58 protein-coding genes (1 of these 58 running past the window's edge) are annotated in these 57,671 nt (G+C 33.1%); 35 read left to right on the forward strand and 23 right to left on the reverse strand.

Annotated elements, in window-relative coordinates:
* The 3 genes from ACIQ2J_RS07045 to rlmD form a co-directional block, all read right to left on the reverse strand.
* Positions 1 to 340: DUF6048 family protein (locus ACIQ2J_RS07045; RefSeq protein ID WP_396167946.1), on the reverse strand; the 340-nt coding region annotated here is incomplete at its 3' end.
* Positions 312 to 839, reverse strand: coding sequence for a DUF6452 family protein (locus ACIQ2J_RS07050; protein ID WP_396167949.1), 528 nt, complete (start codon positions 837 to 839; stop codon positions 312 to 314). The genes ACIQ2J_RS07050 and ACIQ2J_RS07045, both read right to left, overlap by 29 nt.
* Before the next feature lie 54 nt (positions 840 to 893).
* Positions 894 to 2,309, reverse strand: a complete 1,416-nt coding sequence (gene rlmD / locus ACIQ2J_RS07055) for a 23S rRNA (uracil(1939)-C(5))-methyltransferase RlmD (RefSeq protein ID WP_396167951.1) — start codon at positions 2,307 to 2,309, stop codon at positions 894 to 896.
* Positions 2,310 to 2,462: 153 nt separating this feature from the next.
* Here rlmD and ACIQ2J_RS07060 point away from each other — a divergent pair, with 153 nt between their 5' ends.
* From ACIQ2J_RS07060 to ACIQ2J_RS07075, 4 genes are all read left to right on the forward strand, one after another.
* A complete protein-coding gene (locus tag ACIQ2J_RS07060) occupies positions 2,463 to 3,008 on the forward strand; it encodes a DUF1697 domain-containing protein (protein WP_396167953.1) in 546 nt (181 codons plus the stop codon).
* Positions 3,009 to 3,061: 53 nt separating this feature from the next.
* Positions 3,062 to 4,321 (forward strand): NRAMP family divalent metal transporter, encoded by a 1,260-nt coding sequence (locus tag ACIQ2J_RS07065; protein ID WP_396167955.1) that lies wholly within the window; start codon positions 3,062 to 3,064, stop codon positions 4,319 to 4,321.
* A 159-nt stretch (positions 4,322 to 4,480) separates the two neighbouring features.
* Positions 4,481 to 5,761 carry an ornithine--oxo-acid transaminase gene (rocD, locus tag ACIQ2J_RS07070; protein WP_396167958.1) on the forward strand — a complete coding sequence of 427 codons (1,281 nt, stop codon included), beginning with the start codon at positions 4,481 to 4,483 and terminating at the stop codon, positions 5,759 to 5,761.
* A 36-nt stretch (positions 5,762 to 5,797) separates the two neighbouring features.
* A complete protein-coding gene (locus tag ACIQ2J_RS07075) occupies positions 5,798 to 6,247 on the forward strand; it encodes a hypothetical protein (protein WP_396167960.1) in 450 nt (149 codons plus the stop codon).
* A gap of 87 nt (positions 6,248 to 6,334) precedes the next feature.
* Here ACIQ2J_RS07075 and ACIQ2J_RS07080 read toward each other — a convergent pair whose 3' ends face one another.
* Positions 6,335 to 6,667, reverse strand: a complete 333-nt coding sequence (locus ACIQ2J_RS07080) for a CCC motif membrane protein (protein WP_396167962.1) — start codon at positions 6,665 to 6,667, stop codon at positions 6,335 to 6,337.
* A gap of 20 nt (positions 6,668 to 6,687) precedes the next feature.
* Positions 6,688 to 6,969, reverse strand: coding sequence for a DUF2752 domain-containing protein (locus ACIQ2J_RS07085; protein WP_396167964.1), 282 nt, complete (start codon positions 6,967 to 6,969; stop codon positions 6,688 to 6,690).
* A 92-nt stretch (positions 6,970 to 7,061) separates the two neighbouring features.
* Here ACIQ2J_RS07085 and ACIQ2J_RS07090 point away from each other — a divergent pair, with 92 nt between their 5' ends.
* From ACIQ2J_RS07090 to ACIQ2J_RS07100, 3 genes are all read left to right on the forward strand, one after another.
* Positions 7,062 to 7,244, forward strand: a complete 183-nt coding sequence (locus ACIQ2J_RS07090; protein WP_396167966.1) for a hypothetical protein — start codon at positions 7,062 to 7,064, stop codon at positions 7,242 to 7,244.
* On the forward strand, positions 7,225 to 7,788 hold the full coding sequence (locus ACIQ2J_RS07095; protein WP_396167968.1) for a Smr/MutS family protein: 564 nt from the start codon (positions 7,225 to 7,227) through the stop codon (positions 7,786 to 7,788). Before ACIQ2J_RS07090 ends, ACIQ2J_RS07095 begins: the two co-directional genes overlap by 20 nt.
* A 79-nt stretch (positions 7,789 to 7,867) precedes the next feature.
* On the forward strand, positions 7,868 to 8,989 hold the full coding sequence (locus tag ACIQ2J_RS07100) for a cysteine desulfurase family protein (RefSeq protein WP_396167971.1): 1,122 nt from the start codon (positions 7,868 to 7,870) through the stop codon (positions 8,987 to 8,989).
* Between the two features lie 3 nt (positions 8,990 to 8,992).
* On the opposite strand, the gene ACIQ2J_RS07105 is transcribed toward ACIQ2J_RS07100, so the two are convergent.
* Together ACIQ2J_RS07105 and ACIQ2J_RS07110 are read right to left on the reverse strand one after the other, a co-directional pair.
* Positions 8,993 to 9,229: a hypothetical protein gene (locus tag ACIQ2J_RS07105; RefSeq protein ID WP_396167974.1), complete on the reverse strand. Its 237-nt coding sequence runs from the start codon at positions 9,227 to 9,229 to the stop codon at positions 8,993 to 8,995.
* A gap of 12 nt (positions 9,230 to 9,241) precedes the next feature.
* On the reverse strand, positions 9,242 to 10,441 hold the full coding sequence (locus ACIQ2J_RS07110) for a class I SAM-dependent RNA methyltransferase (protein ID WP_396167976.1): 1,200 nt from the start codon (positions 10,439 to 10,441) through the stop codon (positions 9,242 to 9,244).
* Positions 10,442 to 10,610: 169 nt separating this feature from the next.
* On the opposite strand from ACIQ2J_RS07110, the gene ACIQ2J_RS07115 reads away from it, so the two are divergent.
* The 10 genes from ACIQ2J_RS07115 (at position 10,611) to ACIQ2J_RS07160 (ending at position 17,934) form a co-directional block, all read left to right on the forward strand.
* Positions 10,611 to 11,354, forward strand: coding sequence for a class I SAM-dependent methyltransferase (locus tag ACIQ2J_RS07115; protein ID WP_396167978.1), 744 nt, complete (start codon positions 10,611 to 10,613; stop codon positions 11,352 to 11,354).
* Between the two features lie 38 nt (positions 11,355 to 11,392).
* Positions 11,393 to 12,061, forward strand: coding sequence for a ZIP family metal transporter (locus ACIQ2J_RS07120; RefSeq protein WP_396167981.1), 669 nt, complete (start codon positions 11,393 to 11,395; stop codon positions 12,059 to 12,061).
* 45 nt (positions 12,062 to 12,106) lie between these two features.
* A complete protein-coding gene (locus ACIQ2J_RS07125; RefSeq protein ID WP_396167983.1) occupies positions 12,107 to 12,346 on the forward strand; it encodes a DUF433 domain-containing protein in 240 nt (79 codons plus the stop codon).
* A 2-nt stretch (positions 12,347 to 12,348) separates the two neighbouring features.
* The gene (locus ACIQ2J_RS07130) at positions 12,349 to 12,690 is read left to right on the forward strand and encodes a DUF5615 family PIN-like protein (protein ID WP_396167985.1); all 342 of its coding nucleotides are present in this window, start codon (positions 12,349 to 12,351) and stop codon (positions 12,688 to 12,690) included.
* A gap of 5 nt (positions 12,691 to 12,695) precedes the next feature.
* Entirely contained in the window at positions 12,696 to 13,511 is an 816-nt protein-coding gene (gene murQ / locus ACIQ2J_RS07135) for an N-acetylmuramic acid 6-phosphate etherase (RefSeq protein ID WP_396167987.1), read from the forward strand.
* A gap of 23 nt (positions 13,512 to 13,534) precedes the next feature.
* Entirely contained in the window at positions 13,535 to 13,759 is a 225-nt protein-coding gene (locus tag ACIQ2J_RS07140; protein WP_396167989.1) for a DUF6095 family protein, read from the forward strand.
* A 27-nt stretch (positions 13,760 to 13,786) separates the two neighbouring features.
* Entirely contained in the window at positions 13,787 to 14,173 is a 387-nt protein-coding gene (locus ACIQ2J_RS07145) for a DNA topoisomerase IV (protein WP_396167991.1), read from the forward strand.
* A 137-nt stretch (positions 14,174 to 14,310) separates the two neighbouring features.
* Positions 14,311 to 15,492 carry a T9SS type A sorting domain-containing protein gene (locus ACIQ2J_RS07150; protein WP_396167993.1) on the forward strand — a complete coding sequence of 394 codons (1,182 nt, stop codon included), beginning with the start codon at positions 14,311 to 14,313 and terminating at the stop codon, positions 15,490 to 15,492.
* Between the two features lie 124 nt (positions 15,493 to 15,616).
* Entirely contained in the window at positions 15,617 to 16,477 is an 861-nt protein-coding gene (locus tag ACIQ2J_RS07155; protein ID WP_396167995.1) for a TerC family protein, read from the forward strand.
* 59 nt (positions 16,478 to 16,536) lie between these two features.
* A complete protein-coding gene (locus ACIQ2J_RS07160) occupies positions 16,537 to 17,934 on the forward strand; it encodes an FAD-binding oxidoreductase (protein WP_396168206.1) in 1,398 nt (465 codons plus the stop codon).
* A gap of 51 nt (positions 17,935 to 17,985) precedes the next feature.
* Here ACIQ2J_RS07160 and ACIQ2J_RS07165 read toward each other — a convergent pair whose 3' ends face one another.
* The 7 genes from ACIQ2J_RS07165 to ACIQ2J_RS07195 all read right to left on the reverse strand — a co-directional run bounded on the left by ACIQ2J_RS07165 (position 17,986) and on the right by ACIQ2J_RS07195 (position 26,980).
* The gene (locus tag ACIQ2J_RS07165; protein WP_396167997.1) at positions 17,986 to 19,257 is read right to left on the reverse strand and encodes an adenylosuccinate synthase; all 1,272 of its coding nucleotides are present in this window, start codon (positions 19,255 to 19,257) and stop codon (positions 17,986 to 17,988) included.
* A 58-nt stretch (positions 19,258 to 19,315) separates the two neighbouring features.
* The gene (locus ACIQ2J_RS07170) at positions 19,316 to 19,768 is read right to left on the reverse strand and encodes a Fur family transcriptional regulator (RefSeq protein WP_396167999.1); all 453 of its coding nucleotides are present in this window, start codon (positions 19,766 to 19,768) and stop codon (positions 19,316 to 19,318) included.
* 87 nt (positions 19,769 to 19,855) lie between these two features.
* Positions 19,856 to 22,075: a RelA/SpoT family protein gene (locus tag ACIQ2J_RS07175; RefSeq protein ID WP_396168001.1), complete on the reverse strand. Its 2,220-nt coding sequence runs from the start codon at positions 22,073 to 22,075 to the stop codon at positions 19,856 to 19,858.
* Between the two features lie 108 nt (positions 22,076 to 22,183).
* Positions 22,184 to 22,645 carry an IS200/IS605 family transposase gene (tnpA, locus tag ACIQ2J_RS07180; RefSeq protein WP_396168003.1) on the reverse strand — a complete coding sequence of 154 codons (462 nt, stop codon included), beginning with the start codon at positions 22,643 to 22,645 and terminating at the stop codon, positions 22,184 to 22,186.
* A 214-nt stretch (positions 22,646 to 22,859) separates the two neighbouring features.
* Positions 22,860 to 24,410 carry a serine hydrolase gene (locus ACIQ2J_RS07185; protein WP_396168005.1) on the reverse strand — a complete coding sequence of 517 codons (1,551 nt, stop codon included), beginning with the start codon at positions 24,408 to 24,410 and terminating at the stop codon, positions 22,860 to 22,862.
* Between the two features lie 12 nt (positions 24,411 to 24,422).
* Positions 24,423 to 25,241, reverse strand: coding sequence for a TrmH family RNA methyltransferase (locus ACIQ2J_RS07190; protein WP_396168007.1), 819 nt, complete (start codon positions 25,239 to 25,241; stop codon positions 24,423 to 24,425).
* A gap of 53 nt (positions 25,242 to 25,294) precedes the next feature.
* Positions 25,295 to 26,980, reverse strand: coding sequence for a gliding motility-associated C-terminal domain-containing protein (locus ACIQ2J_RS07195; RefSeq protein WP_396168009.1), 1,686 nt, complete (start codon positions 26,978 to 26,980; stop codon positions 25,295 to 25,297).
* Positions 26,981 to 27,190: 210 nt separating this feature from the next.
* On the opposite strand from ACIQ2J_RS07195, the gene ACIQ2J_RS07200 reads away from it, so the two are divergent.
* The 3 genes from ACIQ2J_RS07200 to ACIQ2J_RS07210 all read left to right on the forward strand — a co-directional run bounded on the left by ACIQ2J_RS07200 (position 27,191) and on the right by ACIQ2J_RS07210 (position 30,752).
* Complete coding sequence (locus tag ACIQ2J_RS07200) at positions 27,191 to 28,201, forward strand: GNAT family N-acetyltransferase (protein WP_396168011.1); 1,011 nt, start codon at positions 27,191 to 27,193, stop codon at positions 28,199 to 28,201.
* Entirely contained in the window at positions 28,198 to 29,316 is a 1,119-nt protein-coding gene (locus ACIQ2J_RS07205; RefSeq protein WP_396168013.1) for a DegT/DnrJ/EryC1/StrS family aminotransferase, read from the forward strand. Before ACIQ2J_RS07200 ends, ACIQ2J_RS07205 begins: the two co-directional genes overlap by 4 nt.
* A gap of 161 nt (positions 29,317 to 29,477) precedes the next feature.
* On the forward strand, positions 29,478 to 30,752 hold the full coding sequence (locus ACIQ2J_RS07210) for an O-antigen translocase (protein WP_396168015.1): 1,275 nt from the start codon (positions 29,478 to 29,480) through the stop codon (positions 30,750 to 30,752).
* Between the two features lie 7 nt (positions 30,753 to 30,759).
* Here ACIQ2J_RS07210 and ACIQ2J_RS07215 read toward each other — a convergent pair whose 3' ends face one another.
* Complete coding sequence (locus ACIQ2J_RS07215; protein WP_396168017.1) at positions 30,760 to 32,175, reverse strand: hypothetical protein; 1,416 nt, start codon at positions 32,173 to 32,175, stop codon at positions 30,760 to 30,762.
* A gap of 1 nt (position 32,176) precedes the next feature.
* Positions 32,177 to 33,319: a glycosyltransferase gene (locus ACIQ2J_RS07220; RefSeq protein ID WP_396168019.1), complete on the reverse strand. Its 1,143-nt coding sequence runs from the start codon at positions 33,317 to 33,319 to the stop codon at positions 32,177 to 32,179.
* Between the two features lie 35 nt (positions 33,320 to 33,354).
* Between ACIQ2J_RS07220 and ACIQ2J_RS07225 the strand changes: the two genes are divergently transcribed.
* Positions 33,355 to 34,458 carry a glycosyltransferase gene (locus ACIQ2J_RS07225; protein ID WP_396168021.1) on the forward strand — a complete coding sequence of 368 codons (1,104 nt, stop codon included), beginning with the start codon at positions 33,355 to 33,357 and terminating at the stop codon, positions 34,456 to 34,458.
* A gap of 1 nt (position 34,459) precedes the next feature.
* The gene (locus ACIQ2J_RS07230) at positions 34,460 to 34,864 is read left to right on the forward strand and encodes a sugar 3,4-ketoisomerase (RefSeq protein WP_396168023.1); all 405 of its coding nucleotides are present in this window, start codon (positions 34,460 to 34,462) and stop codon (positions 34,862 to 34,864) included.
* On the opposite strand, the gene ACIQ2J_RS07235 is transcribed toward ACIQ2J_RS07230, so the two are convergent.
* From ACIQ2J_RS07235 to ACIQ2J_RS07245, 3 genes are read right to left on the reverse strand one after another with little or no spacing between them, the layout of a single operon-like run.
* Positions 34,851 to 35,786 carry a glycosyltransferase family 2 protein gene (locus ACIQ2J_RS07235; RefSeq protein WP_396168025.1) on the reverse strand — a complete coding sequence of 312 codons (936 nt, stop codon included), beginning with the start codon at positions 35,784 to 35,786 and terminating at the stop codon, positions 34,851 to 34,853. The two genes, ACIQ2J_RS07230 and ACIQ2J_RS07235, sit on opposite strands and share 14 nt — an antisense overlap.
* 3 nt (positions 35,787 to 35,789) lie before the next feature.
* Positions 35,790 to 36,884 (reverse strand): glycosyltransferase, encoded by a 1,095-nt coding sequence (locus ACIQ2J_RS07240; protein ID WP_396168027.1) that lies wholly within the window; start codon positions 36,882 to 36,884, stop codon positions 35,790 to 35,792.
* Between the two features lie 29 nt (positions 36,885 to 36,913).
* A complete protein-coding gene (locus tag ACIQ2J_RS07245; protein ID WP_396168029.1) occupies positions 36,914 to 37,597 on the reverse strand; it encodes a cell division ATP-binding protein FtsE in 684 nt (227 codons plus the stop codon).
* A gap of 237 nt (positions 37,598 to 37,834) precedes the next feature.
* On the opposite strand from ACIQ2J_RS07245, the gene ACIQ2J_RS07250 reads away from it, so the two are divergent.
* The 6 genes from ACIQ2J_RS07250 (at position 37,835) to asnB (ending at position 47,070) form a co-directional block, all read left to right on the forward strand.
* A complete protein-coding gene (locus ACIQ2J_RS07250) occupies positions 37,835 to 40,852 on the forward strand; it encodes a tetratricopeptide repeat protein (protein WP_396168031.1) in 3,018 nt (1,005 codons plus the stop codon).
* Between the two features lie 60 nt (positions 40,853 to 40,912).
* The gene (locus ACIQ2J_RS07255; protein ID WP_396168033.1) at positions 40,913 to 42,676 is read left to right on the forward strand and encodes a TonB-dependent receptor; all 1,764 of its coding nucleotides are present in this window, start codon (positions 40,913 to 40,915) and stop codon (positions 42,674 to 42,676) included.
* A gap of 88 nt (positions 42,677 to 42,764) precedes the next feature.
* Entirely contained in the window at positions 42,765 to 43,214 is a 450-nt protein-coding gene (locus tag ACIQ2J_RS07260) for a hypothetical protein (protein WP_396168208.1), read from the forward strand.
* Positions 43,215 to 43,409: 195 nt separating this feature from the next.
* On the forward strand, positions 43,410 to 43,964 hold the full coding sequence (locus tag ACIQ2J_RS07265; protein WP_396168035.1) for an META domain-containing protein: 555 nt from the start codon (positions 43,410 to 43,412) through the stop codon (positions 43,962 to 43,964).
* Between the two features lie 229 nt (positions 43,965 to 44,193).
* Complete coding sequence (locus ACIQ2J_RS07270) at positions 44,194 to 45,204, forward strand: hypothetical protein (RefSeq protein WP_396168037.1); 1,011 nt, start codon at positions 44,194 to 44,196, stop codon at positions 45,202 to 45,204.
* A gap of 249 nt (positions 45,205 to 45,453) precedes the next feature.
* Positions 45,454 to 47,070, forward strand: coding sequence for an asparagine synthase B (asnB, locus tag ACIQ2J_RS07275; RefSeq protein ID WP_396168039.1), 1,617 nt, complete (start codon positions 45,454 to 45,456; stop codon positions 47,068 to 47,070).
* Between the two features lie 88 nt (positions 47,071 to 47,158).
* On the opposite strand, the gene ACIQ2J_RS07280 is transcribed toward asnB, so the two are convergent.
* Complete coding sequence (locus ACIQ2J_RS07280; RefSeq protein WP_396168041.1) at positions 47,159 to 47,674, reverse strand: DUF2892 domain-containing protein; 516 nt, start codon at positions 47,672 to 47,674, stop codon at positions 47,159 to 47,161.
* 151 nt (positions 47,675 to 47,825) lie between these two features.
* On the opposite strand from ACIQ2J_RS07280, the gene rpmH reads away from it, so the two are divergent.
* The 4 genes from rpmH (at position 47,826) to carB (ending at position 51,847) form a co-directional block, all read left to right on the forward strand.
* Complete coding sequence (gene rpmH, locus ACIQ2J_RS07285) at positions 47,826 to 47,987, forward strand: 50S ribosomal protein L34 (protein WP_248902334.1); 162 nt, start codon at positions 47,826 to 47,828, stop codon at positions 47,985 to 47,987.
* 307 nt (positions 47,988 to 48,294) lie between these two features.
* Positions 48,295 to 48,456, forward strand: coding sequence for a hypothetical protein (locus ACIQ2J_RS07290; RefSeq protein ID WP_396168044.1), 162 nt, complete (start codon positions 48,295 to 48,297; stop codon positions 48,454 to 48,456).
* Positions 48,456 to 48,950, forward strand: coding sequence for a DUF6169 family protein (locus ACIQ2J_RS07295; RefSeq protein ID WP_396168047.1), 495 nt, complete (start codon positions 48,456 to 48,458; stop codon positions 48,948 to 48,950). Before ACIQ2J_RS07290 ends, ACIQ2J_RS07295 begins: the two co-directional genes overlap by 1 nt.
* A gap of 44 nt (positions 48,951 to 48,994) precedes the next feature.
* On the forward strand, positions 48,995 to 51,847 hold the full coding sequence (gene carB, locus ACIQ2J_RS07300; RefSeq protein WP_396168050.1) for a carbamoyl-phosphate synthase large subunit: 2,853 nt from the start codon (positions 48,995 to 48,997) through the stop codon (positions 51,845 to 51,847).
* 65 nt (positions 51,848 to 51,912) lie between these two features.
* Here carB and ACIQ2J_RS07305 read toward each other — a convergent pair whose 3' ends face one another.
* On the reverse strand, positions 51,913 to 52,404 hold the full coding sequence (locus ACIQ2J_RS07305; RefSeq protein WP_396168052.1) for a TlpA family protein disulfide reductase: 492 nt from the start codon (positions 52,402 to 52,404) through the stop codon (positions 51,913 to 51,915).
* A gap of 490 nt (positions 52,405 to 52,894) precedes the next feature.
* Here ACIQ2J_RS07305 and ACIQ2J_RS07310 point away from each other — a divergent pair, with 490 nt between their 5' ends.
* The 3 genes from ACIQ2J_RS07310 to ACIQ2J_RS07320 are packed head-to-tail and all read left to right on the forward strand — an operon-like array spanning position 52,895 to position 55,879.
* Complete coding sequence (locus tag ACIQ2J_RS07310; RefSeq protein ID WP_396168054.1) at positions 52,895 to 53,557, forward strand: alpha/beta hydrolase; 663 nt, start codon at positions 52,895 to 52,897, stop codon at positions 53,555 to 53,557.
* Positions 53,547 to 55,532 (forward strand): erythromycin esterase family protein, encoded by a 1,986-nt coding sequence (locus tag ACIQ2J_RS07315; protein ID WP_396168056.1) that lies wholly within the window; start codon positions 53,547 to 53,549, stop codon positions 55,530 to 55,532. Before ACIQ2J_RS07310 ends, ACIQ2J_RS07315 begins: the two co-directional genes overlap by 11 nt.
* Before the next feature lie 35 nt (positions 55,533 to 55,567).
* A complete protein-coding gene (locus ACIQ2J_RS07320) occupies positions 55,568 to 55,879 on the forward strand; it encodes a four-helix bundle copper-binding protein (RefSeq protein WP_396168059.1) in 312 nt (103 codons plus the stop codon).
* Positions 55,880 to 56,195: 316 nt separating this feature from the next.
* Here ACIQ2J_RS07320 and ACIQ2J_RS07325 read toward each other — a convergent pair whose 3' ends face one another.
* Both ACIQ2J_RS07325 and ACIQ2J_RS07330 read right to left on the reverse strand, forming a co-directional pair.
* Positions 56,196 to 57,083: a phosphatidate cytidylyltransferase gene (locus ACIQ2J_RS07325; RefSeq protein WP_396168062.1), complete on the reverse strand. Its 888-nt coding sequence runs from the start codon at positions 57,081 to 57,083 to the stop codon at positions 56,196 to 56,198.
* Position 57,084: 1 nt separating this feature from the next.
* Positions 57,085 to 57,671, reverse strand: the 3' portion of a protein-coding gene (locus ACIQ2J_RS07330) for an LUD domain-containing protein (RefSeq protein WP_396168064.1). Its footprint extends 13 nt past the window's final position; the window shows 587 of its 600 coding nt (coding positions 14-600); its start codon lies off the right edge, out of view; its stop codon occupies positions 57,085 to 57,087.

Raw genomic sequence — 57,671 nt, forward strand, 5'->3', positions numbered from 1 at the left:
AATCAAATCCTACTTTAATATAGGTTCCTTTAGTGGTAAAATTTAATTGATCGTCGGCAACCGTTTTATTTTCGTTTCCAATTTCGGCGGCTAAATAATGCTTACGAGTAAATTTAAAATCTCCAACTAGTTCCAATCCCTTATAATTTTTATCATATAGAGAACGGGTTAGTTTAAACAAATCCACCCCAAGACGCAAGCCATAGCGCTCGGTTTTAGGCTTAATACTATCTTTTTTTATTGCACTAGAATCTTGAACAGTAGTTGTTTCTTGTGCAGTTACTAAAAACGAGCACAGCACCAAGCATAAACTAAAAGTATATTTTAATGTGGACTTCATTTTCGGTTTCGAGATTAGGTTTTACTATGATGATATTTTTAATCCAATTGTCAGTATCTGGTGTAAGGATGTTGGTATTAGTATTCGTTAGATTAAATAAATATTTATACCCACAGGCTCTAGAAACATACACTTCTTTTTTGGTATAATTAATTGTTAGTACATCTGCATTTGCGGTTGTATCACCAAAATTATTCGTCAAAGTATAAGTTGTTGTGCTTGCAGATGGATCTAAAGGAAGGTATATTTTACTAGCATTTGTTAAATATCGCAAAGGATTTGTAACAGATAATGAACTATTAAAAACTACACCATCTGACATTCCTGAAGCAACTGCCTTCAAATTAGTTAGATTTTTCAAAGTTGGCGTTGCTATTAGACTGTCATAAAACTCTATTACCAATCTTGGAGTAGTGGAGGTCGCAGCATCGCAAATATCATCTTTCTCACAAGAAGATAAGGAAAATGCAATTAGTAATACTAAAAATATCTTTTTCATAAATTTAATTTATTCCATTTTGAAAACTGAGCACTGAACACTGATCACTAATAACTATCTAAGTTCCAAAAGTACAACATTTTCCACGTGATGCGTTTGTGGGAACATATCTACAGGTCGCACACGTGTTACTTTGTATTTTTCATCCATTAAGGCTAAATCTCTTGCTTGAGTAGCCGAATTACAACTTACATAAACAATTTTCGGAGCATTTGTTTTTAATAACATTTCCACAACGTCTTTGTGCATTCCGTCTCTTGGAGGGTCAGTAATAATTACATCTGGCGTGCCGTGTTGGGCTATAAATTCTTCGTTGAAAACGTTTTTCATATCCCCAACATAAAAATCACAGTTGGTAATTGCATTGCGTTTGGCATTTTCTTTTGCATCGGCGATGGCTTCTGGAACGGCTTCAACTCCAATTACTTTTTTTGCTTTTTTGGATACAAATTGCGCTATCGTTCCCGTTCCAGTATATAAATCATATACTACTTCGTTGCCGGTTAAACCGGCGAAATCTCTAGTGATTTTATACAATTCATAAGCTTGATCGGAATTGGTTTGGTAGAAGGATTTGGCGTTAATGCTGAATTGCAAGCCTTCCATTTCTTCCAAAATGTAATCTCTACCTTTATATAATTTGATGTTTTGATCGTACAAAGTATCGTTGGCTTTGCTGTTAATTACATATTGTAAAGACGTAATTTGTGGGAATTTCTTGTGAATAAAATCCATTAGCAATTCGCGGTTGTCTTTATCGTTTTCAAAAAACTGAATCAAAACCATAATTTCACCGGTAGAAGCAGTTCGAATCATCAACGTTCGCAACAAACCTTCGTGGTTGCGGGCGTTAAAAAACGTCATGTTATTGGCAACAGCAAATTCTTTAATAGCATTTCGAATTTCGTTGGATGGATCTTCTTGCAAATGGCATTTTTCAATATCTAAAATCTTATCCCACATTCTTGGAATATGAAAACCCAAAGCAGGTTGTTTGCTTAAGGTTTGGTCTTCCGATTGGATTTCGGTTTCGTTCAGCCATCGGGTATCCGAAAATCCAAACTCCATTTTATTTCTATAAAAGAATTGTTTTTCCGATGCCATAATAGGCTCGAAAGCAGGCAATTCTATTTTGCCAATTCTTTTTAGGTTGTTATAAACTTCTTGATTTTTATAGAATAACTGTTGCTCGTATTTCATATTCTGCCATTTGCAACCGCCACAGGCACCAAAATGTTGGCATACAGGCTCGATTCTGTTTTCCGAAAAGGAATGAAATTTTATGGCTTTTCCTTCGTAATACGATTTGCGTTTCTTTAAAGTTTGCACATCTACCACATCGCCAGGCACCACATTTGGTATAAAAATTACTTGTCCTTCTGGCGCTTTAGCAACCGAAACTCCTTTGGCACCAGCATCCAGCACGGTAACGTTTTCAAAAATAACTTTGTCTGTTTTCTTTTTTCCCATGGGGCAAAAATAAACTATTGAAATGTTTTTTGGATTGGGTTTTAGAAAAAAATAAGAAATCTTTTGAACTAAAGTAACTTTCAAAATTAGTTACGAATCAAAACAATACTTTAAAGTACAAGAAAATAGTATCTTTGGCAAAAGATTTTTCCAATGAAAACGCACCTAGCACTCCTTCGCGGCATTAACGTATCCGGTCACAACATGATTAAAATGGATGCTTTGAAAACAGCACTAGAATCCATCGGATTTACTAATGTGGTGACTTACATCCAATCGGGAAACGTGTTTGTTTCTACCCCAGAAGAAAGTCCGAGTAAAGTTGGTTTTCTAATCAAACAAGAAATTTATAAAACCTTCGGACACGATGTTCCTGTGGTGGTTATTGGCAAAAAAGATTTGGAAACGTGCTTGACAACCAATCCGTTTTTGAAAGAAAAAGAAGTAGACACCAAGAAATTGTATGTTTCTTTTGTTTCTATGGTTTTGAAAAGTGATCACATTCACGACTTGAAAATAAGCAATATCAAACCTGATGAAGTGAATATTGACGAAAGCAGAATTTATATAAAATACGCTATATCGCCAGCCAAAACAAGATTGGACAACAACTATATTGAAAAGAAATTGAATGTTATTTCTACCATCCGGAATTGGAATACGGTGAATAAATTATTTGAATTATTCGAGACAATTTAGTACCTTTATTTTCTATTTCATTAGTAGACAATCTCATTAATTAGCATAACCAATTGAAAAAAACTAATGCCTTGCAGCGTTTTTGGAAAGTACTAGGTCCCGGATTAATAACGGGAGCAAGCGATGATGACCCGTCTGGAATCGCTACGTATTCGCAAGCGGGGGCTGCCTTTGGTTTAACTACTTTATGGACTTCTTTAATTGCTTTTCCTTTAATGGCTACTATTCAGCAAATGTGTGCTAAAATTGGATTGGTAACTTCGCAAGGCTTGACAGGAGCACTAAAAAAACATTATCCAAGACCTATTTTGTATTTGATGTTGTTGTTTAGTTTTCCTGCTATTGTTATGAATATTGGAGCCGATATTGCAGGAATGGGAGCTGTAGGAAATTTACTTTTTCCAAAAATACATGCAATTTATTTCAGTATATTTTTTACTATTCTGCTGTTATTTTTAATTATTTATTTACCTTATCAAAAGATTGCGGCAACTTTAAAATATTTATGTATGGTGCTTTTAGTATATCTAATAGTTCCTTTTTTATGCCACCAAGATTGGTTGGATATTGCTAAGAATACGGTCATTCCAACAATTCAATTCAACAAAGAATTTATTAGCGTTTTAGTAGGTATTTTAGGAACCACCATATCTCCTTATCTTTTCTTTTGGCAAGCCTCAATGGAAGTAGAGGAAATGAGTCACAAGAAAAAACACCTAATAGTTGATAAAAAAGTAATCCAAAATATGCAGCAAGATGTCGATTTTGGAATGTCTTTCTCGGGTGTAGTTATGTTTTTCATAATTCTAACAACCGGAACTGTTTTATACAAAGCAGGAATCCACCAAATTGATACCGTAGAACAAGCTGCAGCAGCACTAAAACCAATTGCGGGAAATTTTGCTTATTTGCTTTTTGCTGTCGGAATAATCGGAACCGGCCTATTGGCAATTCCAGTTTTAAGTGGTTCATTGTCTTATATAATAACCGAAACTTTTGGATGGCAACAAGGGTTAGATAAGAAATTTCAAGAAGCAAAAGCCTTTTATATTGTTATGGCTATCTCCTTAATTTTAGGTTTGTCTCTAAACTATATTGGCATTTCTCCAGTTAAAGCTTTAATTTACACTGCAATACTCTATGGCCTGACTGCCCCAGTTTTAATAGCTATTATTTTACATATTTCGAACAATAAAAAAGTAATGGGAGAATTCACGAATAGCAGAAAATCTAACATTCTAGGATTTACAACTTTAGTAATAATGACTTCGGCCTCAGTGGTTTTAATTTACTTACAATTTGCAGGAAATTGATTTCAGAGCATTGTATAATTAATAAATTTTTGCTTTTATTTTTTCGATTATCGCAATAAATTTTTATATTTTTGCTACATAGGATGATTTCTCTCCAAAAGAAGGAATGGCAGTTTTACCAAAAAAATCTGTTTTTAGTACAGATAAAAAACAAATAATATGTCAGTTTTAGAAAAAATGAGTTCTGCCGAAGCTATCGCTTTAGAAGAAAAATATGGAGCGCACAACTACCATCCGCTACCCGTTGTGCTTAGCAAAGGAAAAGGGGTTTATGTTTGGGATGTAGAAGGTAAAAAATACTATGATTTCCTTTCTGCTTACTCGGCTGTAAACCAAGGGCATTGCCATCCAAAAATTGTGAATGCCATGATAGAGCAAGCGCAAACTTTGACTTTAACTTCGCGTGCTTTTTATAATGACAAATTAGGTGCTTACGAAAAATATGTGACTGATTATTTTGGTTTTGATAAAGTACTGCCGATGAACACTGGAGCCGAAGCGGTAGAAACTGCTTTGAAATTATGTAGAAAATGGGCTTACGAGAAAAAAGGAATCCCCGAAAATGAAGCGCAAATAATTGTTTGTGATGGTAACTTTCATGGAAGAACAACCACTATTATTTCTTTTTCAAACGATGAAAACGCTAGAAAGAATTTTGGTCCTTACACAGCAGGATTTATCAAAATACCTTACGATGACATCGAAGCTTTAGATGCTGTGCTTAAATCAACTAAAAACATAGCTGGTTTCCTTGTAGAGCCTATTCAAGGGGAAGCTGGAGTATATGTTCCGGCTGAGGATTATTTGGCGAAAGCCAAAGCACTTTGCGCGGCACACAACGTTTTGTTTATTGCAGATGAAGTACAAACCGGAATTGCAAGAACTGGATCAATATTGGCCGTTTGTGGAAATTGTAACTGTGAAAATGCCTGCGAAAAACAAGCTACTTATGTTGCTCCAGATATCTTAATTCTTGGCAAAGCATTGTCTGGCGGGGCTTATCCGGTTTCGGCAGTATTAGCAAATGATGCTATTATGAATGTTATTAAACCTGGCCAACACGGATCTACTTTTGGCGGAAACCCAATTGCTGGAGCGGTTGCAATTGCTGCTTTAGATGTAGTTAATGAGGAAAATTTATCACAAAATGCTAGAAAACTAGGAAAATTATTCCGTGAAAAAATTGGAGAATTTATAAAAACATCCACTATTGCAACTTTGGTTCGTGGAAAAGGATTGCTTAATGCAATCGTTATTAACGACACCGAAGAAAGTGATACCGCTTGGAATATCTGCATGGCTTTAAGAGATAATGGCCTGTTAGCCAAACCAACCCATGGAAACATCATTCGTTTTGCACCGCCTTTAGTAATGAACGAGGAGCAATTATTAGATTGTGTTTCTATTATTATTACAACTTTAAAACAATTTGAGGAGTAAATTCTTACCAAATAACTAACCAATTATTAATAATTTATGGAAAATATATCTAAAATTGAATTAAACGAGCAAGCTGTAGATGCTTTAAAAACTAGTGCCAAATGGTCTATGTTTTTAGCAATCATGGGGTTTATTGGAATTGCTTTTATGATTTTAGGAGCAATTATGATGACCTCTGTCATGTCGATGTTACCTGAAACACCCGGTCCTTTTGGCAATATGAAAGGATTAATATCAATTATTTACATAGTAATGGCTGCCCTGTACTTTGCGCCAATTTATTATCTATACAAATATGCATCTGATATGAAAAATGCGTTACTTGCATCAAATTCTGATTTGGTTGCTACAGCTTTAGGATACTTAAAATCCCACCATAAGTACCTTGGAATTTCAATTATTATTCTTATTTCTTTGTATTTTTTATTAATAATTGGAATAATTGTATTTTTCGCTACGAGCGGAATAGCTGCTTCAAGGTTTTAAATAAAATATTTAAACATAAGAAAAATCCGTCAAATTAAAAACTTAAGTTTCAAATTTGACGGATTTTCAATTTAGGTAAATTTAAAATTATAAACCTTGCATTTGTTTAATTTTCTCTTGTAACAAAGCAGGATTTTGTAGAGCATCCATTCCAATCATACTGATAATAACAATAAAATAAACTAAGGATAATACATTTAAAACAATTCCAATAATAGCAAGTATTCGACCAACATTTAAGTTTTTGTAGTTTATGAATTTCTCAGGAGATTCTTTGTATAATCTCATATCTTTACTTGCTAAAACCAATGCGATAATGCCTAAAGCAAGACCAAAAAGGCCATAACAACAACAGGTTAAAATTGATAAAATTCCGAGTACTAAGACTGCGGTGGCATTAGGTAATTTTTGATTTTCCATTTTTTTTTAGTTTTTATAAATTAGTAAATAAATCTCATCTTGTAAACGTACGAAACTATCATAATAACTGCATTGGCAATTGCTAAAGAAATTACTATTTTTTGATAATTGTGTTTTCTGTCTATTATAAAAAGTGCTATTGAGAAGATTAAAAGAAATGTAGTATAAATTGCAGGAAACATTTTAAAAGCAGCCGAAAATTGACCATGAATAACTAGATCAAATGATCGTTGAATACCACAACCAATACAATCAATTCCGAACATTTTTTTAAACACACAAGGCAACATGTAATATTCCATTTTTATAAATCAGTACACAATTTTACAAATAATTTTTTTAAAATCCAACAATCTAATATAAGTTTTCTATTTTTGATTTTTTAAATAACCCTATGAAAAAGATTTTCTTTCTAATAATGATTGCTGCAATTTTTGTTGCATTCTACGAACAAAACACACCCAAACCGAATGTAATAATTACCTGTATTGCACTAGTAGTTTTTATGTTTGGAATGGTAAAATTATCTGCTAAAATCCCACCTAAAGACACCGAAGATGAGCATAAAGATATTTAATATTGGGGACACCGTTTCGGTGTTGGATGAGGCTTTAGATGGTATAGTGATAGCGGTTAAAAATAACGAAATTACTATAGAAACAACCGACAAATTTATGATGACTTATTTTGTCAACGAATTAGTTAAAATAAACAAATCCAACGACTTAAATAACATTACAAAAAGTGATACTTTATCAAAGATAAACATTGACACACAGCCTGTAAAAAAGTATAACACCCCTACTTTCAAGTCGGATAAAGTAGAAAGAGGCGTTCCAGAATTTGATTTGCACATTGAAAAATTGGTGAAAAATTCAAGAGGAATGAGCAACTATGACATCCTTACAATTCAAACCGAAACCGCCAAAAGACATGTGGAATTTGCGATGCGAAATCGCATTCCGAAAATTGTCTTTATACATGGTGTTGGCGAAGGCGTTTTGAAAGCCGAACTCGATTTTATGTTAAACCGATACGAAGGAATTTCCTTTCAAGATGCCAATTATCAAAAATATGGTTTGGGAGCAACCGAGGTTTATTTTAAGCAGAACGTGAGATAGGTTTTGGGTTCTGGGATTTGGGTTCTGGGTTTTAGGTTTTGGGTTCTAGGTTTTGGAATAATAAATAAAAAAAGCATACATGAAAAAGATATATCTCGATAATGCAGCAACAACTCCGCTTAGGGAAGAAGTGATAACCGAAATGATGCAGGTACTTCAAAATGATTTTGGAAACCCCTCTTCTACCCATAGTTTCGGGCGAAGTGCTAAAAACATTATGGAAACTTCCCGTAAAACGATTGCCAAACTTCTTGGCTGTGCTGCGCAAGAAATTATTTTTACTTCCAATGCCACTGAAGCTACTAATTGGATTCTTAAAAGCGCTGTAAAAGACTTACACGTTCAACGCATCATTACAAACAAAATGGAACACCATGCCACTTTGTACACGGTTAAGTATTTGCAAAAACAATACGGAATTGAAGTTGATTTTGTGAATACGCTTCCATCCGGAGCCATTGACACAACTCATTTAGTGAATTTACTTTCTAAAGAGGTAAAAACTTTAGTTACCTTAATGCACGTAAACAATGAAATTGGAACCGTTTTAGACATTGAAAAAACAGGGAGAATTTGCCACCAGCATCATGCTCTTTTCCATTGTGACACTGTGCAATCTGTTGGAAAAAATGAATTCAATTTACACGAATTACCTGTAGATTTCATTGTGGCTAGTGCCCATAAATTCCACGGACCGAAAGGCGTTGGATTTGCTTACGTAAAAAAAGGGATGCTCTTACAACCGTTTTTATTTGGAGGAGAACAAGAAAAAGGACTTCGTGCAGGAACCGAAGCGGTGCACCAAGTAGCAGGAATGGCTAAGGCCTTGGAATTATCCTACGAACATTTGGATGCCGAAAGAAATTATATTGCTGACTTGAAAACTTATTGTTCTACGTTATTGCAAACTAATTTTCCAGAAATAAAAACTAACGGAGTAGACACTTTTTATAATATCTTAAATGTATTGTTGCCTTTTTCGGAAGAAAAAACTGCCATGATTTTATTTAATTTGGATATGAAAGGCATTGCGGTTTCTCGCGGAAGTGCTTGCCAAAGTGGTAGTGTAAAACCATCCCACGTTTTAGCAGAAATTCTAGCAGACGAAGATTTGAAAAAACCGAGTTTACGAATCTCTTTTAGCCATTATAATACCAAAGAAGATATTGATGCTTTAATTGATGGGTTGAGAGGGATTTAGAAATTACCTTTTAATCTCCTTTACTCCTTTTACAAAAAGCCATTTCATAAATAATTTCTCTCCGTCTTTGGTTCGAACGGCTTGAAACTTTGGCGCTAAAATAGTTCCAATTACAAAAGCCGTCATCGGAATCCACAATCCGGTTAAGTTGGTGAAACGGGTTAAAACTGCTTGCAACGGAATGAAAAATAATGCAAAACCTATAAGGTTGTAAACAAATGATTTTGTTCTTTTAGACATATTTGTAATTTTTTATTTGAAATCTAAACTAGAATCCTCTTCGGTTTCTTCTTCTTTTTCAATTTGAAATTTGGTTCGTTTGCTGCCTTCGTACATTTCATATTTCACCAAACGTGCTTCCAGACTTCCGTTGAATAATTTAATTTTTCTAGAAGGTTTTAATCCTACAAATTTCAAGGCTTCTAAATTAGCAGTAATAAACCAAGCATTGGTTCCCGGATAATGTTGCTTCATGGTGTCGCCCATTTCTCGGTAAAAACGCTCTAAATCAATATCCAAACGCTCCCCATAAGGTGGATTGAAAACCATTTGCAAAGGTCCAGAAGTTTCTTTTTCGGTATCAAAGAAATTCTTTTGGTCAATGGTTATATAATCGTCCAAATTAGCGTTTTTAATATTGGCTTTCGCTTTTTCTACAGCACTTGGCGCTTTATCAAAACCTTTTATCGAATAATGAAATTCACGAGTGCGTTTTATTAAAGCATCAATAATTTGATCGAAAAGGTCGTTATCCCAATCGTTCCATTTTTCGAAAGCAAATTCTTTTCGGTTGATGTTTGCTGGAATATTACAAGCAATCATAGCGGCTTCCGCCAAAATAGTTCCCGAACCACACATTGGATCCAGCAAATCGGTTTTGCCTTCCCAACCTGCCAACATCAACATTCCTGCTGCCAAAACTTCGTTTATAGGCGCAATATTCGTTGCCGTTCTGTATCCTCTATGGTGCAAGGATGCTCCAGAAGTATCTAACGCTACCGAAATTTGATCTTTATCGATATGGATGTTAATTCTTAAATCGGGGAAATCTTTATCTACGCTAGGTCGTTGCCCAGTTTTATCGCGAAACTGATCTACAATAGCATCTTTTACTTTTTGCGAAACAAATTGCGAATGTTTAAAATGATCCGAATGGATTGTGGTATCAATAACAAAGGTTTGATTGGCGTTCAAATATTTGCTCCAATCAATTCCTTGGATGCCTTTGTACAACAACGCATCGGTTTTTGCTCGGAAATAATAAATGGGTTTCAAGATTTTCAAGGCAGTACGCAACGACAAATTGGCTTTGTACATAAACCCTTTATCACCTTTAAAACCAACCATTCTAGTTCCTATTTCTACCTCTTGAGCACCCAATTGTTGTAACTCTTTGGCTAGTATTTCTTCAAAACCAAAAAAGGTTTTGGCAATCATTTTAAAATTTTCCATCCTTATTTTTTTACCACAAAAGTCACAAAAGTTTCTCTTGCTACTTTTGTTTATCTTAGGTGTCATTTGTGTTTAAATTACAAAGTCCCAAAAGTCAAACCCTCTGTTTATATTTTCTTCGGCAAAAATACACTAAATTTGTAGGTTAAGAATTCATTTGAAAAGATAAATGTCAGAAAATACAAATTCAAAAACCAATACTTGGTTCGCCTCTTGGTTTGATACGCCTTATTATCATATTTTATATAAAGATCGAAACTACCGTGAAGCACAGATTTTCATGGATAATTTGACCCATTACCTAAACTTGCCCGACCACGCCAAAGTGTTGGATTTAGCTTGTGGCAAAGGACGACACTCAATTTATTTAAACCAATTAGGATTTACTGTTTTGGGAGTAGATTTATCCGAAAACAGCATTGAAGTCGCTAATAAAAATGCAAATGAAACCTTACATTTTGAGGTGCACGATATGCGAGAGCCTTTGGAAGATAAGTTTGATGCCGTTTTTAATTTGTTTACCAGTTTCGGTTATTTTGATAAAGAAGAAGACAATTTAAAAACCTTAATTGCTATCAAAGAAAACCTTTCTGAATATGGATTTGCAGTTATCGACTTTATGAATGTGCCATTTGTATTGGATAATTTAGTTGCCGAAGAAACCAAAACGGTAGATGCAATTGACTTTCATTTGAAACGCTACCTTTTGGATGGTTATATCATTAAGGAAATTGATTTTGAAGATCAAGGTCAAAAATTTCATTATACCGAAAAAGTAAGAGCCTTAACGCTAGAAGATTTTACACAAATGATGGAAGAAGCTGGGATTTATTTATTGGATACTTTTGGCGATTACAAATTAAAAAAATACCATAAAAAAGTCAGTGAAAGGCTGATAATGATTTTTAAGTAAGAAAATAGAACCTAGAGAATAGAATATAGACTTTAAAAATGAACTACATATTACCTTTATTATCCGTTTTACTTGGATTTTCTATTGCACTTTGGATAAAACCCCAAGACAAAAAGAATCTAAAATTGCTATTGGCATTTAGTGGTTCGTTTTTGCTTTCGTTAACCGTGATGCACTTGCTACCGGATGTTTATGAAAGTGGTAATCCAAAAGTGGGAATATTCATTATGGTTGGCATTTTATTTCAAATCATTTTAGAATTTTTCTCCAAAGGTGCCGAGCACGGTCATGTTCACGGTCACGATAAAATGACACAAATGCCTTGGTTGCTTTTCATCAGTTTGTGCATTCACGCATTCTTGGAAGGTTTTCCTGTAGGACACCACCATGATTTAGCCATAGGAATTGCTGTTCATCACTTGCCTATTGCCATTATCTTGACGACTTTTTTCCTGCATGCTCAATTGAATAAAACTGCATTGTTCTTATTCATGCTAACTTTTGCAATAATGACACCATTAGGAACTTTGGTTTCGGATACTTTTCCAATAGTAAACGACTATTATACCGAGATAACCGCAGTGGTAATTGGAATCCTGTTTCATATTTCTTCCACAATTATTTTTGAAAGTAGTGAAGGACATAAATTTAATATTGCTAAAATTTCGGTGATTGTTTTAGGGATAGTATTGGCGAGTTTTTTATAAAAAAAACTATTAAAAATTTTATTAACTTTGTAAAAAGAAAAAAAAATGGAAACTTCTGTATTAGAAAGAATTACAATAAATCCTGATTTATGTAATGGCAAACCAACCATAAGAGGAATGCGAATTACGGTAGAAACTATTTTACAATATCTTTCTGCTGGAGATACTATAGACGAAATTATTACTGCCTATCCTTTTCTAGAAAAAGAAGATATTCAAGCGGCTATTGCATTCGCTTTAAAAAACTTAACTACTTCAAAAAACGATATTCAATTAGCCAGTTAATTATGAATTCTTTTTTAGTAGATGTAAATTTACCCAAATATTTTAGTTATTTCAATAAGGAGCATTTTGAATTTGTATCGGATATTAATTTAAAAATGACCGATACTGAAATATGGAATTATGCACTTGAATACAATTTAATTATCCTCACAAAAGACGTTGATTTTTTTAATAAGTTTTTAGTTTCTGAAAAAAGTCCTAAAGTGATTTATTTTCAATTGGGCAATTATTCTTTAAAACAATTGTATGCTTATTTTGAAATTAATTGGTATAAAATAGTTGTTGAAATTGAAAATAATAGAATGATTATTGCAAAAGAGAAACATATTGAATGCATCAAATAACAAAAATGAACTTCACTAAAACCACCGAACAATCCTCCAAACACGACAATTTAGAAAAAATGTCGGTTGCCGATTTGTTATCTAACATTAATAAAGAAGACAAAACGGTTCCGTTAGCAGTAGAAAAAGCGTTACATCAAATAGAACTTTTAGTTTCTAAAGTTGTTGAGAAAATGAAATTGGGTGGAAGACTTTTCTATATTGGCGCTGGAACTTCTGGCAGATTAGGAATTGTAGATGCTTCCGAATGTCCTCCAACCTTTGGCGTTCGATTTGATTTAGTAAACGGAATTATTGCTGGTGGCGACAAAGCCATTCGCAGAGCCGTTGAAAATGCCGAAGATAATACAACAAAAGCCTGGAGCGATTTATTGGAGCACAACATTAATGAAAATGATGTTGTAATTGGTATTGCAGCATCTGGAACAACTCCTTATGTAATTGCAGGATTGGAACGTTGCAACGAAAATAATATAACCACAGGTTGCATTACTTGTAACGAAGGAAGTCCGTTAGCACTAACTGCGCAATATCCAGTTGTGGTGGTAGTGGGACCCGAATTTGTAACAGGAAGTTCCCGAATGAAAGCGGGAACGGCTCAGAAATTGGTTTTAAACATGATTTCAACCGCAACAATGATACAACTCGGAAAAGTAAAAGGAAACAAAATGGTCGATATGCAATTGAGTAACGACAAATTGGTAGATCGAGGTGTGAAAATGATCATGGGAGAAATTCCAGTGTCCTATGAAAAAGCAAGCGAATTACTAAAACAACACGGAAGTGTACGAAAAGCGGTAGAGAGTTTTCTCTCCAAATAATATAATATTAAACAAACCAAAAAATGGCAACCAACAAAGAGTTACTAGCTAAAGGAATAAAATACCTATTTGGAGCATTACCCTTAATGTTTATTGGCCCAAGCATCATGTATAATGCTTTTATGAACAAACAAAATAATTGGCATTATTTAGTACTTACCATTGGATGTACCGTTTGTTTGGTATCCGTTTTTTTGGCTTTCAAAGGTTTAAAAACAATGACGGATGCTCTTTTTAATGATAAATAACAATTTCAAAAATCAATTTCAATTTCAATGGCAATAACAATTTCTAAACTAAAATATGTTTTAATTTCTTTTGCACTTTTCTCTTGCCAAAAACAACAAGAGTGCAACCCTAAAGATTTTAAAACTGGTAAATTTGAATTCACACAAGAAACCAACGGCAAAAAAGAAATCACCACTTTCGAAAGAACCGACAAACTTCAAATTGAAACCTACAAAGGCAGAACCGATACCGCTTCTGTGCGTTGGGTTAACGATTACGAATTCATACTTCAAAAATTACACCCGAGAAATATGGCCGAACGAAAAGCAATCAGTATGCGAATCTTGACAACCAAAGACAAAACCTATACCTTTGAATATTCTTTTGTTGGGGAAGCAAAAAAACAAATCGGAACAGTAACAAAAATTAATTAATCTAAAATACTCAATTCATTTTTTTTTTGTTAAAATATAAGTAAATTCTTATTAAAAAACATAAAAAAATAGCATTTTTTAATAATAATAAGATATTATATTGATTTTTCTATATATTTGAGTTAAATCAATAGAAAATGAAACAATTTACAATCTTATTATTATTATTATTAACATTTACTTTTTCACGTGCTCAAACTTGGACACAAAAAAATGATTTTATTGAAAGCTATTTAGATAATGGTATTACAATAAATAACGAAGGCTATGCTTTAATCTCTTATGATGTTAATGGAGAATTTAAAACCCGAATTTACAAGTATGATGAAGCAAATGATTCTTGGTCTATAATTGCAACATTACCCGGAGTTCCTAGACAAGGTGCTGCACTATTTTCAATTGGAACTAAAATTTATGTTGTAGGTGGTCTTCCAATGTCCGATCCAATATCGGGAGAAATACGAAATACAATGTTTGAATACGATTTAAACACTATTACTTGGACGCAAAAATCCAATATTGGTTTCATTTATGAGTTTTTCTTTACAGGTTATTCCACTTATTCTCACTCTTATAATGGAAAAGGTTACATTTTTGTTTCAGCTGGAGCGAATAAAATAGTGGAATATAACCCAATAACAGATACCTATATAGAAAAAACAACCTGTCCTTCAACATTGGTTTCTGGAGGCAAGAAATTTTCTTTTATTTCAGACAATAAAATATATGTTGGATTACCTTCGTCAGACAACTCTTATGATGAATTATGGGAGTATAATATAACTACAGATAGTTGGCTACAAAAAGCAAATTCTCCTTATGCATATAATGATTGTTTATACTTTGTTATTGGGGATAATTTTTATATTGGTACAGGAATAATTGATGGCACCAATAACTACTTCTTTTATAAGTATAATATTACTACTAATACTTGGACACAAAGTGCTAATCCTGAATCATTCATTAAAGTTGGAGGCTTCGCATTTGCAATAAACAACAAAGCCTATGTGTGTGGAGGATTAACAGTTTCAGAAGTTTGGTCATTTGATCCATCCAATTTTATGAATAATGAAAATCCTACAAATACAAAACCTTTACTGTATCCTAATCCTATAAAAAATAACGAAAATTTATATATAAAATCTGATAACATTTGTTCTAATTATAAAATCTATAATTTATATGGAAATGTTGTTACTATTGGGGAAGTTAAAAATAATTGTATTAAATTATTCAACCTATCCAAAGGTATCTACTTAATTTCTCTTACTTTTAATGATGGAATTCAGAGTACTCAAAAACTAATAATTGAGTAAAATTAAAGTCCCATTTACTTATATAAACACACTAGATAGCTAGAATAAAACAGACAACTTCTTGTCTGCCAATAAAACTATTACTACATTGCGTGTTCAAAATAGAATATAAATATTCAATCTAATGACCGAATTAATTTCCAATCCAAATGCTTGGGTAGCACTATTAACACTAACCTTTTTAGAAATCATTTTAGGAATTGACAATATTGTCTTCCTCTCTATAGTCTCTGGCAAACTTCCCGCAAAGGATCAGCCTAAAGCCCGAAGAATAGGATTAACACTTGCAATGGCTTTCCGTATTATTTTATTATTTGGTATAACCTGGGTTTTAAGCTTACAAGAAACCCTATTTCACCTTGACTTTGGTTTTTTCGAAGCCCATGTAACCGGACAAAGCCTAATAATTTTTGGTGGTGGATTATTTCTTTTATATAAATCTGTTTCCGAAATCCACCACAAAATGGAAGGTGAAGAAGAAGGCACCAAAGGCAAATCGGCATCTGGATTAACAGGAGCCATTTTTCAAATTGCACTATTAAACATCGTATTTTCTTTTGACAGTATCTTAACAGCAATCGGAATGATCAGCATGAAAAGCCCTGCTCAAGGCGGTTTTGGTCCTGATGGCGCTATTGAAATCATGATTTTATCCATCGTTATTTCCATCGGAATCATGATGATTTTCGCTGGCCCCGTTTCTAAATTCGTAAACGAACACCCAACCATCCAAATACTTGGTCTTTCCTTCCTAATCCTAATCGGAGTGATGTTGCTTGCCGAAGGTTCGCATCTGGCACACTTCCGTTTTGGCAAGGATGTAGAAGTTTCCAGTATCCCAAAAGGTTATTTATATTTTGCCATTTTCTTCTCGTTATTTGTAGAATTTTTGAATATAAAAATGCGTAAAAACACAAAACCTGTCAAGTTACACAACAGCGAAATAAAGGATGAGAAACTAAAAGACGCTGATATTATTGATTAGAAATATTCGTATAGTATAAACAAGTCTATTTTTACTTCTTACTAATAGTTATGATACAAATGCATCCCGAAATCCTTCAAAAACTTACCGCTGTAGTTGGTTCTTCTTACGTTTTTATAGACCTAGAAACCCGAAATCACTACGGTCATGATGAAACCGAGAACTTTGTTTTTCCTCCAAGTGTTGTTGTAAAACCTGCTAATGCCGAGGAGATTTCTGCAATATTAAAAATTGCGAATGAATATAAAATTCCAACAACACCAATAGGTGCACGAACTGGTTTAAGTGGTGGTGCCTTGTGTATTCATGAAGGTATTGGTTTGTCATTGGAACGTTTGAATAAAATTTTACACATTGACGAACAAAATCTTCAAGTTATTGTAGAACCTGCAGTAATTACGCAAGTACTACGCGAAGCAGTTGCTGAAAAAGGTTTGTTTTATCCCGTAGATCCTAGCAGTCAAGGCAGTTGTTGGATAGGAGGGAATGTAGCTGAAAATTCTGGTGGTGCTCGTGCTGTAAAATATGGCGTTACTAAAGATTATGTTTTGAATTTAGAAGTAGTTTTGCCTAGTGGTGAAATAATTTGGACAGGTGCCAATACCTTAAAAAATTCTACAGGATATAATTTTACCCAATTAATGGTTGGCAGCGAAGGAACTTTGGGCGTAATCACTAAAGTAGTTTTGAAATTATTGCCTAAAAACACCCACAACGTTTTAATGTTAGTTCCGTTTTACAATGCAGGTCAAGCTTGCGAAGCGGTATCGGCTATTTTTAGAGCAGGTGTTGTACCAAGTGCTTTGGAGTTTATGGAGCGTGATGCCATTGATTGGACCCTGAAGTACAATGATACTATCAGCATCAATGTTAATGACAATGTTCAAGCGCATTTGCTTGTTGAAGTAGATGGGAATTATCCGGATATTCTTATGCAAGAAGCCGAAAAAATAATGGGAGTGGTAGAGCAATTTGAAATAGATGAAGTTCTTTTTGCCGATACCGAAGATCAAAAAAATGCCTTATGGAAAATGCGACGTTCGGTTGCGGAAGCTGTAAAGTCCAATTCAATTTATAAAGAAGAAGATACTGTAGTTCCAAGATATGTATTACCAGAACTGTTAAGAGGAATTAAATCTATCGGAAAAAAATATGGTTTCAAATCGGTGTGTTATGGACATGCAGGCGATGGGAATTTGCATGTAAACATCATTAAAGGAGAAATGACGGATGCTAATTGGCAAATTGAAGTGCCTAAGGGTATTCGTGAAATATTTGAATTAACGGTATCTTTAAAGGGAACCCTTTCAGGAGAACACGGAATTGGTTTTGTTCAGAAAAATTTTATGGACATTGCATTTTCCAAAGTGCATCTGGAATTGATGGAACGTATTAAACATGTTTTTGATCCGAATAATATATTGAATCCAGGAAAAATTTTCCCGGATAATTTATAATCTAAAATAAAATTTTTGAGGTCGGTATTTATTAAATACCGACCTCATTTTTTATCTTGTAATAGTTTGTTTTCTGTCTGGTCCTACCGAAACAATTTTAATAGGAACTTCAACCTCTTTTTCGATGAATTCGATATAGTCTTTTAATTCTTTAGGAAGTTCTTCGTAAGTTGTCATTCCTGTTAAATCGGCTTTCCAACCTTTAAATTCAGTATAAATTGGAGTTACATTTTCTTCTTCAATATTGTAAGGTAAATGTTGGATAACGTCTCCTTTATAATTGTAAGAAGTGCCTACTTTTAAGGTTTCAAACCCCGAAAGCACATCGCCTTTCATCATCATCAATTGGGTTACGCCATTAACTTGAATAGCATATTTTAGCGCTACTAAATCCAACCAACCACAACGTCTTTTTCTTCCGGTAACGGAACCAAATTCGTTTCCAACGCTTGCCATAACATCTCCAGCTTCGGTAAAATCTTCAGTAGGAAAAGGTCCTGAACCTACACGAGTAGTGTAAGCTTTAAAAATTCCGTAAACTTCTTTTATTTTATTTGGAGCAATTCCTAAACCAGTGCATGCACCGGCAGCTGTAGTGGTAGAAGAAGTTACAAATGGATAAGTTCCGAAATCAACATCCAATAAGGAACCTTGTGCGCCTTCACAAAGAATAGATTTTCCAGCTTTTTGGGCTTGTGCCAAATATTCTTCACTATCTATAAAGGTCAATTTTTTCAAATTTTCAATAGCATCAAAGAATTCAGCTTCCAATTCGGCTAAATTATATTGAATGTCTACATTGTAAAAAGCAATCATGGCTTCGTGCTTGTCTGCCAATGCTCTATAACGGTCTTTAAAATCTGCTAATTCAATATCGCCAACACGAATTCCGTTTCTTCCGGTTTTATCCATATAAGTTGGTCCAATTCCTTTTAAAGTTGAACCAATTTTTGCTTTCCCTTTAGATGCTTCTGATGCGGCATCCAATAATCTATGGGTAGGAAGGATTAAATGGGCTTTTCTTGAAATGATTAATTTGGATTTTATATCTAAATTAAATTTTGCCAAACCATCAATTTCACTTTTAAAAACTACCGGGTCAATCACAACACCATTACCAATTACATTGATATTATTATCGTGAAAAATTCCCGAAGGAATAGTTCTTAAAACGTGTTTGATTCCGTCAAATTCAAGAGTATGTCCTGCATTTGGACCTCCTTGAAAACGAGCAATAATATCGTATTTAGAAGTTAAAACATCTACGATTTTCCCTTTTCCTTCGTCGCCCCATTGTAATCCGAGTAGTAAATCTACGGTCATTGTGTTGTGTGTTTATAGTTGTAGTTAATCTGTTTTGGTTTTTTGTAAACTAAACCAATTATTCTTTTTTATTGGCATAAAAATATAATGAGTGGTTGGTTATTTCGATGCCAAAAATATCTTCGATTGTTTGTTTAATCGTTTGAATTCTTGGATCGCAAAACTCAATAACTTCGCCAGTATCGGTCATAATAATATGGTCGTGCTGTTTATCAAAATACGATTTTTCATAATGGGCTTGATTTTGCCCAAATTGGTGTTTACGAACCAATCCACAGTCTAGCAATAATTCGATGGTATTATAAAGTGTTGCCCTGCTTACACGATAGTTTTTGTTTTTCATTTTGATGTATAAATTTTCAATATCAAAATGTTCTTGATTGTCGTAAATTTCTTGAAGGATAGCATAGCGTTCCGGAGTTTTTCGGTGGCCTTTATTTTCGAGATAAGTTGTAAAAACATTTTTTACAATTTCTTGATTTTTGCTATTATCGGTGGCAATTAGTGTCATATCAGGCAAAGATAATTTTTAGTTTAGAAGAATTGAAATTTAAGCGTTTAAAGTTATAAACTACTTGTTAATAAAAGTCTCAATAATTTAGTTTTTATATACTCTGGATACTTTTTCAATTCCATCAATTTTTTTAATGTTGTCCATTAATTTTTTCAAGAAAGTATTGTTTTGTACTACTACCGTAACTTGCCCATTAAAAATACCGGCATCCCCACTCAATGAGATGCTTTGGATATTTACGTGCATTTGATTAGATATTACTTTAGTAAGTTCGTTGGTCAAACCTAGGGTATCCATTCCTGTTATTTTTAAAATGGCTTTAAATTCTTGTTGGGAAGAGTCTATCCATTTGGCTTGCATAATTCTATAAGCATAGTTAGACTGCATGGCAATTGCATTCGGACAGTCTTTTTTATGGATTTTAATTCCTTCGTTAATAGTTACAAATCCAAAAACATCATCTCCTGGAATTGGGTTGCAACATGCCGAAAGTTTGTAATCTAAACGGTCTTGTTCTTTACCAAAAACAAGTAAGTCGTAATTGCTACTTAATTCTTGTTTGTGAATATCTTCGTTCGTAGAACTTGGAGAACGTTTTATTTTATTTTTGAAGAAGTTGATTAGCGTGTTGCTTTTTTGGGCTGCATAATCTTTTAATTGTTGGTTTTCTATAGCGCCAATTCCAACGCGATAAAATAAATCTAAACTGGTTTTAAGTTTGAAGAAATTTACCAATTCATTAATCACCGCTTCACTTAAAAGGATTTTTAGGTGTTTTAATTTTCGGGTTAGTAATTCTTTACCTTCTTCTGCTATTTTTTTGGTGTCCTCATTAAGTACATTTCTAATTTTATTTTTGGCGCGAGAAGTTGTTACATAATCCAACCAGTTGATGGTTGGTTTTTGGTTGGGAGAGGTAATTACTTCAATTTGATCGCCACTTTTTAATTCGTGGTTGAGTTGAACTAGTTTTCCGTTTACACGGGTTCCACGAGTTTTGATTCCGATTTCAGAGTGGATGCTAAAGGCAAAATCTAAAGAGGTAGCACCTTTAGGCAATGATTTTATTTCTCCTTTGGGTGTAAATACAAAGATTTCTTTGGCGTATAAATTCATTTTGAAATCCTCCACAAAATCTACTGCATTGGTTTCGGAGTTTTCTAAGGCTTCTTTTAACAGATTTAGCCAAACATCCAAACCATTTTCTTCTGCAGCTCCTTGTTTGTATTTGTAATGGGCAGCATAGCCTTTTTCGGCAATTTCATCCATACGTTCACTACGTACCTGAATTTCTACCCATCTTCCTTTTGGTCCCATAACAGTGATATGTAGGGCTTCGTATCCAGTAGATTTAGGAGAGGATATCCAATCTCTTAATCTGCTTGGGCTTGGTCTGTAATGATCGGTAACTATAGAATATATTTTCCAAGCCAAAAATTTCTCATCGTGAGGATTGGATTTGTAAATGATTCGTAGGGCAAACTTATCGTAAACTTCATCAAAAGTAACATTTTGCGCTTGCATTTTTCTTCGAATAGAATAGATGGATTTTGGTCTTCCTTTTATGATATAATCAATTCCTTCTTCGTTAAGTGTTTTTTTAAGTACATCCGAAACCAATTTAATATATTCGTCTTGTTCTTCTTTGGTTTCTTTAATTTTACTTACAATATCATTGTAAATTGCTGGTTCGGTATATTTTAACCCTAAATCTTCTAGTTTGGTTTTGATATTATAAAGCCCAAGACGATGAGCAAGAGGAGCATAAATGTATAGAGTTTCGGATGCAATCTTAACTTGCTTGTAGTCGGGCATGGAATCCATGGTTTGCATATTGTGCAAACGATCGGCTATTTTTATCAAAATCACCCGAACATCATCGTTAAGTGTCAATAGCATTTTACGGAAATTTTCCGCTTGCATCGAGATGTTCATGTCTTTTTTAACCTGAGAAATTTTGGTTAAACCTTCTACCAATTGGGCAATTTTAGAATTAAATTGCTTTTCAATATCTTCAATAGTTATGGGAGTATCTTCTACTACATCGTGCAATAAAGCTGCAGCAATGGCTGTTGGACCTAAACCAATTTCGGAAGCTACAATTTTAGCCACACCAATTGGGTGAAAGATATAAGCTTCCCCCGATTTTCTTCTTTGGTCTTTGTGCGCATCTACGGCTACATCAAATGCTTTCCGAATTAATTTCTTGTCTTCGGCTGTAAGTGTTTGATAACTAATGCGTAAAAGTTCTTTGTATTCTCTTGTAAGTGCTTTTTTTTCTTCCTCTAAATTTATCTCAATCATGGTAGATTCTTCAATTAGATAAAAGTAGAAATAAATATTGGAATCAGGTTAAAAAAAGGTGTTTTTTTTAATAATTGTACTTGTACTATTTGTAATATAATTTCTTAATTAAATTAAATCTTCAAAAACATATCGTTCCTCAAAAGGGATTTTGTATTCATCGAGATATTTAAGATATTCCTCTTTAAAACTTTTTTTCCTATGGTGTTCTTCTTGATTTTCAATGTATTTGAAAACCCTATTTATATGCGAATGGCTATAGGAAAATGCTCCATATCCTACTTGCCATTCAAATCGATCTAACAAAAAATTATTATCATTAATGTATTTTGACGATTTTGCTTTTACCGTTTTCATTAATTCTGAAATGGAAACGGTTGGTTTCAAACCTAAGAAACAATGTACATGATCTTCTACACCATTCACAATTATTGTTTTGCAACCAGTTTCATTTATTAGATTTCCAATTACTGCAAAAACATCTTTTCTCCAATCTTTGTGAAGAACTGCTTTTCGATATTTCACAGCAAAAACTGCTTGAATATACATTTGGTGATAGGTGTTTGCCATAATCGGTGTTTTTAAAATTTTAATATCTCTATACTAAATTTACAAAATTTTTGATTATTACAAAATTTTATTTTAATTATATATTATCGCAACGGATTCAAATCCATTGCTGCAAAATGAATCGTTCCTAGGGAACTTTGAAGTACCGTGTTAGAGCCGTAGGCTCGGATTATATTGTAAGTTTGGACTTCAGTCCAAAACTTAGTACAGTCGTTTACTCCAAATCTTTTGCAAAATCTAAATCTTGAAAGTCAAAACTAAAATCGGTAAGCGGTGATATGGCTTCCATTTTAAAATGAGTAGCAATACCATTAGAATCTATATCCAAATGAATGAAAGCATCGGCATTAAGACTTCGGTTATCCCATTTAACTGCATAGGTATTGTCTTTATAATAAAATATAGAACCCGTAAGTCTCGGAGAACGTTCCGATTGGAAACGTAAAGTGCCTTTAGTTTGGCGAATGCTAATTTTTCCAAACCAATTGTCTTGGTAAATTCCGGTGATTTTTTTTGGTTCCAATTGAATGTTCGATGCGATGTTTTGGTTTACTTTAGCCCAAACTTCGTCGGTAATTTTATCGGCATTTTCTTCAACTTGTTTTCTCCCTGAACTAAGCGTTACCACATGATCTGGGAAATGCAATCCCAAATAACTATCCTTGATAGTGTTGGAGATAGCATTAAATGCAGCACCCGATTGTTGGTTGGTTAGCACTATAATTCCTAGTTGTAGATCGGGAATCATGATGGTTTGGGTTACAATTCCGTCCAAACCACCTGTGTGGGAAACCTGTAAATGTCCGTTAATATCGGTCAATTGCCATCCTAAACCATAGGCTTTGAAGTTACAACTATACGGCTTCATATTATTTAACAGCAATATCGTTTGTGGGGTCCACATGTCTTTTTGAACTGCTTCACTAAATAAACGGTTTTCATTGTTTGTTCCATATTTTCCGTGGTTCAATTGGGCAATTACCCATTTGCTTAAATCGTTGGTGCTGGTGTAAATTCCGGCAGCGGCATCAAAAATAGGATTGGTATATCGTTTTATTACTTCCAATTTTCCGTAAGTTGGAACGTGCGGTACAATTGTGTTGGTGGTATCTTTTAAAAAACGCCATGACGCAGCACTATGGTCCATTTGCAATGGTTTCAAAATTCGGGAATCTATAAAATCACACCAAGTTTTACCCGAAACACGTTCAATAACTTCGCCAGCAATTACATACAATAGGTTGTCGTAATCGTATTTGGTTCTAAATGAAGATACGGGTTTCAGAAAATGGATGTTTTTTATGATGTCTTTCGGTGTGAAATTATGTCCGTCAGGCCATATCATTAAATCGCCAGCACCCAATCCAAGTCCACTTCGGTGGGTTAGTAAATCCCTAATGGTAAATTCGTTGGTAACGTAATCGTTATACATTTTAAATTCCGGAATGTATTGAATTACCTTGTCATCCCAATTGATTTTCTTTTCGTCTACAAGCATTGCCAATGCTGCTGATGTAAAGGCTTTGCTATTGGAAGCAATTCCGAAAAGAGTGTTGCCATCTACTTTTTGTTGGGTTTTAATATTGGAAACCCCGTAACCTTTAGAGATAATCACTTTGCCGTCTTTTATAATTGCAACGGCTATGCCAGGAACATTAAAGGTTTTCATGGTGCGTTGTACCACATCATCTAGTTGGTTTTCTGTAATTTGTGCATTTACAGTAAGAGTAGTTATTAGTAAAGCAAATAGTAATTTATAGTTCATAATTTGGGGAGTTTATAAAGCATCAAAACCGCGTTGTCTTTTGGCTTCAAATAATAAAATTGCTGCGGCAACCGATACATTCATCGAATCAATTTGGCCTTGCATTGGAATGATTATATTTTGTGTGGCATTATCGCGCCAAGGTTGGGAAAGTCCCGTTGCTTCGGTTCCTACTGCAATTGCTGTTGGCGAGGTATAATTTTGGGTATGGTAGGAATTCGAATTCTGTAAAGTAGCACTGTAAATGGCTATTTTTTTATTTTTCAAAAACTGAATCACTTCTTCGGTGGATCCAGAGGCAATTTGATTAGTGAAAAGACATCCCACACTGGAGCGAATAAGATTTGGGTTGTATAAATCAGTTTTCGGATTGGCCAGAATTACGGCATCTATGTTGGCAGCATCACAAGTACGAAGCATTGCGCCAATATTCCCTGGTTTTTCAATAGATTCCAAAATTAAAATCAACGGATTTTCAGGTAATTTTAAATCCGATAATGCTAATGATTTCGATTTTGCTACAGCAATAATTCCTTCGGTAGTATCGCGATAAGCTAGTTTTTGGTAGACTTCTTTATTGATTTCGATTAGTTCTGCTTTGACATTAACTATTACATTTATGTTATTAAAAAGAGTATTAATTTCCTTTTCAGAAATCAATTCCGGAAGGAATAGAATGGTTTCAAGTGCATAATTTCCTTTTAAAGCCAATTCAATTTCGCGTTTTCCTTCAATTATAAAATTGCCTGATTGCTTGCGAGCTTTCGCTTTTTCTTGCAATTGAAGCAATGTTTTTATAAATGGGTTTTGTATGGAAGTAATTTGTTTCAAAGAATAGTTTAAATTTAGATGGCGAAGTTACTGAGATTTTTAAAATATCCAATTTACTTTCTAAAATACAACCAACCAATTAGCGGATTGGGAAAATCCGCATCGTTTAAATTGAGAATATAAAAATAAGTGCCTTCGGGTACATTGGAACTATCCAATCGCAAACCATTGGTGGCAACTCCGTCCCAATCTGGAGTATTATTATTTCCGGTCCAAATTAATGTTCCCCAACGATTGTATATTTCTAATTCGAAATTCATAAAAACATTCCGCAAACCATCAATAAAAAAACTGTCGTTAGATCCATCATTATTGTTAGAAACATAGTTGTAAACGGTAGGAGGACAGTTTTTAGTTTGCAATAAAAAAGAAGTAATTGCAAAACAATGTTGGTTTTCTATTCGGATAAAAATTTCTTTGGGAGTGGCATCTGCAGTATAATTGGTTGGATTACTAATGGCATTGGTTGCTGAGGTAGCATCTGCTAGAGATTCATAAAAACCTACAAAAGTATCGGAAGAATTAGTGAGTACCGAAGTAGAATAATCGAAAAAATTGAATGTTCCTTTGGTTAGCCCTTTGTTACAAGTGAATTTAGTTTCGAGAATATGGAAGGTTGGAGCAAATCCTAGCGAAAAAGCAGCGCTAAATTGGTTGTTATTTTCTAGAATTTCTTGTACTATTCCATTTCCGTTTCCAGTATCGTCTACAACAATAATTATGTTGAAATCGTTTGGAAATCCCACAGGAAGTGTAATAAGCAGTTGTCCGGTTTCGGTTCCGTTTATAGGAATAATAGTAGTAGTTTGTGTTTGCCCAATTAGTTGCCCATTGGCATAAATAGCAATTGGAGTCCCAGCTGGAAGTGAAGTGGTACAATTGGAATTGGAAACCGTATAATTAACCATTATTTTTTTGGAACCACAGTCTTGAATATTTGAATTTATTACAATGCTAGCATCGGGTAATTGGCTATTAAGTTTAGTAACTATGGCATTAATAAGCACTACATCTTGTCCAGAAGTAAGTTGAATTTGCGCTGAGGTATCTCCAATAGCAATGTTATTTTGAATGTTATAAATATCCAAATCCATATTGTAAAGAGTGTCACTACCAGTAATGCTATTGGTGCCATTAAATGCATTATTAGCCGGGTTTAACGGTGGATTGCTTAAAGTGTTTCCATTAATTTTTAAAGTTTCTCCAACAGCAAGATTTTTATCTCCTTCCCAAGCTATAAAACCTATTTGAGCATTATTGTTGTCAATTACATTCAAACTATTTAAAGTAATATTTAGAGCACTCGGAATGCTTTGCAATCCGTCATAAATATTTATTTGGTTTAATGGTAATGTAGTATCTTTATATACGATAATCATTGCCCATCCCGCAAAGTTGGTTCTATTGTTACAATAACCAGATTCATCAATTAAAGTTTGTGAGAGGTCTAAATCGGATAGGGTATAGGTGCCATTTCCGTTACTGATGATTTGCGAAGTAACATCTGCAAAAGCACTAAAGTAAGGCAACCCTGAAGATCCTGAAATATTAGAAAAAGTACGTTGTGCAGTGATGTCAACACTATTAAGTTCCACATTAAAATCACCTAAGCCAGATCCAGCCCAATACAAATAAGCGTTTTGAATAATTTGAGTCGAATTTAAATTTACATTTGCAGAGGAAGACGTTACTAGTAAATCTTCGCATCCTTCCGTAATGTTGTTTTCGCCTAAATTCATCGTATTTCCAATGAAAGTAAAATCGAACCTGCCATTATATTGATTGTACAAGGATACATTTTGCCCAAAAGTTGTGCAAGAAAATAGGATAATTATCCAAAAAAACAGAAACCGAATCTTTAATCTCACAACATTAATTTATTTGAAATGACTAAATTAAACAATTATTTTTATATTACTACATTTGAATTTGGAAATGCTATCAAATAAATGTGTAATTTTCCAAAGTTTTTAGAACATCCCGTGAAACAGTACCAAGTTAGATTATACCAACCGCAAGATTTTTCTCTTTGGAACACTTTTATTAGTGTTGCAAAAAATGCTACCTTTTTATTTCATAGAGATTTTATGGAATACCATTCCGATCGTTTTGAAGATTATTCTTTACTAGTTTTGGATGGCGAAAAAGTAGTAGCGGTTTTGCCTGCCAATAGAGTAGGAGATACGGTATATTCACACCTAGGCTTGACTTATGGGGGATTGGTTTTAAATCAAAAAGCTAAATTAAGCTCTTTTATTTCAATTTTTAAAAGTGTCTTACAGTTTTTAAATGAAAATTCCATTGATAAATTGATAGTTAAAACAATGCCTAATTTTTATTTGGATTATTTTTCGGATGAATTAGAATATTGTTTATTTATAGTTAAAGCTAAATTAAATAGAAGGGATTCTCTTTCAGTAATAGATCTTACTAAGCCTTATTTTATTTCGAAAACCAGAAAAGAAAGTATTCGACGAGGTGAAAAAAACTGCTTAATTATTAAAGAAGAATTAAACTTTGATTTGTTTTGGAATGAAATATTGATTCCAAATTTGAATACAAAGCACCAGGTAAAACCGGTTCATACTGTTGAAGAAATAATAGAATTACAACAAAAATTCCCAAGCAATATTCGTCATTTTAATGTGTATCACAACGAAAAAATTGTTGCAGGAACAACCGTTTTTTCCACCAATAACGTAGCACATCCACAATATATTTCTGGAAATTCCGATAAAAATGAGTTGGGTAGTTTAGATTATTTGTACCATTATTTAATTACGGAAGTTTATAACGATAAAAACTTTTTCGATTTTGGAATCTCTAACGAATCACAAGGTACTAAAATAAATAAAGGATTATTATTTTGGAAAGAAAGCTTTGGGGCTAAAACTGTTGTTCAAAACTTTTATGAAGTGGCAACTAAAAATTATTCGGTATTAGAAACAGTTTTAATATGATAAAATTTCTCGATTTACAGAAAATTAATGCCGTTTATCAAGAGCAATTTCAAGAAAAATTGAATTTGGTTTTAGATAATGGTTGGTTTATTCTTGGCGATGAGGTTCAGTCATTTGAAAGAAATTTCGCCAACTATTGCGGCGCCAAACATTGCATTGGCGTTGGCAACGGTTTGGATGCTTTGGTTTTAATTTTTAAAGGATATATTCAGTTAGGGAAACTCCAAAAAGGAGACGAAGTTCTCGTTCCTGCCAATACGTATATCGCTACTATTTTAGCAATCTTGCAAGCCGATTTAGTTCCAGTTTTGGTTGAACCAAGATTGGAAACCTATAACATCAATCCCGATTTAATTTCTGCAAAAATAACTCCCAAAACCAAAGCCATTTTAGCCGTTCATTTATACGGGCAATTAGCCGAAATGGAAGCCATCAACAATCTAGCAGAACAACATGATTTATTGGTTGTTGAAGATGCGGCTCAAGCACATGGGGCAAGTACTCAGTGCTCCGTGTTCAGTGCTCAGTTTGCAGAGAGGCAAGCAGGAAATTTATCTCATGCAGCGGCTTTTAGTTTTTATCCAGGAAAAAACTTAGGTGCTATTGGCGATGCAGGTGCTGTTACTACTAATGACACTGCTTTGGCAAAGGTTATTCATTCGTTGCGGAATTATGGCTCGGATAAGAAATACCACAACGAATATATTGGAATTAATTCTCGTTTGGACGAATTGCAAGCGGCTTTCTTGAATGTGAAATTACCTCATTTGGATGCCGATAATGATAAACGAAAAGAAATTGCGAAACGTTATTTATCGGAAATTAAAAACGATAAAATAGTGTTGCCAATTTCAGAGCAATCCCATGTGTTTCATTTGTTTGTTATTCGAACCGAAAATAGAGATGGATTACAAGAGTATTTACTCCAAAACGGAATCGAAACAATGATTCATTATCCGATTCCTCCTCATAAACAAAGGGCTTTCGCCGAATGGAACTCTCACTCATTTCCAATTACTGAAAAGATACATAAGGAAGTACTGAGTTTGCCTATAAGTCCTGTAATGACTATCGATGAGGTTGATTTTGTTATTAAAATTTTAAATAATTATTAATTTTAAACCAAATAGTCACATAGTTTCAAAGGATTGAAAGAAAAAAGAAAATAAATTTTATACATAAGGCTATGCAAAACTATATTAAGCAAAGCGACTGCAATATCTAATAATAAAATCTATGAGCCTATGTGGTTCGAAATAGTTAGCAAATTAAATTCATGAAATTTATCAAAGAAATACTATCCAAACCCTTATTCAAAGCAATTTCTTTGAACGGAATTAGTATTTTGCTCAAAGTGGCTATTGGTTTTATCACTTCCAAAGTTATTGCTGTTTTTGTTGGACCTAGCGGAATGGCGTTAGTAGGAAATTTACGCAACTTTCTTACCACAACTGAAGCATTTGCCACCTTAGGATTTGAAAATGGCGTGGTAAAATATGTTGCTGAACATAAGCAGGAAGAAGAAAAACTCAAGCAAACCTTGTCCACTATATTTCTATCGGTTCTCGTAGTAGGTGGAGTTTTGAGTTTAGGATTATTTTTATTTTCCGATTATTTCAATAGCTCTATTTTTGGAACCAACTACCAATATGCCTTCGTGTTTAAAGCCTTGGCAATTGCACTTCCGTTTTATATTGGAAATATCTTTCTAATAGCAACGATTAATGGGCTAGGAGAATATAAAAAAGTAATTTTAATTAATAGTATCGGGAGTTGTATTGGCTTAGTGGTTTCGGTACTATTAATTTTAAAATTAAAAACGGAGGGTGCTTTGTTGGCTATTATTCTAACGCCTTCTTTAATGTTTTTGGTTTCCTTTTTATCGATAAATAAAGAAATCGCAATTTTCAAAGCAGTACATTCAAAATTTTATAACCTTTGTTTTCTAAAAAGTTTATCATCTTATTCCTTGATGGCATTGGTTTCGGCAGTATTTGGTCCGATGGTTTTATTAGCTATTCGAAAAAATATCATCTTAAATTTAGGCATCGAACAAGCTGGTTTTTGGGAAGCAATGACTAGAATATCGTCCTATTATTTCTTGTTTATTACCTCATTAATAGGGATTTATTTTCTGCCAAAATTGGCAATTGCGAAAGACAATAAAGAAACTAAATCGCTCTTTTGGGAATATTACAAAGGAATTTTACCTGTTTTTATATTTGGAATGATTGTCATTTTTTTTCTGCGTGATTTTATTGTTCAAGTACTTTTTACCAAACAGTTTTTGCCCGTTTCTAAATTGTTTTTTTGGCAGTTAATTGGAGATACTTTTAAAGCCGCTTCCTTTATTTTGGGCTACCAATTTTATGCCAAGAAACTCACCAAAGCCTTCATTTTCTTTGAGTTATTTTCGTTGGCTGTTTTATATTTTAGTAGCATTTACTTCATTTCCATATACCAAATAGAAGGAGTTGTAATGGCATACGCCATGACTTATGGTATTTATTTGGTTTCTTTGGGCATTTATTTTAGAAAGAGTTTATTTTAAAAAATCACTATTCTGTTATCGTAAAATCATTGGGTTGTACCACAATTTCTTTATCAAAGTAAATAGAAAGTTCTTCGTTTTTCCAATCTTTTACATCGGTTGTTAATCCCATAATGATGGGTTTAAATATGGTTTCGGGTTGGTTTTTTAAAGCAGGAACTACGACTTTTTTGGTATTTGAATTTACAATTAAATCCAAACGATGATTCATTTCCTGACTATATTTAGAAGCTTTCCCGGTTAATAAATCCCGATAAGCAGTATAAATTGGCGTGTTGGCAAACATTGAAATGAAGATTATAATTCCCAATACATATTTTGAAGAACTTGTAAGTTGAATTACAAATTGGTGTTTTTTATTCAAATAATGTAAAGTGCAAACCAACAGATAAATTGTAGCAAGGATAAAAAAGAAATAAATGGTGTTAATTGCTCTATCCGGCAAAACGTCTTTATTGATCCAAAATCCTGTAAAAAATCCAAAAAAGAGCATGGAAAATAAAATTCCAAATGCCAAAATTGGATTTATAAAAATGCTTTTATTTTTAACTAAATCTATTTTTTTGTAAATAGTTTCCACAAAAAATAGACTACAAAGTAGAATAATTGGCAACCATTTCAAAATAAATCCAACGCTTGTAGTTATAGAATGAGCAACCGAATATACGAATTCATGCGTAACGGGAATTGCTTTTGCTCGAACGGCATTTCCTGGAGCTAAGATTGCCAAAGCAGAAAATGCTGACGCAATAATTATAATTAATAACAAGGGAAGGTTTATTTTTTTTAAAATAAATACCGAGTAAAATGCTGTAAAATATAGTAAAATTAGAGTTAGAATGATGGTGATTTCACTAGATCCTAAGGAACATATTAAAAAAAGTGTTGCTAAAAAAAAGTGTACTACTTTTTTAGTTTTGTAAAATTGTACCAAAAAAGCAAATGAAAATAAGCTGAGCGAGATGGATAATTGGTAGGAAATTGCACCTGGCATCCAATAGAATGCCGAACAAGAATCGGGTAATTGTACAAGAAAAAGGGAGGAAATTAATCCGGTGAAAGCAATTTTTTCAGATTTTGAACTGGTGCTTAAAAGACTCGAAATAAAGATATAAACCGAAAAGCAAAATACTACTAAAAGCAGTATTGGAATAATTTTAAATAGATAAGTACAATCAAAATATACTGGATTAAAGCATAATATTGTGTTTGCAAAATACCTACCACCCACATTATTATACATCCAAAAAGGAGATTCCGTTGCTGTGTAAATTTTTGAATAATAGCTAAAATAGTAATCGTCTGTTGCAGGATGATTGAAAAACGAAAGAACTAGAAACGGAACTAAAGTCAGTATTCCCAACAAAATGAATAGCTGGTGACTGTTTAGGTACTGTTTGTATTTTTTTAAAATAGCTATCATATCAAGGTTTTAAATTCCATTTAGAACAATAGTTTTCAGCAATAGTGATGAAGTTGTGTCCTTTTTCTACAAATTGTCGTGCACGTTTTCCAATAGCTCGTATCTCGGAAGGGTTTTCTATTAAATATTCCAATTCGGAAACCAAATAATCCACATCGGGCAAGGCATTGATGGCGACCTTTTCGGTTAAATTATAATGTTTTTCAAATTCTTTTTCGGCTCCGGTAAAAACTACTTTTCCTTTTGCCATAGCTTCTAAGGCATTATATCCTTGGTCAAATCCATAGACTTGATCCAAAATAATATGGGCCTGATTGTATTTGTAAATATAATTTTGATACGGAAGATTTTCGGCAATGATAATCTCAATTTTGTTACCCATTTTTTGTTTGAGAATTCCCAATGCTTTTTCAAAAAAGGATATTCCTTTGGTATAATAAGTTCCACGATTGATTCCAAGAAAAATAATTACTTTATCGTTAATTTCTAATTCCGAAAATTCAATTTTTGAAGTATTTACTGGATTCGGAACCATTCCTAAAAACTTAGGATGCTTTTGCATGGGCAATAAATAATCAATATCGGAAGCAATAACTCCTTGAATATTTTTATACACCAAATCGTGGGTTTTCTTATGTTCAGGGGACAGAAAATCCAATATGAATTGGTATTCTTTTTTCGATTTTGGATTTTCAAAATACGGATTCATGATGGAATACCGTTCTTTTTTTTCCATCAAATACTTCGCAACCAAATAATCTACTCCGCAACAAAGCAAGAACGTTTTTTTATTTTGCTTAAAAATTTTCTTCAAAAGAAATCGCTCCAACTTCGGAATGGTCTGAATCGGAGTTTCATTAATCAACTGAACCACATCAAAATTTTTCAATTGATTCAAATGAAAATAAAAGCGAATGCCAAATTCTAAAGTTGCAATATCAAAATTAGTTAATCGGAAAATTACTTGACGAGGAATGTTTCCTAACGGTGTTTCGCACCATTTTGCTTTGGTAGATAAATCAACAGGATAATTCTTGAAACCATCGCCATTAGCAACGATTACCACTTCATGGTCAAGCGCAACCAACCCCTCTTTTAAGGAATTGTGCAGCCGACTAAATTCTCCTATTAATAAAATTCTCACTTATTGCTTATATTTGTTGCTAAAATAGTCAAAAATTGAACGTTTCCGAAAAAAAGCAACATAGAATTTGTATCGTTACCGACCAGCTAGCTACTGGAGGTGCCGAGCGTTGTGCCGCTTTATTGTCGATTTTTTTTGATAAAAATAACTGCAAAGTACACCATGTAGTGGTTGTGGATAAAATAGAATATGAATTTGCAGGCGAAGTTTTAAATCTTGGGAAACTTAAAAATCAGTCGAATGGATTTTTCAATAGACTCAAACGATTTAAGGTTTTAAAACATTTTTTCCGGAGTAATAAATTGGATTTTATTATTGATTTTCGTGTGAAACGACATTCTTTGCAAGAATATTTCATTGCAAAATATATTTTCAATGCCCCTTTGATTGTTACCATTCACAGTTTTATGACCGATTTGTATTTTCCAAATAATAAATTCTTAGCAAATAACATTTATTCGCATTGTTATAAAATTGTAGCTGTTTCTAAAGCAATTAAAGAAAAAATAAGTTCCGAATGTTCCTATTCTACTATTCAAACAATTTACAACCCGATTGATTTTGAGCTTATAGAAAATGCTACCAAAGAAGAATTTGCACTAGATTTTAAATATATTTTGGCTGCAGGTCGAATGCAAGATTCGGTGAAACAATTAGATGTTTTAATTAATTGTTATGCTGCTTCCAATTTGCCAAAGCAAAATATAAAATTGGTGCTTTTGGGCGATGGGTTGCTGCGAAAAGATTTAGAAAAACAAGTAGAAAAGCTTCATTTGGAAGATTATATTTTATTTAAAGGAAAAGTTGCTAATCCGTTTAAATATTATAAAAAGGCACTTTATACCGTTTTGTCTAGTAAAAATGAAGGTTTCCCAACGGTGCTTATAGAATCGTTGGCTTGCGAAACACCTGTTGTAGCTTTTAATTGTTTTTCTGGCCCTAGCGAAATTATCGTTGATCAAGAAAACGGACTTTTAGTAGAAAATCAAAATCAAGAAAAATTGATTCTTGCTATGAATGAAATGGTGTTAAACGAAAAATTGTATTATCATTGCAAGCAAAATGCAAAACTAAGTGTACAATGTTTTTCTATAGAAACCATAGGAAATCAATGGTTGGAACTGATGAAAATAAAATAATATGGAAGTACGAAAAATTAATTTACCGGTAGTAGAGGACACTCGAGGCAATTTGGCATTCATTCAAGAAGATGTAATTCCGTTTGCAATCCAGCGGGTATATTACCTATTTGATGTTCCAAGTACTGCTTTTCGGGGTGGTCATTCGCATATTAATCAAAGTGAATTTTTAATTCCGTTAAGCGGCAGTTTTGAAGTGGTGACCGATGATGGAACTACCAAAACTACTCACATAATGAACAAACCCAATATCGGCTTGTATATTCCAACCGGAATTTGGAGGGAATTGCAGAATTTTTCTTCTGGTGCGGTTTGTTTGGTTTTGGCTTCCGATGTTTTTAAAGAAGAAGATTACATCCGTAATTATGAGGATTTTATAAAGAATAAAGTTTCTAGTAACTTGTAAATTTTATTCCTTTTTTAATTAAAATTTCCTTGTATTTTTTAATTAATTTCAAAATAAAAGCAGGTAATTTCAAAAGTATTTTTTGTTTCCAATTAAGATACTTGTAATCTGTTTTAGAACTAATATTTTTATATAGTTCATAACCTCCATCGGTTTTAATATGTTTGGCTAAGACATATTTTTCAAATGCTAAATACTTTGCTAAACTAGTATTTTCTTTTGCAAAAGCATCGTATTTGTCATAGTCAGGAAGTCTTTTATTCAATATGGAACTTCGGGTAAGTTGCGCTCCAGTTTCCATGAAATACTGCATCTGAATTGTGTTAGAATAGGCTAATTTGAAATAATAATTCGCTCGAATATTGAAATCAATGTCTTCCGCAAAATCAATAGTTTCATCATAAAAACCAGCTTTTTCGTAAACACTTTTATGAAAACAAACGCTTCCGTGGTTGTAAATTCCTTGTCCTAAATTGTATTTAAAAAAATCAATTATTTGAGAACCTTTTGACTCTATAACGTTAGAAAAATTAGTAGGAGAAACTATTTTGTTAGAATACACTTCTTCATAATTGGCACCGAAAATCTTTGCTTCGGGGAAATCCTTAATTAACTGATAAATGGTTTCTAGAAAAGTTGGTTTCCATAAATCATCGGCATCGAGAAAAGTGATATAATTGGCCTCCGCCTTTTTAATACCAGTGTTTCTACTTGCCGAAAGTCCTTTATTTGCCGAGTGTTCCAGTAACTTAATAGATTCCGAAAGATAAGGTTTTATTATTTCAACACTTTCATCAGTCGAGCAGTCATTTACAACCAATACTTCATAATCGGTAAAGGTTTGATTGAGAATACTTTTTAGCGTATTTTCAACATAATTTTCTTTGTTATAAAGCGGAATAATGACAGTGAAAAAAGGCATTGGTTAGTCTTTTAGTAAGTAATCAAAAATAGAATTCCAATCGTTTAATTGGTCATTTTTATCAAATGTAGCACTATTTCCATCAAATTGGGTGGTTTTCATTACAAAATCTGTAATGAGTTGCGCCAATTCTTTTGGATTTTCTGTATCAAAAAAAGATACCTTTTCATAATCTCCAAGGCTTTCTTTGGCATAAGGTAAATTGGCAGCAAGAATTGGTTTTTTAAACGCTTTAGCTTCCGATAAAGGCAATCCCCAAGTTTCTAATTTGGATGGAAAAATCAAGCAATCCATAGATTTGTAATAACCAAAAACTTCTTCACGAGTTAATTTCCCAATAAAATTAAATTGCTCTAATGGATATTTACGTATAATAAAATCGCCATATTTTGAATCCCCTTTAGCAAAAGTCAATGAAATTTGAATCTTATTTTTTATGGAATCGGGAAGGAGTTGTAGGGCTTCGGCAATAATTTCAACATTCTTAAAACTTCGTGCAATTAATGGATAAAACAACTGCATTTTAGAAGCATCTAATTTTATTGTTTTTGGATTTGTAAATGCAACAAATTCGGGATTGCAAACTTTGATGTTTTTAATCCTGTATAATTTTTCAAATTCTGTTTTAATCCAATTTTGTTGTACCAAAACAGTGTGATTTTTTTTAAGATTTATCTTGGTTAGATATTGATATAAAATAGAAAAAACCCCAATTTTATAATTGTATTTCCAGTCATTAAAACTAGATTTATAAAAAATAGTAGGATGATGAAAATATACAAATCGCTTTTTTGCAACTACATTCGGACTCACATCGTGCAAGGAAAACCAAACGTCCGGCTGTAATTCTTTGGATAATTTGTTGAAGTAAAAATACTCGTAATACAATCGTTTTATCCAAGATTTCTTAGATTCTGGAAACGCAATATATTCAATGTTTGGATAGTTGAATTGCGATGCATCTGGTACTAAAGCAATTACTTTAAGGTTTTTATCTTCAGCATAATCGGATATTTTTTGCAAACAATTATCTAGGATGGTAAAAATACCACCTTCTTTCATGTTAATTCCCGATAGGATGATTGTTTTTTGAGTCAAATTGTTTGAATTACAATTTTGGGTAGAGTTTACACCGATCTTTGAACCACTTCAAAAATAGCTCCATCTTCGCACTTCAAAGTTTTAGATGGAAATTTCATCAATAAAGCATAATCGTGCGTTGCCATAATGATGGTTTTACCATTGGCATTGATATTTTTTAAAACTTCCAAAACTTCTGCGCTGGTTTGTGGGTCAAGATTTCCTGTAGGTTCATCCGCAAGGATTAATTCGGGGTCATTAAGTAAAGCACGAGCAATTGCAACTCGTTGTTGCTCTCCACCCGAAAGTTGGTGCGGCATTTGATTAGCAAATCCTTTCATGCCAACCTTATCCAAAACTTCATCAATTTTATTTTGCATCTCGGTAGCATTCGTCCAACCAGTTGCTTTCAATACAAAAAGCATGTTGTCGTTTACATTTCTATCAGGAAGTAATTTAAAATCTTGAAAAACAATTCCTATTTTTCTTCTTAAATACGGTATGTCTTTTTCTTTTAGCGTTGCTAAATCATATTCCACAATGTGACCTTCCCCTTCGGTAAGAGGTAAATCGCCATACAAAGTTTTCATAAAACTACTTTTTCCAGTACCAGTTTTTCCAATGATGTATAGGAATTCTCCATGATTTACTTCAAGATTTATTCGCGATAAAATCACTTTGTTTTCTTGATAAATGGTAACGTCTTTTAAAGATAAAACAGGATTTGACATAGAAAAAATTTGTTTATTGGGTAAAAGTAATAAGATAACGTAGGTTTTCAAAATAAATTTCATAAAAAGAAAATAGAGTGGAGATAATAGAGGATAGACGGCCGTCTATCCTCTCCCATCTCCCAACTCCCAACTTCCCACTTTTCCATTGTTAAAAAAAATGTTTATAATAAAAACCCAATTTTTCTCGTTATACCTTGTATAATCTTACTTTTGATGTACTTTAAATTCCATGCCATGCGAAAAACAGCAGCTTTTTTACTTTTAAATTTATTGGTTTCAGGAGCGACTATAACGGCGCAACAATCTGCTATTTACACCAATCAGCTATCTGAAATGGATAAAGCGATTTCGTTATACCAAGACAAGCAATATTTAGCAGCTCAAATTTTATTTGATAAAGTCCAACAAAACAATAGAGATCAAGAGGTTCAGGCAGATTGTGCTTATTATATTGCCAATTGTGCCATACGATTGAACCAATCGGGAGCCGATAAATTGATGGAAGATTTCGTTGCTAATTATCCTACTAGCACGAAGCAAAATCAGGCTTATGTAGAAGTTGCGACCTATTATTTTGAAAACGGAAACTTCCCTCAAGCCCTACACTATTTTGATAAAGTGGACGAAAGTGCTTTGACCTATGAGGAGTTAGAAAAATATAATTTCCAAAAAGGGTATGCTTATTTTTCTGCAAAAAATAAAAAGGAAGCTACCACTTATTTGAATAAAGTTGCAAATTCTAAAGAATACGGCTCGCAAGCCAAGTATTATTTAGGATTTATGGCTTATGAAGGCGATGATTATAAAGAAGCAACCAAATATTTTGATCAAGTTTCGGGCGAAGAAAAATACAAAGAAAAGCTGTCTTATTTTCAAGCGGATATGAACTTCAAATTGGGGAATTTCCAAAAAGCAATCGATTTAGGTAAAGCTGCCATGGCTAAATCTAACGCAACAGAAAAATCGGAATTGAATAAAATCATTGGCGAAAGTTATTTTAATTTGAAAAAATACGAGGAGGCGCTTCCGTATTTGAAACAATACAATGGCAAAAAAGGGAAATGGAGCAACACCGATTTTTACCAATTGGGATATACCTATTACCAACAAAAAGAGTATGAAAATGCTATTTCACAATTCAATAAAATCATTGATGGTAAAGACTTTGTAGCGCAAAATGCTTATTACCACTTGGGTCAAAGTTATATGAATACGGATAAAAAGCAACAGGCTTTAAATGCTTTTAAAACGGCATCCGAAATGGATTTTGACAAGAAAATTCAAGAAGATGCGCATTTGAATTATGCTAAAATAAGTTATGAAATAGGAAATTCTTACCAATCGGTACCGGATGTTTTGAGTTCGTTTTTAAATAAATATCCCGATTCTCCAAGTAAAAGTGAGATTGAAAGTTTATTGATCAATTCTTACATCACCTCTAAAAATTATAAAGAAGCCTTGATTTTATTGGAGAAAAATAAAAATCCAGAAAACAGATTGGCGTACCAAAAAGTAACTTTTTACCGTGGTTTGGAATTGTTTACCGATGGCAATTACCAAGAAGCCCAAAAGATGTTTGTTACTTCTATTGGAGTTCAAAAAGACGCTAAGTTCTCGGCTCGTGCTACCTTTTGGAAAGCCGAAACCGAATATACTTTAGATAATTTTAAAGATGCTTTGTTGAGTTTTAAACAATTTGAAGGAATGACGGAAGCTAAGAATACACCCGAATTTAAAAACCTAAATTACAATATTGCGTATTGTTATTTCAAACAAAAAGAATACGATCAGTCTGGAAATTATTTCCAAAGTTTTATTGATGGAGCCAAAGAAGATAAAATCCGTTTGAACGATGCGTATTTGCGATTGGGAGATAGCCGTTTTGTGACTTCCAAATACTGGCCTGCAATGGATGCTTACAATAAAGCCATCGAATTGAAAAGTGTGGATGCCGATTATGCTGCATTTCAAAAAGCAATTAGTTACGGATTTGTAAGTAAAAACGATAAGAAAATTGAAGATTTCAATAAATTTTTACAAACATTTAAAACGTCGCAATACCGGGATGATGCTTTGTTTGAGTTGGGAAATACTTACGTTACCGAAAACAAAACCGATTTAGCAATCAAAACCTACGACCAATTATTGAACGAATTTAAAAATGGTTCTTATGCGTCAAAATCTGTTTTGCGAGAAGGATTGATTTATTATAATGCCAATAAAGATGATTTGGCAATTGCTAAATTCAAAAAAGTCGCAGCCGATTATCCTAGAACTCCCGAGGCTTTAGAAGCAGTTTCTACGGCACGATTGATTTATGTAGATAATGGTAAAGTGGATGAATACGCTACTTGGGTTAGAACGTTGGATTTTGTGGAAGTTTCGGATGCCGATTTGGATAACGATACGTATGAAGCTGCCGAAAAACAATATTTGCAAAATAACACCAAACAAGCCATTGCTACTTTGAGTGGTTATGTTGCGAAATTTCCAAAAGGAATTCATGCGTTGAAAGCGAATTTCTATTTGGCGCAATCCTATTATGCAGATGGTTTAGAAGCTAATGCAGTTGCAAATTATGACTATGTGGTAGCACAATCTAAAAGCGAATTTACCGAACAAGCTTTGGCTCGTTTGTGTGAAATTCATTTGAAAAAGAATGATTTTACAAATGCAATTCCGGTATTAAAACGATTGGAAACCGAAGCCGATTTTCCTCAAAATGTAACCTTTGCACAAGCAAATTTAATGCGTGCCTATTACGATCAAAAGGATTATCCGAATGCGGTAATTTATGCAGACAAAGTTTTAACAAATCCTAAAACGGATGACAAAGTTAAGAGTGATGCACAAATTATTGTAGCGCGTTCGGCCATAAAAGCCAATGACGAAGTGAAGGCTAGATTGGCTTATGCAAGTTTGTTGAAAATTGCTAAAGGCGAATTAGCTGCGGAGGCACTCTATTATGATGCTTATTTCAAAAATAAAGATGGAAAATTTGCCGATTCAAACAAAACGGTTCAGAAATTAGCTAAAGATTATTCGGGTTATAAATTTTTTGGAGCAAGAGGTTTAATTGTAATGGCGAAAAACTATTACGGATTAAAAGACAGTTTCCAAGCGACTTCTATTTTAGATAGTGTTATTGAAAATTTCACCGATTTTCCAGAAGTAGTGCAAGAAGCCCAAACCGAATTGGATGCTATAAAATCGGAAGAAAGTAAAACGAATTCGTCTATCATCAATAAATAAAACTTTGTGTAACTCAGTGAAGGCTTTGAGCAACTTTGTGTAATAGATAAAAAAACAAACATGAAAATTAATTTCCAATATAAAATCGCAATAATAGTAGTCCTTTTTGGAACTCAAATCACTATTGCCCAAAAGAAAGACGAGAACATCGGGACCGAAGTAGTGAATGTCGTAAAGGCTTACACGCCTACCATTTCGGATGCTTTTAAAGTGAAGGAAACGCCAACTTTAGACGATGAAGATACTTCGAAAAAAGAAGCAATTCAGTATTCTATTTTTTCCTTTCCGGTGGCATCTACTTTTACTCCTTCCAAAGGGAAAGCAGCAGGAGTTGAAAATGGTGCAAAAGAAAAATTATTTAGTAATTATGCCACTTTAGCAGCTGGAAATTACGGTACCATTAATGCCGAATTGTTTGTTACTCAAACTTTAGAAAATGGCGATTATGTAGGAGCAATGTTGCGCCATCTTTCTTCGCAAGGGGGGATTAAAAATGTGGAATTAGACGATAATTTTTCTAACACAGCAATAGATGCTACTTACGGCAGTAAATCTAAAAAACTCTCTTGGAATGGTGATTTGGGTTACCAACGTCAAACTTATAATTGGTATGGTTTGGATGCTTCTTTGTATGAAAATTTACTCCCATCCGATAAAGATGTATTCCTTAACGGAATTAACCCAAAACAAACCTATCAGAACATTTATTTAGGTGGAAGATTAGCTCTTGGGGAAAGTGTTTTCAAGGATGCAACTATTAAATTCAGTCATTTTTCGGATGCTTTTTCCTCTGCTGAAAATCGGTTTGTTGTTAAACCTTCGTTTCAGTTTGATGTTATGGATGTAAAATTAAAAACCAATTTCGTTTTGGATTACCTTAATGGTAAATTCCAAAAAGATTATTTTGATGCAACAGGATTAAAATATGGCTACACTAATATGGGAATTCAGCCAAGTTTCCAAATTAATAAAGACGATTTTTCGGTGAATGTTGGAGTAGGTATTTTCTATAGTATGGCTACAGCATCTGGAACTTCAGAAGCAAAAAATAAGTTGTTTGTTTATCCAAATATTACTGGTTCCTACAAAGTTGTAGGCGATTTGATGATTGCTTATGCTGGAGCCGAAGGGGAATTGAAACAAAATACCTATCAAGATTTTGCACAAGAAAATTTCTTTGTGTCACCAACTTTAGCAGTAGCGCCAACCGATCAAAAATTTGATATTTATGTTGGATTAAAAGGTAAATTGGCAAACACAATTGGATATAATATTCGTGGATCGGTTAAAAATGAAGACAACAAAGCGTTGTTTAAAAACAATGTTTACGATGTTTTAAATACCAATACTGCTGGTTATACCAACGGAAATTCTTTTGGAGTAGTTTATGATAATGTAAAAACGGTAAGTTTCTTTGGCGAATTGAAAGCCGATTTTTCTAAAAATATTTCGTTTGGAATCAACGGAACGTTTAATAGTTATGCAACCAAAGACCAAAAAGAAGCTTGGAATTTACCCGGAATTAAATTAGGATCTACTATAGATGTTAACGTAACGCCAAAATGGTATGCTGGAGCCAATGTGTTTTTTGTAGGACAACGAAAAGACCAATATACCAACTTAACCTTGACAGAGCCAGTTAAAGACGTAACTCTAGATAGTTATTTCGATTTGAATGCACACGTAGGCTACAAACACAACGAACGATTGACTTTTTTCTTAAAAGGAAACAACTTGGCCAACCAAAACTACCAACGTTGGTTGAATTACCCAGTTCAAGGAATTCAGGTATTGGTGGGTGCTAATTATAAATTTGACTTTTAATTAATGCCACAAAGACACTAAGGCACAAAGTAAATTAATAGTATCTTTGTGCCTTTATTTTATAAATTATTTTGCGCCTTCGCAGCAAATAAACATGAAACAACAAGTTTTACAACGTTACCATCAAATTCTCCAAGATAGAATCGATATATTTCGCGATATGATTTCTGGTTTGACTGAAGATGCGCAAAACGATGCCAAAGGTTCGGCTGGAGACAAACACGAAACGGCTCTCTCTATGATGCATCTGGAACAGGAAAAACTCAATTATAAATTGCAAGAAATTTTGGCTCAAAAAGCCATTTTAGATAAAATTGACGCCACTGCCAAACATACCAAAATTGCCTTAGGAAGTTTGGTTCAAGCCAATGGTATGCTGCTTTTTATAAGTGCAGCTTTGCCAAAAATTACCATTGAAAACACTACTGTTATTGCCGTTTCTCCGCAATCCCCATTAGGAAGTAAACTGATGGGAAATGCAGTAGGTTTTACTTTTGAAATAAATTCTTCTGAATATGAAATTGTAACAATTTTTTAATAAATTTGTAAACTTTTTCGTATTAATTCATTTTTGGAACAGTTATTGTTTTACAGAAAATAATTTTACTTTCAAAAGTAAAGATCCTCAAAATCTACACATATTTTCATGACCTATGTTTCCTGTAGTTTGTCTTCTCAAACTTGGAAATAAGCTATTTCATTGGCTTTAAAAAGCAATTTTAAATAGTTACATATGAAAATGAATTTTATTTATTTGGCGATTTTCAGTGCAATTAGTTGTACTACTCCCAAGCAAGCATTTATTGAAAACACCAATTCATCAAAAGTTATGGATAGTAATCCATTGCAAGGAACTTGGACATTAAAATATGTATTAATGGGAGATGCTATGGATGCCCCGTGCGGATTTAGCAATGAAGGAAAGGTTAAAGAAATGACTGTGAACTTTACTTCCCAAAAGTTTGATAGTGGCAGCAAAAAGAAATTGCATGGTCAAGCTTCAGTTAATAGCTTTATGGGGTCTTATACTATTCTATCGTACGACGAAAAAACACAGTCCGGAAAACTAAAATTAGATCCAATTGCCTCGACTAAAATGGCTTCGGAAAATCCAAATTTTATGGAATGTGAAAATCGGTTTCTTTCTTATTTAGAAAAATCGGAAGACTTTAAAATAGAAGGAGGGAAGTTGCAATTAAGCAAGACCGTCTCTATTGCGAAAGAGAATTCTGGAAGCGCTCCATTTGGCGAAAGCTATAAAAGTGTTCTTTATTTGGAAAAAAAATAAGATTTAAGCTTTCTGTTTTCTAATAATTAAATACGAAACTATATGTAAAATTGGATTGAAAAATCTGATTTTAGAGAATAATTTGCAGTTCCACTGTTATAAATTTTAAAACAATATTGTGCACAAATGTTATTTTATTATTGTTTGGTTGCAAGTTAAGTCTTAAGAATCCGAAAGAGGACTATAAATAAACAAGTAGGAATTATTAATTAATTTAAATAATATTAAAATGAAAAAGAATTTTTTTTTAATGGCTGTTACAAGCCTATTTTGCACGAGTATCCTTTTTACAAGTTGTAATAAAGACGACGATCCCATTACGGATACTAATACAGATCCTAATTCCAATTTAACATTGAATATTTCAGGACTTAAAGATTTAGGACCTAATTTTCGTTATCAAGGTTGGATTTTAGTTAAATATGATGTTCCAATTTCTGCGGGTAGTTTTACTGTTAATGCTTCCGGAGTTATGTCACAAACTTCATTTCCAATGCTTAAAAGCAATTTGGCTGAAGCGAAGAGGTTTATAATAACTATTGAACCATTTCCGGATACAAATACAGCTTCTTCCAATACAATTATTATGACTGGTGATTTTTTAAATAATTCTGCTGCATTAACTTTTAGAAGTGGCGAATATATTAAAGATGGTTCTTATCTAGGCGGATTTGTAGGAACTGCAGGTGTTACCTATCAAAGTTCAGCAGGTGATTATAAATTAGCAACAAGAACTGATGGGCCAAATACAAATGAAAAAAGCGGTATTTGGTTTGCTAGTAATTTAGGTACACCTTTTCCAAATTTGAGTTTTTCATCTGGAGGATTGCGTTTACCACAAATAACAGTTTATAATGAAACAATTGGATGGAAATACGAAAGCTGGATAGAAATAAATGGTAAATTATTGAGTTTAGGAAAGTTTGACGGAAATATACTTACAGATGTTGGTGGCATAAGTGGAAGTGATAATTTTAGTGGATTTAGTGGGACTCAATGGGCACCAAAAGTACCTGGCGAAGATTTTTTATTGAATGCTCCCACAGGTCTGACTTTTCCTTTAGATTTATCTGGTGCAAAAGTTTATATAACCTCAGAACCAAACCCAGATACTAGTCCGGATCCATTTTTTGTTAAAATTTTGTCGGCTACCATACCAACTAATGCAGTTGCTGAAACAGTATATTCTATGACTAACATTTTTAATACGAATGCACCAACAGGAACTGCTGTAAAATAATAATTTGGAACTGCTGTTTCAAATTACTTCGGAAATAATTAGAAACTACAAAGAGTAAGTTTAAATTAATATCCATCAAATATCAATTTAAAACTACTAACCTCAGTTTTTAAATTATTACTTTAATATTTACTTTAAATAACCAATATTAGTTACAATATGTAATTAATATTGGTTTTTTAGTTTTAATATTAGAAGTTAATAATCAATTTTGCTTCATCAAATAAATAACAATAATACGAAAAGATTATGTGCGGATTTTTAGCAATTATAGGAAAAGGAAAAGACGAACTAGTAGTTAAAGAATTATCTAAAAGAATGGCACATCGTGGCCCAGATGAAAGCGATTTACATGTAACACCTGGTGGACATATATTATGTCACGAACGATTGTCAATAATAGATTTGCATTCTGGTAAACAACCTATTCAAGGATGTGATTCGGCTTGGATGGTACACAATGGCGAAATCTATAACCACCAAGAATTGCGCGATGGATTATTAAAAGACCATACTTTTCGCTCTAAATCCGATTCGGAAGTAATTGTGCATTTGTATGAAAAATTTGAATACAATTTTCTACATTTATTAGATGGCGATTTTGCTTTTGTGGTGGTAGATGGTGATGATTTTATAGCCGGTCGTGATCCTCTTGGTGTTAAACCATTGTATTATGGTATGGACGATAGAGGTAGAATGTATTTTGCTTCCGAAATGAAACCCATAGCCGATCAATGTGTAACTTTTTCTACCTTCCCTCCAGGACATTATTATACTCCAGAAACAGGTTTTGTTAAATACTACAAACCTGAATATGAAGATTATACCAAAGCAAATCACCAATTAGATTTGGTTGCCATTAGAGAATCCTTAACCGAAGCTACCCGCAAACGATTAATGAGCGATGTGCCTATTGGAGTATTGCTTTCTGGCGGATTAGACTCTTCATTAACCTCTTCTATAGCCGCTCGTTTATTGAAAGAACAAGGCAAAGAATTGCATTCGTTTTCTATAGGTTTGGATGCGGATGCTCCCGATGCAAAAGCAGCTCGAAAAGTAGCTGAATTTCTGGGAACCAAACACCACGAGGTACATTTTACAATTGAACAAGGAATTGAAATCTTGGATAAATTAATTTGGCATCTGGAAACCTATGATGTAACTTCAATAAGAGCAAGTACACCAATGTATTTCCTATCAAAAGCTATTACCGATTTAGGAATTAAAGTAGTACTTTCTGGAGAAGGTGCCGACGAAATTTTTGGTGGATATTTGTATTTTAGAAATGCCCCTTCTACCGAAGATTTCCAAAAAGAAACGATAGAAAGAGTGCAAAAATTATTCACTGCCGATTTACTTCGTGCCGATAAATCTACTATGGCTCACGGACTAGAAGCTCGTGTTCCTTTTTTAGATAAAGATTTTCTTAATGTTGCTATGCTAATCAAAGGCGAAGAAAAACAACCCAAGACCTACGATGGAAAAGAAAAATATATATTAAGAAAAGCATTCGATACTCCAGACAATCCCTATTTGCCAGATGAAGTTTTATGGCGTCAAAAAGAGCAATTTTCGGATGGTGTTGGATACAACTGGATAGATCAATTAATAGAATACTGCGCTTCTAAGGTAACGGATGACGAGCTAGAACATGCCTCAAATCTTTTTGCTTATAATACTCCAACTACCAAGGAAGCGTATTTTTATAGAACTATTTTTCATAAATACTATCCACAACTTAGCGCGGCACAAACCGTTAGAAAATGGATACCAAAATGGCAAGAAAATCAAGATCCTAGTGGAAGAGCAAATGCGGCACACGTTCAAGCGGATACCGAAATTGCTAAAACCACTATTACAGCATAATCGTGAGATTATATTAAGTTTAGTTTGTTTGTAAAAAAAACACTTATCGCGAGATAAGTGTTTTTTGTTTTTTTATAGAATAGAAATATTAGATTTTCTTCATTTGATCTTTCATCAATTTGATTTGATCTTTCAGCATTCCTTGTTTATCTAGTTTTTTCACTTCACTTATTAAGTTAGTTGCTTCTAATTTTCGTCTTCTAGACATAGCAACACCAGCAAGATTTAATTTAGCAACCGCCAAATCCATATCCATATTCAATCCTAATTCAATTGCTTTCTTGAAATACTTTTCGGCTTGAATTAAATTCGTTTGCGAAAGCATTAACCCTTGAAGATAGTTATAATATCCTTGTTGTTTTTGCACCAAAGCGGTTTCTGGATTCTTGATTTTACTTAGCCATTTTTTTGCTCCTTCAAAATTTTGCTTGCGTAATTGAAGAAAAGCCAATAAAATAAATTCATTTTTGTAATAAAGAAAAACAGGAACTACAGATAAAAAGATAAGAAAAATTCCATTTCCAATGTTGCTTTCTGTGAACTGCCATACTGCTGTTGCTACAATTAGCGCTGCAAGTATTAGTTTGATATTTTTATGAAACATAATTAATTTAATTTAGGTTACAAAGGTAATAAAAGGTTTTTAAAATATTTTTAAAAAACTACTTGCAAGTAATAAAAACCTTTGTATATTTGCACTCGGTTTTAAAAGAGCCTACCAAATAGATTAATACACGATTTAAAGATAAAAAGCAATGAGCAAAAGAACGTTTCAACCATCGAAAAGAAAAAGAAGAAATAAACACGGATTTATGGACAGAATGGCTTCTCCAAATGGAAGAAAAGTCCTTGCTCGTCGTAGAGCTAAAGGAAGACATAAATTGACTGTATCTTGCGAACCAAGACACAAAAAATAATGATTAGTTTCTAATCCATATCAAGCCGTTACTATTTTTTAGTAGCGGCTTTTTTTTAAACTTGTTTATAAAAATTAATAAGTTTTAGGAGCTATTTCCCGCTATTCGTTTCAAATAAAATTCATCGAATACCTATAATTTTTTTTTAATGAGTTAATCTTTTTGATTTTAAAGAAAATTAAAAAGGATTTTTAGTGCTATCTGGGCTAAGCTCAATTGTAAAAGTTTATACTAAATTAAAAAATGATTTTTATTTGAAATCTTTTAGCTTTTAAAAAAAGTGTAACTTTGTATAAATAATGAAATTATGGAAACTAAGATAAAAATAAAAAAAACTTCAGATGAAGTAATAAAATATTTAATTGAAGTTAAAAAAGAAGCTCAAGAAGAAACAAAAAATTACATTAAATCAATTGCCTTTCAAGAAGATTTAAAAAAGTTAAGAATACTTAAAAATACTCAAAAATAATGACACCTTATTTATTTAGTAATTTAAATGATTCTTCTAATTCATATCTTTTTGAAACTGACTCGGAGATAACTTATCAAATAAAGTTTAAACCAACACCCTATTTGTTTGGGGATGATATTATTGATGTTTCAGAATATATTTTTGAATTTTTAATAGATGTGGTAAATAATCCAAATTCAAAATTACCACCAAATGATAAAAAAGTTGGAGCCACTGTCGTGGCTATTTTTATAGATTTTTATGCTAAAATAGGAAATGCAGTTTCCATTTATATTTGCGAATCCTCAGATGGAAAAGAATTTATTAGAAAAAGAAAATTTGATCAATGGTTTGCACAATTTAATGATAATACTTTTGTTAAAATAGATGAAATGATTGTCGATAGCAATAAGAAATTATTTCCAATATCATTAATTATAAGTAAATTAAACCCTAAAAGAGCAATGATTATTGATGCTTTTATTGAAATTGCAACAATTAACAGTAAATAATTATATGTATTATTTCAAAAACAACTAACTACAAACTAACTACAATGCCAAAAGACAATTCCATAAAATCAGTTTTAATTATAGGTTCAGGCCCGATTGTAATCGGTCAAGCATGCGAATTTGACTATGCAGGTTCCCAATCGGCACGTTCCATCCGCGAAGAAGGAATTGAAGTAATTCTTATCAATTCCAACCCAGCAACCATCATGACCGACCCAACTATGGCCGATCATGTGTATTTATTGCCACTTACCACCAAGTCTTTAATCCAAATCCTAAAAGAACATCCGCAAATTGATGCAGTACTTCCAACCATGGGAGGGCAAACTGCTTTGAATCTTTGTTTAGAAGCAGATGAAAAAGGAATTTGGGAAGATTTCGGAGTAAAATTAATCGGAGTTGATGTAAATGCTATCAACATTACCGAAGACAGAGAACAATTCAAACAATTATTAGCGCGCATTAATGTTCCTACAGCGCCCGCCAAAACTGCAACCTCTTTTTTGAAAGGAAAAGAAATCGCACAAGAATTTGGCTTTCCTTTAGTAATTCGTCCATCGTTTACTTTAGGAGGAACAGGAGCAGCATTTGTTCATACCAAAGAAGAATTTGACGAAAAACTAACCTACGGATTGGAAATGTCTCCTATTCACGAAGTCTTAATTGATAAGGCTTTACTAGGTTGGAAAGAATACGAACTAGAACTTTTACGCGATAAAAATGATAATGTGGTTATCATTTGTTCCATAGAAAATATGGACCCAATGGGAATTCACACTGGAGATTCCATTACGGTGGCACCAGCAATGACTTTATCGGATACTACGTTTCAAAGAATGCGCGATTACGCTATTTTGATGATGCGTTCTATCGGGAATTTTGCCGGTGGTTGCAACGTGCAATTTGCCGTTTCACCTGATGAAAAAGAAGATATTGTCGCTATCGAAATCAATCCACGTGTTTCGCGTTCTTCTGCTTTGGCATCCAAAGCAACGGGTTATCCTATTGCGAAAATTGCTTCTAAATTGGCTTTAGGGTATAACTTAGACGAATTGCAAAACCAAATTACTAAATCAACTTCGGCTTTATTCGAACCAACTTTAGATTATGTTATCGTAAAAATCCCACGTTGGAACTTCGATAAATTTGAAGGCGCCGATAGAACCTTAGGACTTCAAATGAAATCGGTAGGTGAAGTGATGGGAATTGGACGTTCGTTTCAAGAAGCGCTTCATAAGGCTACCCAGTCGCTTGAAATTAAACGCAACGGACTAGGAGCAGACGGGAAAGGCTATAAAAACTACGAACAAATTATTGAGAAACTAACTTTTGCAAGTTGGGATCGTGTTTTTGTGATTTATGATGCTATCGCAATGGGAATTCCATTAAGTAGAATTCATGAAATCACCAAAATTGATATGTGGTTTCTGAAACAATACGAAGAATTATATTCGTTAGAAAGAGAAATTTCGACCTACAAATTAGATACTTTACCAAAAGAATTATTATTAGAAGCCAAGCAAAAAGGCTATGGCGACCGTCAAATTGCACACATGTTGGGCTGTTTGGAAAGTCAGGTTTATAAATTGAGGGATGATAAAAATATTAAACGAGTTTATAAATTGGTGGATACTTGTGCTGCCGAATTTAAAGCGCAAACCCCTTACTATTATTCCACTTTTGAAGCAGAAATTGAAACACCAACAGGAGAACGATACGTGCATAACGAAAGTATTGTAACTAATAAAAAGAAAGTAGTTGTTCTTGGTTCGGGTCCAAATAGAATTGGGCAAGGAATTGAATTTGATTATTCTTGTGTGCATGGTGTTTTAGCTGCCAAAGAATGTGGCTACGAAACCATCATGATTAATTGCAATCCCGAAACGGTTTCAACCGATTTTGATACGGCCGATAAATTATATTTTGAACCCGTATTTTGGGAGCATATTTACGACATCATCCAACACGAAAAACCAGAAGGCGTAATCGTGCAATTGGGTGGACAAACGGCTTTAAAATTAGCCGAAAAATTATCCAAATACGGAATAAAAATTCTCGGAACTTCGTTTGATGCTTTAGATTTAGCTGAAGATAGAGGTCGTTTTTCAGAATTGTTAACCGATTTAAAAATTCCATTTCCACAATTCGGAATTGCTGAAAACGCCGATGAAGCCTCTGCTTTGGCAGATGTTTTAGATTTTCCTCTATTGGTTCGACCTTCGTATGTTTTGGGTGGACAAGGAATGAAAATTGTCATCAACAAGCAAGAATTAGAAGAACATGTTATCGATTTATTGAAAAGTATTCCTGGAAATAAATTGTTGTTAGATCATTATTTGGATGGCGCTATTGAAGCTGAAGCAGATGCAATTTGCGATGGTGAAAATGTGTACATCATCGGAATCATGGAACACATTGAGCCTTGCGGAATTCACTCTGGAGATTCTAATGCAACCCTACCTCCTTTTAATTTAGGGGAACTTGTAATGCAACAAATTAAAGACCATACTCATAAAATTGCTTTAGCCTTGCAAACGGTTGGGTTAATCAACATTCAATTTGCCATAAAAGATGAGGTTGTTTATATTATTGAAGCCAATCCACGCGCTTCAAGAACGGTTCCGTTTATTGCAAAAGCCTATGGCGAACCTTATGTGAATTATGCAACCAAAGTAATGCTTGGAGAAAATAAAGTTACCGATTTTAAATTCAATCCGCAGTTAAAAGGATATGCTATTAAGCAACCGGTTTTTTCTTTTAGTAAATTTAAAGATGTGAATAAAGCCCTAGGACCAGAAATGAAATCTACCGGAGAAAGCATCCTGTTTATTGACGATTTAAAAGACGACCAGTTTTATGAATTGTACTCACGAAGAAAAATGTATTTGAGTAAATAACAACAAAATCCCGATGTAAGTCGGGATTTTTTGATTTAAAACTATTTTGTAAACTATTTTGTAAACTATTTTATTTTCTTGATCATTTCATTAAGTTTTGCAGCATCTAGATTAGCCATTTCTTTAGCAACTAGAATTCCTTTGGAGTTATAAAAATAGGTAGTAGGTCTTGCGTTAATTCCATAACTTGACAAATCTTTACTGCTTTTTAAATATGTAAAAGTATAAGGATTAGATTGCGAAAATTTTGTAATTTTCTCTATTGGTTCATCCGAAATCATAATGAAATTAACCTCCTCACCATAGTGTTGCTTGGTTTTTTCAAAATCAGGGAATTCCCCTCTACAAGGCGCACACCATGTTGCCCAATAATTAACCACAAGTGGTTTGCCAATATAATTTTCTAAATTAACTTTATTTCCTTTTAAGTCTTGCGTTTCCACTTGACTTAGCGAAAGGTCAGGTTGGGTTAGAAAATTAAAATAAAGTATAACAGCGGTGATAATAAATGCCACAATACCTGTTAGATAGCCTGTCCAAAAAGATTTTTTTTCCATTTTTTTAGTGCATTGAAAGTTTACCAAATACTACAATTACAATTAAGGTTACAATTAATAAACTTATAAAGCCAGAAATTAAACCTACAAAAAAACTCACATTTTTTTTCATATTATTATTTTTATATGTTATTAAACGTTAGACGATTACTATTTTATTTTGTTACATTAATTTCATTTTTTTAACGTTCTAAGACTTTAAGCAAATTGATTTAAATATAAAAAAATAGAAAATTAATTATTTTAAAATCAATTGTTTGTAAATAATATTTTTCGTAACTTTAAGTAAGCAATAAGTTAGTTAGCTTATTAGCCCCCAATCTTTAGCATCACTAACTTATTTTAAATTAAGTACTAATTTAAAAAATAATTACAGTTAGGACAATTTTTTAATTCTCGCTTTAGTAGTGCAGTAGTATCTATTTGGAAATCTGCATTGCAATAGCATAAAATTGTTTCCTAACAATTATTGAAGTTAAGTTTTGAAAAGATGAAAACAAATGAAATAACTATTCCTCTTGAGGATATTACGGTAAAAGGAATTTTGAATATTCCACCCGATTCACGTGCACTTATTATTTTTTCTCATGGCTGTGGTAGTAGCCGCTTTAGCAGAAGAAATAACTATGTGGCAGAATTACTCAACAAAAGTAAAATGGCAACTTTACTAACTGATTTACTTACGGTAGAAGAGGATCAGATTTATGAAAATCGTTTTGACCTTGAATTGCTATCCCAACGACTTATTTCAGTAACCAATTATGTAACCAAGTTACCAAATTTACAAAATCTTCCTATTGGATATTTTGGAGCAAGCACAGGTGCTGCGTCTGCATTTATTGCTTCAATACGTTTAAAAAATAAAATTAAATCAATCGTTTCCCGTGGCGGACGTCCCGATCTTGCCGATCCATATTTACAATTTGTTTCGGCTCCAACATTATTAATAGTTGGTAGTCTGGACTCAGCAGTTATGCCCTTAAACGAGAGAGCTTTCCGGCAATTACGCTGTACCAAAGAACTCGATATTGTAAATGGTGCAACCCATCTATTTGAAGAACCTCGAAAATTAGAAGAAGTTTCAGAATTGGCTGCCAAATGGTTTACCAAATACATGATTACTAATCTTAAAAAAGAAAAACATGCTTTATAAAGATCGAAAAGATGCCGCTCTAAAATTGATTCCCTTGTTGGAAAAATATAAAAAAGAAGATTGTATTGTGCTTGCTGTACCTAGGGGAGGTGTGCCCATTGGATATTATATTGCTAACAAATATGATTTTCCATTGGAGTTATTACTTACTAAAAAAATAGGACATCCACTGAATAGTGAAGTTGCCATTGGAGCAGTAAGTCTTGAAGATTCTATTGTAGATTATTATCCTAATATCCCTCAAAAATATATCGATACCGAAATACAACGCCTTAGAAAATATTTAAAAGAAAAGCATAAAAAATTTATGGGTGACCGTAAGACAATTAATTTAAAAGGGAAAACAGCAATTATCGTAGATGACGGTATTGCCACAGGAAACACATTATTACTTGCAATTCAAATGATTCGTAAAAAAAATCCCAACAAGATTGTTGTTGCTGTACCCGTTGCTCCTGAAGATGTTGCAAAAAGAATTTCTAAGGAAGTAGAGGAGTTAATATGCCCTTTAATTACTAATGATTTTAATGGTGTTGGAAGTTTTTATGCAGATTTTTCAGAAGTTACAGATGAAGAAGTTATTAATTATTGGAATCGAATTTCAACTTCCAGTAATAAAGTAAATTCATCAAGTACCGCTTCATTAAAAAATATAAATCATCCTACTCTAGATACTGTTGATTTAAGGAAATTAATTACCAATAATTCGATACTATTAAAAAATGAAAAATCCCTACTGGAATTAGTAGATAAAATTGGTGATGCTAAATACGTTTTACTAGGAGAAGCCTCTCATGGTACACACGAATATTATACTTGGCGTACTCAAATTAGTAAAATGTTAATTGAAAAAAAAGGCTTTTCTTTTATTGCTGTTGAGGGCGATTGGCCCGATTGCTACCGCTTAAATCGATATATAAAAAACTATGAAGATTCCGGTAAAACTGCTTATGAGGTACTTCATTCCTTCAATAGATGGCCTACTTGGATGTGGGCCAATTGGGAAACAGTTGCTCTTGCGGAATGGCTTCGAGAGCATAACGATAAGATGTTGGATACATCCAATAAAATAGGGTTTTACGGCTTAGATGTTTACAGCCTTTGGGAATCTTTTGATTCGATTATCCAATATCTAGATAGAAAGGATCCAGTAACAAAAAAAACTGCAATAAATGCTTTGAATTGTTTTGAACCTTACAAAGAGGGAGAAGGCAGTCAATATGCTAAAGCTTCGCGAATGGTTCCAGATTTATGTGAAACAGAAGTTGTAGATCTATTAACTAAGATTAGAAGAAATATGCCTATTTATAATACCGATAAGGAGGCTGTATTGAACGTTGGGCAAAATGCGCAAGTAATTGTAAATGCAGAACGTTATTATAGAACTATGATTAATGCAGGACCCGATTCTTGGAATATTCGTGATTTACACATGGTGCAAACCCTAGACACTTTAATGGATTTTCATGGGCCAAATTCCAAAGGAATTATTTGGGAACACAATACCCATATTGGAGATGCGCGCGCAACCGACATGGCTAAAGAAGGGATAATTAACGTTGGTCAAGTGGTGAGACAAAACAACAAAGAGGAAGATGTTTATACAATAGGATTTGGTTCTTATCAAGGAAATGTAACTGCAGGTCGTTCTTGGAATGATGTAATACAAACGATGAAAGTTCCCGAAGCTGAAAAAGGCAGTTGGGAATACGAATTACACCAATTAAATGCTAAAGATAGAGTTATTTTTATGACCGATGAAATGAAGCAAAAACTCGGGAAAAAATATTTTGGTCATAGAGCTATTGGTGTTGTTTATCGCCCTAAATACGAGTGTTTCGGAAACTACGTGCCAAGTATAATGCCCAATCGGTATGATGCTTTTATGTATTTGGACACCACTTCGGCACTTCATCCATTGCACATAAAACCAGACGGACATCAATTGCCAGAAACCTATCCTTTTGGGGTTTAAAGTTTAAAACTAAATTAATTTAAAATTGTAATAAAATGAAAAAACAAAAAATGATTGACGTATTGCATTTCTGTGCAGCGCAATGTACTCATTGTTATGATGCTTGCCATTTAGAAAAAAACCATGATATGAAATTGTGCATGATGAATTGTCAAGATTGTGCTGAAATTTGCCGTATAACAGGACATTTATTAGAAAATGATTCTGCTAATGTCGACATCTTTTTAAAATTATGTGCTAAAATGTGTGAAAGATGTGCAGAAGAATGTGAAAAATATCCGCAGGATCATTGTATAAAATGTGCAGAAGTTTGCAGAAATTCTATGGAAATATTTGACGAATATTAGGATTTTAATAACGAATATTCCAATTATTAATCGTTAATGGAACGAAAAATTTAAAACTTATTGTATGCCGTGGACTGAAAAAATTTTCCGAATGCGATGAAAAATCTTCCCAAGGTGGTTAGGAATAAAGCTATTCAAATTGGTAATGCCATACTTCTGAAAACAAAAATGAAGGAAGGATCTGTAATTGCTATAGCAATAAGTACTGCAAAACGTTGGGCTGAAAAAAGGGGATTACTAACTAATAATAAAAAGTAAATAACGAGGAAAAGGATGAACAGCTAAAATAAATTTCCGTTTAATTTTAATTAAAAAATCAAACAGAATATTTTAATATTTGATAAAATAAATAAACAAAAGGAGCAACAAAAATAACACTGTCTAATCGATCAAGAATTCCACCATGACCAGGCATTATTTTTCCACTATCTTTTACTCCTGCAACTCGCTTGAATTTGGATTCAATTAAATCACCTAGAGTTCCTATAATTCCAACAATAACAGCTATGATAGTCCATATTTGAATGGATTTTTCTAAATGTGCTGGACTAGCTTGGATGTAATACTTAGAAATTAAATAGCCTGCTAAAATAGCAAAAACTATTCCTCCTATAAATCCTTCAATAGTTTTTTTAGGAGAAATACGTTCTAATAATTTATGTTTTCCTATTGATTTTCCAACAATGTATGCAAAAGTATCATTAGTCCAAATTAAAATAAAAAGGCCAATGATAATTTTAGGATTGTATTTTACTCCGAAGGAAATTTTAGTTATGAAGAAAAAGGGCAAAATAACATATCCTAATAAATAAATATATTTGGATGGGGTAGTGATTTTTTGAATCGTATCATTAAATAAAAAATGAATACATTTAATGGATATTAGCAATGTGATACCAAGAAGTATTTGGTAGAATAAATCGGTTTCTAATGTGATAGTGTAGTTTTTCTTTGAAATAAAAAATAAAAGTTCTTGGGTGAATTTTTTATAAAAACAAATTAAAGTTATCCCTCCATAAAAAAGAAAAGCAAATAGCATTGGTACAATTTTTTTTAAATGCACCAAAGCACAAAATTCATACACAGCAATTAGGAGGAAAATTCCAAATAAAACAAAAAAACTTTCATTTGAATAAAGTATGGAAGCGATAAGGAGTATTATATATATTGCCCCAGAAATCGCTCGCTTTAAAGTTTCGTTCATGTTACAAATCTTCTAGTAACAATAAATAAAGATTTTTTGCAGCACTACCATAGGTCAAGAAATCTTCATCTTGTACTTTTTCAAAATATTTTATGGCAGTAATATTGGTTGGATAATCTTTATCATATTTCTTTTTAATCACTCGTAAGCCGTCACTTTTTGTTTCTAAAATTTGACTTGTTGTTGCCAAAATAACCATGTTATCTGGAAGTTCATTTGGTTTTTTTTGTTTAATTTGATTGGATGAAAGTAAAATAGAACCTTCATCTGCAATCAAATTTTCGCAACTTGCAAAAAAGAATTTTGGTGCCACAGGAGCAGTATATTCCAATTTGTTTTCATCTAGAAGATTATATAATTTGGATTCGTAACAAAGTACTTCACTTTCAAACCAATCGTTTTCTTCCAATATGTTTTCAAATTGTTCTTTAGCTTCGTTAAGATTTTCACAATAAATAAATTTACCTCCATTTTTCTTAAAGTTGAAAGTAAATAAGTCATCTATTGCAAGATCAGCGGGTTTCGGAGTGTTGTATTCGCTTAAGCTATCTTCATTTGAAGCTTCACTACCGGTACCAAATATTTTTC

The organism is Flavobacterium sp. (assembly GCF_044357305.1).
In the GTDB taxonomy this organism is placed as follows: domain Bacteria; phylum Bacteroidota; class Bacteroidia; order Flavobacteriales; family Flavobacteriaceae; genus Flavobacterium.

Bases quoted from the DNA above. Each gene is read 5' to 3' on its own strand.
- ACIQ2J_RS07080 (WP_396167962.1), bottom strand. From the start codon at position 6,667: ATGGAAAATCAAAAATTACCTAATGCCACCGCAGTCTTAGTACTCGGA.
- asnB (WP_396168039.1), top strand. From the start codon at position 45,454: ATGTGCGGATTTTTAGCAATTATAGGAAAAGGAAAAGACGAACTAGTA.
- ACIQ2J_RS07090 (WP_396167966.1), top strand. From the start codon at position 7,062: ATGAAAAAGATTTTCTTTCTAATAATGATTGCTGCAATTTTTGTTGCA.
- ACIQ2J_RS07265 (WP_396168035.1), top strand. From the start codon at position 43,410: ATGAAAATGAATTTTATTTATTTGGCGATTTTCAGTGCAATTAGTTGT.
- ACIQ2J_RS07325 (WP_396168062.1), bottom strand. From the start codon at position 57,083: ATGAACGAAACTTTAAAGCGAGCGATTTCTGGGGCAATATATATAATA.
- ACIQ2J_RS07195 (WP_396168009.1), bottom strand. From the start codon at position 26,980: ATGAATTTAGGCGAAAACAACATTACGGAAGGATGCGAAGATTTACTA.
- ACIQ2J_RS07205 (WP_396168013.1), top strand. From the start codon at position 28,198: ATGATAAAATTTCTCGATTTACAGAAAATTAATGCCGTTTATCAAGAG.
- ACIQ2J_RS07140 (WP_396167989.1), top strand. From the start codon at position 13,535: ATGGCAACCAACAAAGAGTTACTAGCTAAAGGAATAAAATACCTATTT.
- ACIQ2J_RS07185 (WP_396168005.1), bottom strand. From the start codon at position 24,410: ATGAACTATAAATTACTATTTGCTTTACTAATAACTACTCTTACTGTA.
- ACIQ2J_RS07110 (WP_396167976.1), bottom strand. From the start codon at position 10,441: ATGGAAAATTTTAAAATGATTGCCAAAACCTTTTTTGGTTTTGAAGAA.
- ACIQ2J_RS07280 (WP_396168041.1), bottom strand. From the start codon at position 47,674: ATGTTTCATAAAAATATCAAACTAATACTTGCAGCGCTAATTGTAGCA.
- tnpA (WP_396168003.1), bottom strand. From the start codon at position 22,645: ATGGCAAACACCTATCACCAAATGTATATTCAAGCAGTTTTTGCTGTG.
- ACIQ2J_RS07120 (WP_396167981.1), top strand. From the start codon at position 11,393: ATGAACTACATATTACCTTTATTATCCGTTTTACTTGGATTTTCTATT.
- ACIQ2J_RS07145 (WP_396167991.1), top strand. From the start codon at position 13,787: ATGGCAATAACAATTTCTAAACTAAAATATGTTTTAATTTCTTTTGCA.
- ACIQ2J_RS07150 (WP_396167993.1), top strand. From the start codon at position 14,311: ATGAAACAATTTACAATCTTATTATTATTATTATTAACATTTACTTTT.
- ACIQ2J_RS07105 (WP_396167974.1), bottom strand. From the start codon at position 9,229: ATGTCTAAAAGAACAAAATCATTTGTTTACAACCTTATAGGTTTTGCA.
- ACIQ2J_RS07075 (WP_396167960.1), top strand. From the start codon at position 5,798: ATGGAAAATATATCTAAAATTGAATTAAACGAGCAAGCTGTAGATGCT.
- rpmH (WP_248902334.1), top strand. From the start codon at position 47,826: ATGAGCAAAAGAACGTTTCAACCATCGAAAAGAAAAAGAAGAAATAAA.
- ACIQ2J_RS07165 (WP_396167997.1), bottom strand. From the start codon at position 19,257: ATGACCGTAGATTTACTACTCGGATTACAATGGGGCGACGAAGGAAAA.
- carB (WP_396168050.1), top strand. From the start codon at position 48,995: ATGCCAAAAGACAATTCCATAAAATCAGTTTTAATTATAGGTTCAGGC.
- ACIQ2J_RS07100 (WP_396167971.1), top strand. From the start codon at position 7,868: ATGAAAAAGATATATCTCGATAATGCAGCAACAACTCCGCTTAGGGAA.
- rlmD (WP_396167951.1), bottom strand. From the start codon at position 2,309: ATGGGAAAAAAGAAAACAGACAAAGTTATTTTTGAAAACGTTACCGTG.
- ACIQ2J_RS07155 (WP_396167995.1), top strand. From the start codon at position 15,617: ATGACCGAATTAATTTCCAATCCAAATGCTTGGGTAGCACTATTAACA.
- ACIQ2J_RS07200 (WP_396168011.1), top strand. From the start codon at position 27,191: ATGTGTAATTTTCCAAAGTTTTTAGAACATCCCGTGAAACAGTACCAA.
- ACIQ2J_RS07210 (WP_396168015.1), top strand. From the start codon at position 29,478: ATGAAATTTATCAAAGAAATACTATCCAAACCCTTATTCAAAGCAATT.
- ACIQ2J_RS07295 (WP_396168047.1), top strand. From the start codon at position 48,456: ATGACACCTTATTTATTTAGTAATTTAAATGATTCTTCTAATTCATAT.
- ACIQ2J_RS07315 (WP_396168056.1), top strand. From the start codon at position 53,547: ATGCTTTATAAAGATCGAAAAGATGCCGCTCTAAAATTGATTCCCTTG.
- ACIQ2J_RS07115 (WP_396167978.1), top strand. From the start codon at position 10,611: ATGTCAGAAAATACAAATTCAAAAACCAATACTTGGTTCGCCTCTTGG.
- ACIQ2J_RS07175 (WP_396168001.1), bottom strand. From the start codon at position 22,075: ATGATTGAGATAAATTTAGAGGAAGAAAAAAAAGCACTTACAAGAGAA.
- ACIQ2J_RS07160 (WP_396168206.1), top strand. From the start codon at position 16,537: ATGCATCCCGAAATCCTTCAAAAACTTACCGCTGTAGTTGGTTCTTCT.
- ACIQ2J_RS07305 (WP_396168052.1), bottom strand. From the start codon at position 52,404: ATGGAAAAAAAATCTTTTTGGACAGGCTATCTAACAGGTATTGTGGCA.
- ACIQ2J_RS07245 (WP_396168029.1), bottom strand. From the start codon at position 37,597: ATGTCAAATCCTGTTTTATCTTTAAAAGACGTTACCATTTATCAAGAA.
- ACIQ2J_RS07130 (WP_396167985.1), top strand. From the start codon at position 12,349: ATGAATTCTTTTTTAGTAGATGTAAATTTACCCAAATATTTTAGTTAT.
- ACIQ2J_RS07310 (WP_396168054.1), top strand. From the start codon at position 52,895: ATGAAAACAAATGAAATAACTATTCCTCTTGAGGATATTACGGTAAAA.
- ACIQ2J_RS07230 (WP_396168023.1), top strand. From the start codon at position 34,460: ATGGAAGTACGAAAAATTAATTTACCGGTAGTAGAGGACACTCGAGGC.
- ACIQ2J_RS07170 (WP_396167999.1), bottom strand. From the start codon at position 19,768: ATGACACTAATTGCCACCGATAATAGCAAAAATCAAGAAATTGTAAAA.
- ACIQ2J_RS07060 (WP_396167953.1), top strand. From the start codon at position 2,463: ATGAAAACGCACCTAGCACTCCTTCGCGGCATTAACGTATCCGGTCAC.
- ACIQ2J_RS07235 (WP_396168025.1), bottom strand. From the start codon at position 35,786: ATGCCTTTTTTCACTGTCATTATTCCGCTTTATAACAAAGAAAATTAT.
- ACIQ2J_RS07270 (WP_396168037.1), top strand. From the start codon at position 44,194: ATGAAAAAGAATTTTTTTTTAATGGCTGTTACAAGCCTATTTTGCACG.
- ACIQ2J_RS07125 (WP_396167983.1), top strand. From the start codon at position 12,107: ATGGAAACTTCTGTATTAGAAAGAATTACAATAAATCCTGATTTATGT.
- ACIQ2J_RS07290 (WP_396168044.1), top strand. From the start codon at position 48,295: ATGGAAACTAAGATAAAAATAAAAAAAACTTCAGATGAAGTAATAAAA.
- ACIQ2J_RS07255 (WP_396168033.1), top strand. From the start codon at position 40,913: ATGAAAATTAATTTCCAATATAAAATCGCAATAATAGTAGTCCTTTTT.
- ACIQ2J_RS07215 (WP_396168017.1), bottom strand. From the start codon at position 32,175: ATGATAGCTATTTTAAAAAAATACAAACAGTACCTAAACAGTCACCAG.
- murQ (WP_396167987.1), top strand. From the start codon at position 12,696: ATGAACTTCACTAAAACCACCGAACAATCCTCCAAACACGACAATTTA.
- ACIQ2J_RS07085 (WP_396167964.1), bottom strand. From the start codon at position 6,969: ATGGAATATTACATGTTGCCTTGTGTGTTTAAAAAAATGTTCGGAATT.
- ACIQ2J_RS07320 (WP_396168059.1), top strand. From the start codon at position 55,568: ATGAAAAAACAAAAAATGATTGACGTATTGCATTTCTGTGCAGCGCAA.
- ACIQ2J_RS07050 (WP_396167949.1), bottom strand. From the start codon at position 839: ATGAAAAAGATATTTTTAGTATTACTAATTGCATTTTCCTTATCTTCT.
- ACIQ2J_RS07095 (WP_396167968.1), top strand. From the start codon at position 7,225: ATGAGCATAAAGATATTTAATATTGGGGACACCGTTTCGGTGTTGGAT.
- ACIQ2J_RS07250 (WP_396168031.1), top strand. From the start codon at position 37,835: ATGCGAAAAACAGCAGCTTTTTTACTTTTAAATTTATTGGTTTCAGGA.
- rocD (WP_396167958.1), top strand. From the start codon at position 4,481: ATGTCAGTTTTAGAAAAAATGAGTTCTGCCGAAGCTATCGCTTTAGAA.